This is a genomic window from Halorussus marinus, assembly GCF_004765795.1.
Classification (GTDB): domain Archaea; phylum Halobacteriota; class Halobacteria; order Halobacteriales; family Haladaptataceae; genus Halorussus; species Halorussus marinus.
In genome coordinates this window covers 489,584-542,038 of sequence record NZ_SBIV01000002.1, presented here as the reverse complement: position 1 = coordinate 542,038, position 52,455 = coordinate 489,584, and the positions used below count along the sequence as shown (strand labels likewise).

General features: G+C 69.3%; 63 protein-coding genes and 1 tRNA gene (2 of these 64 only partly in view). 28 read left to right on the top strand and 36 right to left on the bottom strand.

What is annotated here, in order from left to right:
• Positions 1-1,379: the 5' portion of an argininosuccinate lyase gene (gene argH / locus EPY72_RS06730; RefSeq protein ID WP_135805918.1), read on the bottom strand. It extends 130 nt beyond the left edge of the window; 1,379 of the gene's 1,509 nt are visible here — the first part of the coding sequence; the start codon lies at positions 1,377-1,379; its stop codon lies off the left edge, out of view.
• 1 nt (position 1,380) lies between these two features.
• Complete coding sequence (locus tag EPY72_RS06725) at positions 1,381-2,634, bottom strand: argininosuccinate synthase (RefSeq protein ID WP_135805917.1); 1,254 nt, start codon at positions 2,632-2,634, stop codon at positions 1,381-1,383.
• Positions 2,635-2,935: 301 nt separating this feature from the next.
• On the opposite strand from EPY72_RS06725, the gene EPY72_RS06720 reads away from it, so the two are divergent.
• Positions 2,936-3,442 carry a 2'-5' RNA ligase family protein gene (locus EPY72_RS06720; RefSeq protein WP_134671169.1) on the top strand — a complete coding sequence of 169 codons (507 nt, stop codon included), beginning with the start codon at positions 2,936-2,938 and terminating at the stop codon, positions 3,440-3,442.
• Between the two features lie 43 nt (positions 3,443-3,485).
• Here EPY72_RS06720 and EPY72_RS06715 read toward each other — a convergent pair whose 3' ends face one another.
• Positions 3,486-5,666: an ATP-dependent DNA helicase gene (locus EPY72_RS06715; RefSeq protein WP_135805916.1), complete on the bottom strand. Its 2,181-nt coding sequence runs from the start codon at positions 5,664-5,666 to the stop codon at positions 3,486-3,488.
• Between the two features lie 64 nt (positions 5,667-5,730).
• A complete protein-coding gene (locus tag EPY72_RS06710; RefSeq protein ID WP_135805915.1) occupies positions 5,731-6,672 on the bottom strand; it encodes a cation diffusion facilitator family transporter in 942 nt (313 codons plus the stop codon).
• Positions 6,673-6,803: 131 nt separating this feature from the next.
• On the opposite strand from EPY72_RS06710, the gene EPY72_RS06705 reads away from it, so the two are divergent.
• Entirely contained in the window at positions 6,804-7,310 is a 507-nt protein-coding gene (locus tag EPY72_RS06705; RefSeq protein ID WP_134671166.1) for a metallophosphoesterase, read from the top strand.
• 139 nt (positions 7,311-7,449) lie between these two features.
• Here EPY72_RS06705 and EPY72_RS06700 read toward each other — a convergent pair whose 3' ends face one another.
• Positions 7,450-8,091, bottom strand: coding sequence for an ArsR/SmtB family transcription factor (locus EPY72_RS06700; protein WP_134671165.1), 642 nt, complete (start codon positions 8,089-8,091; stop codon positions 7,450-7,452).
• A gap of 94 nt (positions 8,092-8,185) precedes the next feature.
• Here EPY72_RS06700 and EPY72_RS19950 point away from each other — a divergent pair, with 94 nt between their 5' ends.
• Positions 8,186-8,314, top strand: a complete 129-nt coding sequence (locus tag EPY72_RS19950) for a DUF7859 family protein (RefSeq protein ID WP_280177964.1) — start codon at positions 8,186-8,188, stop codon at positions 8,312-8,314.
• Positions 8,315-8,379: 65 nt separating this feature from the next.
• On the opposite strand, the gene EPY72_RS06695 is transcribed toward EPY72_RS19950, so the two are convergent.
• Positions 8,380-9,402 carry a threonine aldolase family protein gene (locus EPY72_RS06695; protein WP_135805914.1) on the bottom strand — a complete coding sequence of 341 codons (1,023 nt, stop codon included), beginning with the start codon at positions 9,400-9,402 and terminating at the stop codon, positions 8,380-8,382.
• A gap of 95 nt (positions 9,403-9,497) precedes the next feature.
• Here EPY72_RS06695 and EPY72_RS06690 point away from each other — a divergent pair, with 95 nt between their 5' ends.
• Positions 9,498-10,592, top strand: coding sequence for an aminopeptidase (locus EPY72_RS06690; RefSeq protein WP_134671163.1), 1,095 nt, complete (start codon positions 9,498-9,500; stop codon positions 10,590-10,592).
• A 249-nt stretch (positions 10,593-10,841) separates the two neighbouring features.
• Here the strand turns inward: EPY72_RS06690 and EPY72_RS06685 are convergent, their stop codons facing one another.
• Entirely contained in the window at positions 10,842-11,021 is a 180-nt protein-coding gene (locus EPY72_RS06685; protein WP_135805913.1) for a hypothetical protein, read from the bottom strand.
• A gap of 145 nt (positions 11,022-11,166) precedes the next feature.
• Here EPY72_RS06685 and EPY72_RS06680 point away from each other — a divergent pair, with 145 nt between their 5' ends.
• A complete protein-coding gene (locus EPY72_RS06680; protein ID WP_135805912.1) occupies positions 11,167-11,673 on the top strand; it encodes a DUF3592 domain-containing protein in 507 nt (168 codons plus the stop codon).
• 397 nt (positions 11,674-12,070) lie between these two features.
• Here the strand turns inward: EPY72_RS06680 and EPY72_RS06675 are convergent.
• Positions 12,071-12,190: transfer RNA gene (locus EPY72_RS06675), tRNA-Arg, on the bottom strand.
• 103 nt (positions 12,191-12,293) lie between these two features.
• On the opposite strand from EPY72_RS06675, the gene EPY72_RS06670 reads away from it, so the two are divergent.
• Positions 12,294-12,863, top strand: a complete 570-nt coding sequence (locus EPY72_RS06670) for an AAA family ATPase (protein ID WP_134671160.1) — start codon at positions 12,294-12,296, stop codon at positions 12,861-12,863.
• Positions 12,860-13,279, top strand: coding sequence for an RNA-binding domain-containing protein (locus tag EPY72_RS06665; RefSeq protein ID WP_134671159.1), 420 nt, complete (start codon positions 12,860-12,862; stop codon positions 13,277-13,279). The genes EPY72_RS06670 and EPY72_RS06665 overlap by 4 nt, the downstream gene beginning before the upstream one ends.
• Before the next feature lie 3 nt (positions 13,280-13,282).
• On the opposite strand, the gene EPY72_RS06660 is transcribed toward EPY72_RS06665, so the two are convergent.
• Positions 13,283-14,311 (bottom strand): alpha/beta hydrolase, encoded by a 1,029-nt coding sequence (locus EPY72_RS06660; protein ID WP_244605533.1) that lies wholly within the window; start codon positions 14,309-14,311, stop codon positions 13,283-13,285.
• A gap of 85 nt (positions 14,312-14,396) precedes the next feature.
• Between EPY72_RS06660 and EPY72_RS06655 the strand changes: the two genes are divergently transcribed.
• Together EPY72_RS06655 and kynU are read left to right on the top strand one after the other, a co-directional pair.
• Positions 14,397-15,251, top strand: a complete 855-nt coding sequence (locus EPY72_RS06655; protein WP_135805911.1) for a DUF6544 family protein — start codon at positions 14,397-14,399, stop codon at positions 15,249-15,251.
• A gap of 50 nt (positions 15,252-15,301) precedes the next feature.
• Positions 15,302-16,594 (top strand): kynureninase, encoded by a 1,293-nt coding sequence (kynU, locus tag EPY72_RS06650; RefSeq protein ID WP_134671157.1) that lies wholly within the window; start codon positions 15,302-15,304, stop codon positions 16,592-16,594.
• An 8-nt stretch (positions 16,595-16,602) separates the two neighbouring features.
• Here kynU and EPY72_RS06645 read toward each other — a convergent pair whose 3' ends face one another.
• From EPY72_RS06645 to EPY72_RS06635, 3 genes are all read right to left on the bottom strand, one after another.
• Complete coding sequence (locus EPY72_RS06645; RefSeq protein ID WP_134671156.1) at positions 16,603-17,157, bottom strand: magnesium transporter; 555 nt, start codon at positions 17,155-17,157, stop codon at positions 16,603-16,605.
• Entirely contained in the window at positions 17,158-17,736 is a 579-nt protein-coding gene (locus EPY72_RS06640) for a magnesium transporter (RefSeq protein ID WP_134671155.1), read from the bottom strand.
• A gap of 261 nt (positions 17,737-17,997) precedes the next feature.
• On the bottom strand, positions 17,998-19,383 hold the full coding sequence (locus EPY72_RS06635; RefSeq protein WP_134671154.1) for a signal recognition particle protein Srp54: 1,386 nt from the start codon (positions 19,381-19,383) through the stop codon (positions 17,998-18,000).
• 297 nt (positions 19,384-19,680) lie between these two features.
• Between EPY72_RS06635 and EPY72_RS06630 the strand changes: the two genes are divergently transcribed.
• Entirely contained in the window at positions 19,681-19,887 is a 207-nt protein-coding gene (locus EPY72_RS06630; protein WP_134671153.1) for a hypothetical protein, read from the top strand.
• A gap of 6 nt (positions 19,888-19,893) precedes the next feature.
• Here EPY72_RS06630 and ftsY read toward each other — a convergent pair whose 3' ends face one another.
• From ftsY to thpR, 9 genes are all read right to left on the bottom strand, one after another.
• Positions 19,894-20,976, bottom strand: a complete 1,083-nt coding sequence (ftsY, locus tag EPY72_RS06625) for a signal recognition particle-docking protein FtsY (RefSeq protein ID WP_135805910.1) — start codon at positions 20,974-20,976, stop codon at positions 19,894-19,896.
• 6 nt (positions 20,977-20,982) lie between these two features.
• Positions 20,983-21,447, bottom strand: a complete 465-nt coding sequence (gene pfdA / locus EPY72_RS06620; RefSeq protein WP_134671151.1) for a prefoldin subunit alpha — start codon at positions 21,445-21,447, stop codon at positions 20,983-20,985.
• A complete protein-coding gene (gene rpl18a, locus EPY72_RS06615) occupies positions 21,444-21,620 on the bottom strand; it encodes a 50S ribosomal protein L18Ae (RefSeq protein ID WP_134671150.1) in 177 nt (58 codons plus the stop codon). The genes pfdA and rpl18a overlap by 4 nt, the downstream gene beginning before the upstream one ends.
• Positions 21,621-21,713: 93 nt before the next feature.
• Positions 21,714-22,154, bottom strand: a complete 441-nt coding sequence (locus tag EPY72_RS06610; RefSeq protein ID WP_135805909.1) for an arsenate-mycothiol transferase ArsC — start codon at positions 22,152-22,154, stop codon at positions 21,714-21,716.
• The gene (locus tag EPY72_RS06605; RefSeq protein WP_134671148.1) at positions 22,151-22,543 is read right to left on the bottom strand and encodes an ArsR/SmtB family transcription factor; all 393 of its coding nucleotides are present in this window, start codon (positions 22,541-22,543) and stop codon (positions 22,151-22,153) included. The genes EPY72_RS06610 and EPY72_RS06605 overlap by 4 nt, the downstream gene beginning before the upstream one ends.
• 99 nt (positions 22,544-22,642) lie before the next feature.
• The gene (locus EPY72_RS06600) at positions 22,643-23,308 is read right to left on the bottom strand and encodes a translation initiation factor IF-6 (protein WP_135805908.1); all 666 of its coding nucleotides are present in this window, start codon (positions 23,306-23,308) and stop codon (positions 22,643-22,645) included.
• A 4-nt stretch (positions 23,309-23,312) separates the two neighbouring features.
• Positions 23,313-23,591, bottom strand: coding sequence for a 50S ribosomal protein L31e (locus EPY72_RS06595; RefSeq protein ID WP_134671146.1), 279 nt, complete (start codon positions 23,589-23,591; stop codon positions 23,313-23,315).
• Complete coding sequence (locus EPY72_RS06590; RefSeq protein WP_128476843.1) at positions 23,591-23,743, bottom strand: 50S ribosomal protein L39e; 153 nt, start codon at positions 23,741-23,743, stop codon at positions 23,591-23,593. The genes EPY72_RS06595 and EPY72_RS06590 overlap by 1 nt, the downstream gene beginning before the upstream one ends.
• Before the next feature lie 80 nt (positions 23,744-23,823).
• Positions 23,824-24,378, bottom strand: a complete 555-nt coding sequence (thpR, locus tag EPY72_RS06585; RefSeq protein WP_135805907.1) for an RNA 2',3'-cyclic phosphodiesterase — start codon at positions 24,376-24,378, stop codon at positions 23,824-23,826.
• 90 nt (positions 24,379-24,468) lie between these two features.
• Here thpR and EPY72_RS06580 point away from each other — a divergent pair, with 90 nt between their 5' ends.
• Complete coding sequence (locus EPY72_RS06580; RefSeq protein ID WP_134671144.1) at positions 24,469-25,212, top strand: tetratricopeptide repeat protein; 744 nt, start codon at positions 24,469-24,471, stop codon at positions 25,210-25,212.
• On the top strand, positions 25,209-25,499 hold the full coding sequence (locus EPY72_RS06575) for a DUF424 domain-containing protein (RefSeq protein ID WP_134671143.1): 291 nt from the start codon (positions 25,209-25,211) through the stop codon (positions 25,497-25,499). Before EPY72_RS06580 ends, EPY72_RS06575 begins: the two co-directional genes overlap by 4 nt.
• Positions 25,500-25,509: 10 nt before the next feature.
• Here EPY72_RS06575 and EPY72_RS06570 read toward each other — a convergent pair whose 3' ends face one another.
• A complete protein-coding gene (locus tag EPY72_RS06570; RefSeq protein WP_134671142.1) occupies positions 25,510-25,692 on the bottom strand; it encodes a hypothetical protein in 183 nt (60 codons plus the stop codon).
• A 154-nt stretch (positions 25,693-25,846) separates the two neighbouring features.
• On the opposite strand from EPY72_RS06570, the gene EPY72_RS06565 reads away from it, so the two are divergent.
• From EPY72_RS06565 to sufU, 4 genes are all read left to right on the top strand, one after another.
• Complete coding sequence (locus EPY72_RS06565) at positions 25,847-27,094, top strand: aminotransferase class V-fold PLP-dependent enzyme (RefSeq protein WP_134671141.1); 1,248 nt, start codon at positions 25,847-25,849, stop codon at positions 27,092-27,094.
• A 42-nt stretch (positions 27,095-27,136) separates the two neighbouring features.
• Positions 27,137-27,763: an HD domain-containing protein gene (locus EPY72_RS06560; protein WP_135805906.1), complete on the top strand. Its 627-nt coding sequence runs from the start codon at positions 27,137-27,139 to the stop codon at positions 27,761-27,763.
• Between the two features lie 53 nt (positions 27,764-27,816).
• Positions 27,817-28,263, top strand: coding sequence for a hypothetical protein (locus EPY72_RS06555; RefSeq protein ID WP_135805905.1), 447 nt, complete (start codon positions 27,817-27,819; stop codon positions 28,261-28,263).
• 185 nt (positions 28,264-28,448) lie between these two features.
• Entirely contained in the window at positions 28,449-28,874 is a 426-nt protein-coding gene (sufU, locus tag EPY72_RS06550) for a Fe-S cluster assembly sulfur transfer protein SufU (protein WP_134671138.1), read from the top strand.
• Between the two features lie 6 nt (positions 28,875-28,880).
• Here sufU and EPY72_RS06545 read toward each other — a convergent pair whose 3' ends face one another.
• The 4 genes from EPY72_RS06545 to htpX all read right to left on the bottom strand — a co-directional run bounded on the left by EPY72_RS06545 (position 28,881) and on the right by htpX (position 32,966).
• Complete coding sequence (locus EPY72_RS06545; RefSeq protein WP_135805904.1) at positions 28,881-29,876, bottom strand: AI-2E family transporter; 996 nt, start codon at positions 29,874-29,876, stop codon at positions 28,881-28,883.
• A 339-nt stretch (positions 29,877-30,215) separates the two neighbouring features.
• Positions 30,216-31,250, bottom strand: coding sequence for a DNA repair and recombination protein RadA (gene radA / locus EPY72_RS06540; protein ID WP_135805903.1), 1,035 nt, complete (start codon positions 31,248-31,250; stop codon positions 30,216-30,218).
• Between the two features lie 155 nt (positions 31,251-31,405).
• On the bottom strand, positions 31,406-32,011 hold the full coding sequence (gene pspAB, locus EPY72_RS06535) for a PspA-associated protein PspAB (RefSeq protein WP_135805902.1): 606 nt from the start codon (positions 32,009-32,011) through the stop codon (positions 31,406-31,408).
• Positions 32,012-32,090: 79 nt separating this feature from the next.
• A complete protein-coding gene (gene htpX / locus EPY72_RS06530) occupies positions 32,091-32,966 on the bottom strand; it encodes a zinc metalloprotease HtpX (protein WP_135805901.1) in 876 nt (291 codons plus the stop codon).
• Positions 32,967-33,090: 124 nt separating this feature from the next.
• On the opposite strand from htpX, the gene EPY72_RS06525 reads away from it, so the two are divergent.
• The 5 genes from EPY72_RS06525 to EPY72_RS06505 all read left to right on the top strand — a co-directional run bounded on the left by EPY72_RS06525 (position 33,091) and on the right by EPY72_RS06505 (position 38,025).
• A complete protein-coding gene (locus EPY72_RS06525; protein WP_135805900.1) occupies positions 33,091-33,825 on the top strand; it encodes a CPBP family intramembrane glutamic endopeptidase in 735 nt (244 codons plus the stop codon).
• A 64-nt stretch (positions 33,826-33,889) separates the two neighbouring features.
• Positions 33,890-35,206: an aminotransferase family protein gene (locus EPY72_RS06520; RefSeq protein WP_134671132.1), complete on the top strand. Its 1,317-nt coding sequence runs from the start codon at positions 33,890-33,892 to the stop codon at positions 35,204-35,206.
• A gap of 152 nt (positions 35,207-35,358) precedes the next feature.
• The gene (locus EPY72_RS06515; protein ID WP_135805899.1) at positions 35,359-36,495 is read left to right on the top strand and encodes a 60S ribosomal export protein NMD3; all 1,137 of its coding nucleotides are present in this window, start codon (positions 35,359-35,361) and stop codon (positions 36,493-36,495) included.
• Positions 36,492-37,508 (top strand): class I SAM-dependent methyltransferase, encoded by a 1,017-nt coding sequence (locus tag EPY72_RS06510; RefSeq protein WP_135805898.1) that lies wholly within the window; start codon positions 36,492-36,494, stop codon positions 37,506-37,508. The genes EPY72_RS06515 and EPY72_RS06510 overlap by 4 nt, the downstream gene beginning before the upstream one ends.
• A 79-nt stretch (positions 37,509-37,587) precedes the next feature.
• Positions 37,588-38,025, top strand: a complete 438-nt coding sequence (locus tag EPY72_RS06505; RefSeq protein WP_135805897.1) for an MOSC domain-containing protein — start codon at positions 37,588-37,590, stop codon at positions 38,023-38,025.
• A 3-nt stretch (positions 38,026-38,028) separates the two neighbouring features.
• Here EPY72_RS06505 and EPY72_RS06500 read toward each other — a convergent pair whose 3' ends face one another.
• The gene (locus EPY72_RS06500) at positions 38,029-38,823 is read right to left on the bottom strand and encodes an aldo/keto reductase (RefSeq protein ID WP_134671128.1); all 795 of its coding nucleotides are present in this window, start codon (positions 38,821-38,823) and stop codon (positions 38,029-38,031) included.
• Between the two features lie 189 nt (positions 38,824-39,012).
• On the opposite strand from EPY72_RS06500, the gene EPY72_RS06495 reads away from it, so the two are divergent.
• The gene (locus EPY72_RS06495) at positions 39,013-39,234 is read left to right on the top strand and encodes a hypothetical protein (protein WP_135805896.1); all 222 of its coding nucleotides are present in this window, start codon (positions 39,013-39,015) and stop codon (positions 39,232-39,234) included.
• Between the two features lie 186 nt (positions 39,235-39,420).
• On the top strand, positions 39,421-39,741 hold the full coding sequence (locus tag EPY72_RS06490; protein ID WP_134671126.1) for a 4Fe-4S dicluster domain-containing protein: 321 nt from the start codon (positions 39,421-39,423) through the stop codon (positions 39,739-39,741).
• Between the two features lie 50 nt (positions 39,742-39,791).
• Here the strand turns inward: EPY72_RS06490 and EPY72_RS19270 are convergent, their stop codons facing one another.
• Both EPY72_RS19270 and EPY72_RS06485 read right to left on the bottom strand, forming a co-directional pair.
• Entirely contained in the window at positions 39,792-39,956 is a 165-nt protein-coding gene (locus EPY72_RS19270; RefSeq protein ID WP_167599451.1) for a DUF6757 family protein, read from the bottom strand.
• Between the two features lie 32 nt (positions 39,957-39,988).
• Positions 39,989-40,783 carry a PHP domain-containing protein gene (locus EPY72_RS06485; protein ID WP_135805895.1) on the bottom strand — a complete coding sequence of 265 codons (795 nt, stop codon included), beginning with the start codon at positions 40,781-40,783 and terminating at the stop codon, positions 39,989-39,991.
• 124 nt (positions 40,784-40,907) lie between these two features.
• On the opposite strand from EPY72_RS06485, the gene EPY72_RS06480 reads away from it, so the two are divergent.
• Positions 40,908-41,192: a DUF5789 family protein gene (locus EPY72_RS06480; protein WP_134671124.1), complete on the top strand. Its 285-nt coding sequence runs from the start codon at positions 40,908-40,910 to the stop codon at positions 41,190-41,192.
• A gap of 252 nt (positions 41,193-41,444) precedes the next feature.
• On the opposite strand, the gene EPY72_RS06475 is transcribed toward EPY72_RS06480, so the two are convergent.
• Positions 41,445-42,452 carry a DUF5784 family protein gene (locus EPY72_RS06475; RefSeq protein ID WP_134671123.1) on the bottom strand — a complete coding sequence of 336 codons (1,008 nt, stop codon included), beginning with the start codon at positions 42,450-42,452 and terminating at the stop codon, positions 41,445-41,447.
• Between the two features lie 169 nt (positions 42,453-42,621).
• On the opposite strand from EPY72_RS06475, the gene EPY72_RS06470 reads away from it, so the two are divergent.
• The gene (locus EPY72_RS06470) at positions 42,622-42,798 is read left to right on the top strand and encodes a DUF5786 family protein (protein ID WP_244605532.1); all 177 of its coding nucleotides are present in this window, start codon (positions 42,622-42,624) and stop codon (positions 42,796-42,798) included.
• A gap of 25 nt (positions 42,799-42,823) precedes the next feature.
• Here EPY72_RS06470 and EPY72_RS06465 read toward each other — a convergent pair whose 3' ends face one another.
• On the bottom strand, positions 42,824-43,687 hold the full coding sequence (locus EPY72_RS06465) for a YkgJ family cysteine cluster protein (RefSeq protein WP_135805894.1): 864 nt from the start codon (positions 43,685-43,687) through the stop codon (positions 42,824-42,826).
• 165 nt (positions 43,688-43,852) lie between these two features.
• On the opposite strand from EPY72_RS06465, the gene EPY72_RS06460 reads away from it, so the two are divergent.
• Both EPY72_RS06460 and EPY72_RS06455 read left to right on the top strand, forming a co-directional pair.
• Complete coding sequence (locus EPY72_RS06460; RefSeq protein WP_135805893.1) at positions 43,853-44,062, top strand: DUF7561 family protein; 210 nt, start codon at positions 43,853-43,855, stop codon at positions 44,060-44,062.
• Positions 44,063-44,141: 79 nt separating this feature from the next.
• Positions 44,142-45,971, top strand: coding sequence for a helicase C-terminal domain-containing protein (locus EPY72_RS06455; protein WP_135805892.1), 1,830 nt, complete (start codon positions 44,142-44,144; stop codon positions 45,969-45,971).
• Positions 45,972-46,222: 251 nt separating this feature from the next.
• Here EPY72_RS06455 and EPY72_RS06450 read toward each other — a convergent pair whose 3' ends face one another.
• The 5 genes from EPY72_RS06450 to EPY72_RS06430 all read right to left on the bottom strand — a co-directional run bounded on the left by EPY72_RS06450 (position 46,223) and on the right by EPY72_RS06430 (position 51,208).
• Positions 46,223-47,386 (bottom strand): acyl-CoA dehydrogenase family protein, encoded by a 1,164-nt coding sequence (locus EPY72_RS06450; protein WP_135805891.1) that lies wholly within the window; start codon positions 47,384-47,386, stop codon positions 46,223-46,225.
• A 66-nt stretch (positions 47,387-47,452) separates the two neighbouring features.
• Positions 47,453-47,872: a DUF7344 domain-containing protein gene (locus EPY72_RS06445; RefSeq protein WP_135805890.1), complete on the bottom strand. Its 420-nt coding sequence runs from the start codon at positions 47,870-47,872 to the stop codon at positions 47,453-47,455.
• A gap of 157 nt (positions 47,873-48,029) precedes the next feature.
• Positions 48,030-48,740: a type 1 glutamine amidotransferase gene (locus EPY72_RS06440; RefSeq protein WP_135805889.1), complete on the bottom strand. Its 711-nt coding sequence runs from the start codon at positions 48,738-48,740 to the stop codon at positions 48,030-48,032.
• A 76-nt stretch (positions 48,741-48,816) separates the two neighbouring features.
• Entirely contained in the window at positions 48,817-50,328 is a 1,512-nt protein-coding gene (locus tag EPY72_RS06435; RefSeq protein WP_135805888.1) for a class I adenylate-forming enzyme family protein, read from the bottom strand.
• Positions 50,329-50,413: 85 nt separating this feature from the next.
• Positions 50,414-51,208 (bottom strand): alpha/beta fold hydrolase, encoded by a 795-nt coding sequence (locus EPY72_RS06430; protein ID WP_135805887.1) that lies wholly within the window; start codon positions 51,206-51,208, stop codon positions 50,414-50,416.
• Between the two features lie 108 nt (positions 51,209-51,316).
• On the opposite strand from EPY72_RS06430, the gene EPY72_RS06425 reads away from it, so the two are divergent.
• Positions 51,317-52,455, top strand: the 5' portion of a protein-coding gene (locus EPY72_RS06425) for an HD domain-containing protein (RefSeq protein WP_134671113.1). It continues 25 nt past the right edge of the window; 1,139 of the gene's 1,164 nt are visible here — the first part of the coding sequence; the start codon lies at positions 51,317-51,319; its stop codon lies off the right edge, out of view.

The following is a 52,455-nucleotide window of genomic DNA, read 5'->3' as shown; positions in this document are numbered from 1 at the left end:
TCGGGCGCGGGACCGCCGGCCGAGTCGCGGGCCGCCGCGCTGGCCTCGGGGTCGAGCGCGGCCTCGACCGACTCGCGGTCGACGTAGGTATCGAGCGACTCGCCGAGCACCGACTCGGCGGCGGCGTCGAGCGCGGCGTAGTCCGCCCCGTTCTCGGAGGCGTCTCCCGCGCGCTGGGCGGCGTTCGCGACCATCTCGTGGGCCTTCCGGAACGGGACGCCCTGCATCGCCAGCAGGTCGGCGACCCCGGTCGCGGTCGAGAAGCCCTCGCCGGCCGCGTCCGCGAGCGCCGCCTCGTCCCACGTCGCGGTCGCCGCGGCGCCGGCCGCGACCTCGACCGCCTCGGTCACCGCGTCGACGGCGTCCCACGCGTGGGGGGTCGCCTTCTGGAGGTCGCGGTTGTACGCCCGGGGAAGTCCCTTCAGCGTCGTCAGCAGGCCGTTCAGCCCGGCCGCGGCGTCGCCGGCGGTCGCCCGCACGAGTTCGAGCGTGTCGGGGTTTTTCTTCTGGGGCATGATCGAGGAGGTCGACGAGTAGTCGTCCGACAGTTCGACGAGCCCCTTGTTCGAGAACACCGCGAGGTCCTCGGCGAGCCCCGACACCGTGGCGGCGAGGTTCGCGAGTGCGGCGACGACCTCCACGAGGAAGTCGCGGGTCGAGACCGCGTCCATCGAGTTCGCGACCGTCCCCTCGAAGCCGAGCAGGTCGGCGGTCCGCTCCCGGTCGACGTCGAAGGGCGTGCCCGCGAACGCCGCCGAACCCAGCGGCGAGCGGTTCACGCGGTCGTAGGCGTCGAACAGCCGCTCGGTGTCGCGGGCGACCGCCCCCTCGTACGACAGCAGGAAGTGGCCCACGGTGGTTGGCTGGGCGGGCTGGAGGTGGGTGTAGCCGGGCATCACGGTCTCGGCGTGACGGCCCGCGGCGTCGGCGAGCGCCTCCCGGAGCGCGAGCGTCGTCTCGATCGCGTCGAGGACGTCCTCGCGCAGGCGGTACCGGATGCAGGTCGCGACCTCGTCGTTGCGCGACCGGGCGGTGTGCATCTTCCCGCCGACGTCGCCGACCCGGTCGATGACCGCGGTCTCGATCGCGGCGTGAACGTCTTCGCCGTCGGGCAAGGCGTCGAAGCCGGCCGCCGCCACGTCGTCGACCGCGGCGAGGATCGTCCCGGCCGCCTCCTCGTCGACGATACCCTGTTCGGCGAGCATCACGACGTGGGCGCGGTCGACCGCGAGGTCGGCCGCGAAGATGCGTTCGTCGTCGTCCATCGAGGAGAGGAACCCGCGGGCGGGGCCGCCGCTGAAGCGCTCGCGGCGCACCACGTCGTCCGCGCCGGCGCGCTCCGGGTCGTCGCCCGCTCCGGGCTCGCTCTCCTCCGTCATGCTACTGGTCCTCCTCGGTCGCCTCGCCGTTCCCGTCGGCGAGCAGTTCGGCCTTCTTCGCCTCGGCGTCGGCGGTCACCTCGTTCGCGAGCCGCGACTGGAAGCCGTGGTACTTCGCCACGCCGGTCGCGTCCTCTTGGGCGATCCCGTCGACCGACTCGGTGTTGAACGAGGCGGCCGATTCGGAGTACACCGCGTACTCGCTCTCGCGACCGACCGGGCGCGCCTGCCCGCCCTCGAACTTCACCGTGACGGTGCCGGTGACCTTCGTCTGGGTCTGTGCGACGAACCCGTCGAGCGCGTCCACGAGCGGCGCCGACAGCAGTCCCTGATAGGCCTTCTCGGCCCACTGGTGGTCGACCTGTTGTTTGAACTCGCGTTCCTCTTTGGTGAGCACCAGCCCTTCGAGGGCCTCGTGGGCGTTGAGAAGTGTCGTCGCCGCGGGGTGTTCGTAGTTCTCGCGCACCTTCAGCCCGAGCATGCGGTCTTCCATCATGTCGGTCCGACCCACGCCGTGGCTCCCCGCGAGGTCGTTGAGCGTCTCGATCAGCTCGACCGGGTCGATCTCCTGGCCGTCGAGCGCGACGGGGTAGCCGTCCTCGAACGTGAGCTCGATCGTCTCGACGTCCTTCCCGCCGGGCGTGTCGGTCCACTCGTAGATGTCCTCGGGCGGGACGTAGCCGGGGTCTTCGAGGTTCGCGCCCTCGACCGACCGGCTCCAGAGGTTGGTGTCGATCGACCAGTCGCCCTCGTTGCCGCCCTCGACGGGCAGGCCCTTCTCGTCGGCGTACTCCATCTCCCACTCGCGGGTGAGCCCGAGTTCGCGGACCGGCGCGATCACTTCGAGGTCCGAGTCGCGCCAGACGGCCTCGAACCGGAGCTGGTCGTTGCCCTTCCCGGTACAGCCGTGGGCGACGGCGTCACAGCCCTCGTCCTCGGCGACGCCGAGGATCGCCTCGGCGATGATCGGACGCGCCAGCGCGGTCCCGAGCGGGTAGGTCTGGTAGGTCGCGTTGGCGGTGACCGCGTCGAGACAGAGGTCGGCGAACTCGGCCTTGGCGTCGACGACGTAGTGGTCGAGCCCGAGCGCCTCGGCGGTCTCCTCGGCCTCGTCGAACTCCCCGGCGGGCTGGCCGACGTCGACGGTGACGCCGATTACTTCGTCGTAGTCGTACTCCTCTTCGAGCAGTGGGACGCAAACGGTGGTGTCGAGCCCGCCCGAGAAGGCGAGCGCGACTTTGGATGTTCCTGACATGTATGGGTGTGTGGTGTGTGTGTCTGTGACTGGTAGTTTACGGACGATACCGGCCGCCTCGGAAGCGAAACGCCGTCAGATCGGTGGAGTAAGTAGTAGTGGGGCTAAAGACGCCCCGGTCGTCGCGGCGCGAAGGCGGTGACGGACTCGCGGCTCTCGGAGAGGGCGAGCGCGCCCGAGCCGCGAGTCCGCGTCATTACCAGTTACAACAGCCCCAAGGGGTTTAAACTCTTTCGACACGACTCCGAGCGACCCGTCCGAACCGCTATTCCTTTGTGCGACGCTCACCGACGTGTGAGACGTGTACAGCGTCAGCGTCCCGGTTCCGGGGTCGGTCGAGCGCCTCGCCGAGGAGCTCCGGCCCGCGCTCCTCGGCTTCGAGGCGATCCGAGACCACCACACCCTCGTCTGCAAGCGCCTCGGCGACGCGCCCGCCGGCGGCGTCCCGCGCCTGCGCGAACAGCTCCGGACAGCGCTCGCGGGCGCGCCCGCCTTCGAGATTCAGATCTCGGGCATCGACTACTTCGAGTATCCGACCCGGGGTGAGGGTCCGGTCGTCTACTTCGACGTCGAGAGCCCCGGGTTGTGGCGGCTCCACGACCAGCTGGTCGAGGCGTTCTCGGCCATCGAAGATCTGGAGGGCGAGGACTACTCACCGCACGTCACGCTGGCGCGGGGCGGGTCGGTCGCCGACGCCGAGCGCCTCGCCGCCCGCGACGTCGAGCCCGTGAGCTGGACCGTCTCGAAACTGCTGTTGTGGGATGCGACGTACGCCGAGACGGTCACCGAGTTCTCCCTGCCCGCCTGAGCGTCGACTCGCTCGCGGGCGGTCGACGCGTCCTCGCCCGCCGTCACGGCGTCGGCGGCGCGCCCGCCCACGCGTCCCTGTCACCGTAGAAGTTCAGCATCGCGAACTTCAGTTTCTCGGGGTCGATGTCGATCATCTCGCCGCGTTCTTCGGACGGGAACGTCTCGCGGACGCCGTACTTGCCCATCTCTCTCCGGCCCGCCTCGGTGTAGCGCTTGTCGACGAGCACCCGGACGCCGAAGTCCTCGGGCGACCGGATCACGCGCCCGAGCGCTTGGCGGGTCTTGCGGATCGTCGGGATCTCGACCGCGTACTCCCACCCCGAATCGCGGCCCGACCGGTCGGCGAACGTCCGGTCGTAGGCCTCCTGGACCGCCTCCATCCGGTCGCTGAGATGGGGGTACGGAACCCCGACCACCACCACGGTCCGGGCGTCGTCGCCGTCGAAGCTCACGCCCTCCGCCAGCGTCCCCCACAGCGAGGTGAAAAGCGCCGCCCCGTCGTCGTCGACGAACTCTCGGCGGAGCTCCTCGACGGACGTGCCGGGCTCGTCCATGTACAGGGCGGCGTCGGTTTCGCGGGCGAGGCGCTCGTGGTAGCGCTCGGCCTCGGCGTAGCTCGGGAAGAAAAGCAGGCTGTTCCCGGCGGTAAACTCCACGGCGTCTTCGAGGACGCCCGCGATCGTGGCCTGGGTCTCGGGGTCGTCGCGCTCGCTCGAAAACAGCGCGGGGCTCTCGACCGCGAACGTCCGGCGGTTCTCCTCGGGAAACTGGAGCCCGTAGGCCAGCGAGACGGGGTCTTCGAGCCCGAGCACGTCCCCGAGTACGTCGAACGGCCGGAGGGTCGCGCTCATCAGCACCGTCGCGTACACCTCCGAGAACAGCTCCGCGGTCACTTCCCGCGGGATGCAGGTGTACAGCTCCGCCCGACCGTACACCTCGTCGGTGGCCTCGTCGCGCCGGACCGAGACCACCGGATACTGGCCCAGATCGGCGCTCTCGTCCATGAACTCCCGGACGAACTCGGCGGCCCGGAGGGTCTGACACTCCTGTCGGGTGGTCGCCTCGCCGTCCTTGTACGCCTCCTCGTACTCCTCGTCGAGTTCGCGCCCGAGGTGGACCGCGAGTTCGAGCTCGGTGTCGATGCCCTTCCCGGTGTACTGCTGGAGGAAGTTGAGCGTGAGGTCGTCGCGTTTGTCCTCGTTCGAGATGGAGACGTCCTCCCAGGTGCCGTCGACCTCCTCGCGGTCGCCAAATCCGAACGCGTCCTCGTAGGTCTCTTCGAGCGCGCGCCGGAACGCCGCGATGACGTTGTAGGCTGGCTCGCTCCGGGCGTCGTCCGAGTCCTGTAGCTCGTCGAGCGCCGAGTCGAGGGTGTTCTCCGTGAGGGTGCGACTGGCGTGTTCGCGGGCGGTCCCCTCGACGTTGTGGGCCTCGTCGAAGATGGTGATGACGTCTTCGGGGTCCCGGCCGAGCCACCGGAAGAACTGCTCGCGGATCATCGGATCGAGGAGGTGGTGGTAGTTGCAGACGACCAGATCGACCCCCTCCATGCCGTCTTTCAGCAGCTCGTAGCCACAGAGGTGCTGGCGCTCGGCGTAGTCGTAGATGTCGTCGGGCGTGCGCACGTCGTCGTAGAGCCACGAGTAGAACGCCTCGTTGTCGCCGACGAGGTTGTTGTAGTAGTACTCGCAGGTGTTCGTGTCTTCGAGTCCCTCCAGGGTCTCTTCGACCTGCTCGAGCTCGTCCATGACCGCGCTCCGGGCCTCGGCGGCGCGGTCGTCGCCCTCCCGGCTCGCTTCGAGTAGCTCCTCCTGGCGGGCTTCGAGCTCCCGCAGATCTCGCTCTTTGTCGACCACTTCGTAGGTGTTGTCCCGCAGGACCTGACACTCCTCGAAGCCCACGTCGATGTGGCACATCGACCCCTTCCCCCGGAAGACGACCGCCCGGATCGACTCCTCGGTGGTGATCTCGCGGGCCTCCTCGACGAACTGGCGCATCTGCTGGTGGACGTTGGTCGTGATGACCACCGTCTTGTCCTCCTCGCGAGCGTACTCCAGCGCGGGCACCAGCGACGACAGCGTCTTGCCCGTCCCGCAGGCCCCCTCGAACAGCACGTCCTGACCCCGGGCGAAGGCGTTGTAGATACGGTCCATCGCCTCGCGCTGGTTGGCGTACGGCTCCTCGTAGGGGAAAAAACGCATGTACCCGTTGGTCTCTGCCACGGGAGAGGATTTGCGGGGCTTGGGGTTTAAAGTCTCGCTCCGGGGCGGAAGTCCGGGTCGGGCGCTACCTCTCGGGCTCGATGTACACCTTGAAGATACTCGGGTTCACCTCCTTCAGCGCGTCCTCCAGTCCGGTGATGCTGTCGTCCATCCCGCCCGTGTCGAAGCCGTTCTCGAAGGTGACGTCGGCCGCGATCAGCACCTCCTCGGGCCCGAAGTAGACGCTCCGGAAGTCGACGATGCCGTCGACGCCGTCCCAGCCTTCGATGACGTCTCGGAGTTCGCGCTCGTCGTCTTTCGGGAGGCTCTCGCCGAGCAGGAGGCGCTTGTTCTCCCACGCCAGCGCCAGCGCGAAGCCCATCAGCATGAGCCCGATCAACAGCGCGGAGACGGCGTCGTACAGCGGGTTCCCGGTGGCTCTCGAGAGATACACCCCGAACAGCGCGAGCCCCGCCCCGACAAGCGCGATGGTGTCCTCGGTGAACGCGGTCAGCGTCGTCACGTTGCTCGTCTTCCGGAACGCCTCGCCCAGCCCGCTCCAGCCGTGCTGGTCGATGTCTGCGTTCATCCCCTCCCACGCCTTCTTGAGCGCGTAGCTCTCGAACGCGATCGCGCCGGCCAAGACGGCGTAGTTGACCCAGACCGCCGGGAACGTCGCGCCGAGCAGGGTCACCGGCCCCTGCTCGACCGGATGGGGGTGCATGATGGCGTCGTAGCCGTGTTTGGCGCTCTCCCACCCGGCGATGCCGAACAGGAACACGCTCACCAGAAAGCTGTAGAAGAACTCGGCTTTCCCGTAGCCGAAGGGGTGGCCGCGGCTGGCGTCCCGGCCGCTGAACCGGAGCCCGACGAGTAAAAACACCTGATTGCCCGTGTCCGAGATCGAGTGGTACGTCTCCGAGAGCATCGCGGCGCTTCCTGTCAGGAGAAAGCCACCGAACTTCAGGATGGCGATCGCTCCGTTGGCTATCAGCGCGGCGACGACGACAGATTTGCTTTCGGCCATCGTCCCCACTTCTCTGGCGCGCGGTAAGAATCTGGTTGCAGTCCGACCCCGAAGACGCGGTGGGAGCCGGCACCGACGGTCGGCGAGTCCGGACGGAAACGCTCAGGACCCGTCCGCCCGTACGTCGACCCATGATAACCGTCGTCTCGGACACCCACAGTCGCTCGGGCCACGAACTGACCGGACGCGCCGCCGAGGCGGTCGAGGCCGCCGACCTCGTCGTCCACGCCGGGGACTTCCTGAACGAGGCGGCCCTCGACGCCTTCGAGGCCGCCAGCGATCGCCTCCACGGCGTCTACGGCAACAACGCCGCGCCGGGGGTCCGCGATCGCCTGCCCGCAGAGCGCACCTTCGAGGCCGAGGGCGTCCGGTTCGTCCTGACCCACGGCGACGACCGCGGGGCGACCGGCCTCTCGTTGCTCGGACGCCAGCAGGCCGCCGACGTGGTCGTGTTCGGCCACTCGCATCGCCACGCGGTCTCCGAGGCCGACGAGGTGCTCTTGCTCAACCCCGGCAGTCACGCTCGCCCGCGGGGCGGTCTCCCGACCCACGCCGAGCTCCGGCCCGCCGACGGCGGGCTCGACGGCGAGATCCGCCACCGGGACGGCTCGGTGATCGAGGAGTTTCGCGTAGAATAGCGCTCGCGGGAGTCGGTCGGCGGCTCGGATATCGGCGCCGAACGACCGTTCGGCGTCGGGTGGAGGGCCGAAGCGGGGCGGTGCACTCACACCTACGCGCCGCCGTATCAAGTAGCTCCCGTAAGCTCAAAGACGCGTTTTAGTCACTCCGGCCGTTCGCGTAGTACCACCACGCGAACCCGAGCGCGAGGACGAGCGCACCGCCGGCGAAAAACAGGAGGCCGGGCGGAACCGCGTTGCTCGCCGCCTCCGCGGTCTGGCGGCCCGCGTCGGTCGACTGGATCGACATCCCGCTCGGCTGGCCGGTCGTCTCGCTCCCGGACTCGCCGACGAACGGGAGGCCGTCGCCGACGGCTGTCTGGACCGCGAGGCTGAGGAGTCCGAGCGCGCCGAACGCGCCGAGGAGCCGCGAGAGCGCCGCCTTCAGCCCGCTGGTCTCCTCCTCGTTGCCCGCGAACACCACCAGCGGCTGATCGGTCGGGGCGTAGACGCTCATCTCCCGGCCCTTCTCGGAGTAGACGGTGTCGACGACCTCGATCACGTCGGCGTCTTCGAGGTTGCCGAGGTGGTACTGGGCGTTCTGGAGGGAGGTGTCGATCTCCTCGGCGAGCGCCGAGGGCGTGGCGGGGTCCTCGTGGAGCGCGGCGAGCAGTTCGCGGGCGGTCGACGACGAGAGGGCGCCGAGGAGGTCGTCGGCGTCGTCGCTGTCGACGCCGATGACCCGCGGTTCGGCCGACTGCGAGGCGGTCGCGTCCGAAGTGGAGGGCAGCAGGTCAGCCATGTCGGCGGATACTCACCCCCGGCAAATGAATGTTGTCAAGCGTCGAACTTTCGGCGTCGAAACGAATTTGAGCGGCCGACCGGATGGTACGCGTATGGAGTTCGTCTACAACAACCCGATCGTCGTCGGCTTCGTCGCCCTCTTGCTCGGGTTCGTGCTGTTCATGTACCTGTTCATCCGCCGGACCGTGACGAGCTTTCGGGAAGGCATGGAGAACAGCTGAGAGCGGTCGGGTCCGCCGGGCGTCACCGCGTCGGGTCGACTCGACCGGGCGCCCGAACGGCCGATTCAGCCTTCGAGCGCCTCGCCGACGCGTTCGGCCGCCTCGACCACGTCCTCGCGGTCGACGTCCCAGTGAGTGCAGAACCGCGCGACGTGGGTGTCGAACTCGACGCCCCGGACGCCGGCGTCGGCGGCGGTCTCGAGGAACTCCTCGGCGGTCAGTCCCGTCTGCTCCGTGTCCACGAGCACGATGTTCGTCTCGGGTTCCTGTACGCCGAGCCCCTCGATCTCGGCGAGCCGGTCGGCGAGCGCGCGGGCGTTCTCGTGGTCCTCGGCGAGCCGGTCGACGTTTTCGAGCGCGACCAGCCCCGGCGCGGCGATCACGCCGGCCTGACGCATCCCGCCGCCGAACAGCTTGCGGGTCCGGCGGGCCCGCTCGATGAACGCCTCGGTGCCCGCGACCACCGATCCGACCGGCGCGCCAAGCCCCTTCGAGAGACAGAACATCACCGAGTCGACGCTCTCGACCATCCGCTCGGGGGCGACGTCGTTGGCGACCGCGGCGTTCATCACCCGCGCGCCGTCGAGGTGGACCGGCACGTCCCGCTCGTGGGCGGCCTCGGCGACGGCGTCGATCTTCTCGGGCGCGATGGCGACCCCGCCCTTGCTGTTGTGGGTGTTCTCGACCGCGACAAGCCCGGTGCCGGGGCGGTGGAGGTCCTCTTCGACGTACTCCTCGCGGACCTGTTCGGGCGTCGGGATCCCGCGCTCGCCGCCGTCGAGGGTGCGGACCTGTAGCTCCGAGAACTGTGCGATGCCGCCCAGTTCCCACTTGACGACGTGGCTCTCGCGCTCGGTGAGGATCTCCTGACCGCGGTCGGTGTGGGTCCGGATCGCGATCTGGTTGCCCATCGTCCCGGTCGGGACGTAGAGGGCCGCCTCCATCCCCACGAGGTCGGCCGCGCGGGCTTCGAGTTCGTTGACCGTCGGGTCCTCGCGGTACACGTCGTCGCCGACCTCGGCGTCGCGGGCCGCCTCCCGCATCCGGTCGTCGGGCATCGTCACCGTGTCGCTCCGCAGGTCTGTCATACGTCTCCCTTTCGCGTCCCGCGCCAAATACTCGGTGATGCCCGCAAGCCGTTCGAGACCGAAAGCGGTTTGGCCGGCTCACCAGACGTTCGGGTATGGACCCGCGGATCCGAAAGCACGCCGAAGTCGTCGTCGACCACTCCACCGAAGTCGAGGCCGGAGACAACGTCGTCGTCAGCGCCCCGCCCGCGGCCGAAGACCTCACGCTCGCGCTCTGTGAGGTCGTCGGCGAGCGCGAGGCGTTCCCGCTCCACGTCGCCGGCCGGCAGGACGCCACCCGCGCGGCGTTCCTCCGGGCGGCCGACGCCGACGCCCTCGACGCGCCCGACCACGAGCTCGCGCTCGCCGAGGCCGCCGACGTGTGGATCCACGTCCGGGCTCACGACAACGTCGCCGACATGAGCGCGGTCCCCTCCCAGACCATGTCGGCGTTCCGGAAGTCCCACAGTCCGATCCGCGAGGAGATCCTCGACACGACGTGGGTGCTCACCCAGTTCCCCGCGCCCGCCGACGCCCAGAACGCCGAGATGTCGACCCCCGAGTACGAGCAGTTCGTCTGGTCGGCCATCGACAAGGACTGGGACGCCCAGCGGGAGTTCCAGGACCAGATGGTCGAGATCCTCGACCCCGCCGAGGAGGTCCGGATCGTCAGCGGCGAGACGACCGACCTCCGGCTGAGCGTCGACGGGATGACCACGATCAACGATCAGGCGACCAACAACCTCCCGGGCGGCGAGGTGTTCACCGCGCCGGTCGCCGACTCGGTCGAGGGCGAGGTGCTTTTCGACAAACCCCTGATCCATCAGGGCCACGAGGTCGAGGACGCCCGGCTCCGGTTCGAGGACGGCGAGGTCGTCGAGCACGCCGCGAGCAAAAACGAGGACGTCCTGACCGAGGTGCTGAACACCGACGAGGGCGCCCGCCGACTCGGCGAACTCGGTATCGGGATGAACCGCGACATCGACCGGTTCACCTACAACATGCTGTTCGACGAGAAGATGGGCGATACGGTCCACCTCGCGGTGGGTCGGGCCTACGAGGCCTGTCTCCCCGAGGGCGAGTCGGGCAACGAGTCGGCGGTCCACGTCGACATGATCGTCGACATGTCCGAGGACTCCTACATCGAGGTCGACGGCGAGGTCGTCCAGCGCGACGGGACGTTCCGGTTCGAGGACGGCTTCGAGGCGTAACGCCGTCGCCCGGGCGGACTGCTCGGGAAAGTGGTTTGTTTCCCTGACTTACAGTGGAGTTTAAGCGTGTGTGGTGTAGACACACGCCTCGTGACGAAGGTATCGTGTCCCGACTGCGGTCGCAGTATCGCCATGCACGAGCTCGAAACCCGGACCGTGGCCCAGCACAACGACTTCCAGACGAACTACCGGTGTCCGTTCTGTCGGTCCGCGATCCAGGACGTGGGCGAACTCCTCTGAGACCCCCGCTCAGTCGAGCAGGCGATCCCGCAGGCTCCCGAGCCACTCGGTCAACAGCGCCGCCCGCACACGGTGGGGGTCGGCGCGTCGAGTCGACCACTCGTCGAGCGTCGCCTGCTCTTCGCGCGCCCATTCGAGCGTCGCGACGCCGTACCGATACTGGGGGTCCGAGACTGGAGGGCTGGACATGTCGGCGTCGTCCCGCGAGGCCCGTGTAAGCTTTCTGTTCTGCGGTCGCCGCGTGCCGGAGGTGGGGGGCACGAAGTGTCCCGGGGCCGAGAAGCCACTCGTCGTCTCCGGTGGGTCTATCAGTCGCTCCCGTAAACCGACGGGTGTGGCTCCCGATTCGAGTATCACCGTGGGCGGCCGGGAAATCGACCCCGTTCGGGGCGGACTGCTGGTCCTCCTCGTCGGTGTGGCCGTCGCGGGCTACGGCGGCTACGATCACCTCCAGCAGCGACAGGCGATCGACGCCGCGGTCCCGGTGAACGCGACGATCACCGAGACCGGCGTCGAGTCGGACGGCTCGGGGTCGAGTACGGGCGTCGATCACTACCCCGTCGTTCGGTTCGAGTACGCGTATCGAGGCGAATCGTACACCTCACAGAACGTCTACCCCGCGTCGGTGAGACAGTCGTACGACACCGAGTCCGCCGCGAGCGACGTCGTCGACGAGTACGAGGTCGGCGCCACCGTCACGGCGTACGCGACCCCCGAATCGCCCGGCGACGCGTTCCTGAAGAACCAACAGTCGAACGGGCCGCTCGTCGCGATCGGGATCGGTCTGGTCGCGATGCTGCTCGGGGGCCGATCGGCGCTGAACGGCTTCCGGAACTCGTAGCGAAACCCTTCCCGTCGCGAGCCGACCTAGCCGACGAGCCGAGCCGCGATTCGCCGTCCGGTGGGGCTGGCCTTTCGACTGCGAACGAGCGAAGCGAGTGAGCAGGCCGAGGAACCCCCGAAGAGGGTGACGACGGCTTTTCATCGACGTTTTACAAGGGCGCGCCTCTCGGGGCGTCTTGGCGAGCGAAGCGAGCCAAGGCTCGGAAGACGCGGTTTGTCTTCCGGTGCGCCCGCAGTAAAAGGTCGACGGGCAGATGGGATTGTGAACCAGCGCCAGGCGTGCTCACTTCGTTGCGCGCGACTGGCAGGGTTCAAACCCCATCGAGCGACTCGATTCGCCGCTCGCGGTGCGGCGAGCAACTGAATTGCTCGCCGAGTGCTCGCGGCAGAATCAGCGGGCACGATGGGATTTGAACCCACGACCGTCGGATGTCTTCCCCACCCGGCGGCGAGTCGCGAGCCGACACCGGCCGGGATAGAAGTCCGACGCTCTATCCGGACTGAGCTACGTGCCCTCGACAGGCCGTACTTCCCTCAGCGCCAAAAGAGCTTAGGTTTCGAACCGACTCGATCGGAGGAACACAGCGCTTAAGCGCGCTTCGCCAGTACTCAACGTCAATGAGAGTAATCGGTACCGTGGGCCTGCCCGGCAGCGGCAAGGGCGAGGCCGCGGCCGTCGCCGAAGCACTCGGGGTCCCGGTCGTGACGATGGGGGACGTGATCCGCCGGGAGTGTCGGGACCGCGGGCTCGACCCGGCGGACCACCACGGCGAGATCGCGGCCAAACTCCGCGAGGAGAACGGCCCGGACGCGGTCGCCCAGCGCTCGCTCCCCGTCGTCGAGGAGGCGCTCGAAGACGGCGACACCGTGCTGGTCGACGGCATCCGGTCGGGCGTGGAAGTCGAACGCTTCGAGTCGGCGTTCGGCGACGACTTCGCGCTGGTCGGCATCGAGGCGCCGTACGAGGTCCGGGCCGACCGCGTGACCGACCGCGGCCGGGACAACACCGACGACGGCGAGTCGCTGCGCGAGCGCGACGAGCGCGAGCGCGGGTTCGGGATGGACGACGCCATCGCCCGCGCGGACGTGACGATCCGAAACACCGACTCGCTGTCGGCGTTTCAGGAGACGATCCGGACGCTCCTCACCGAGGGCGTCGACGCGCTCGAGGAGGTGAGCACGGCGTGATCTACAGCGTCGACGTCCAGATCACCGCGCCGGTCAACGACACCGAACTCGGCGACCGCATCGCCGACGCGATCACCAACGTCTTCCCCGGCGCGGACGTCGAGGAGCGCCACGGCGAGATCGCCGCCGAGACCCACTCGCTCGATCACTTCTCGGAGCTACTCCACCGTCAGGAGATCCTCGACACCGCGCGCGGAGAGCTGTTCGGGAACCGTCGGGGCGACACCCTCTCGTTCGACCTCAAAAAGCAGGCCGCCTTCCAGGGCGTCGTCAACTTCGCGGTGGGCAACCCCGACGAGCTCGGGGACATCCACGTCCGGATTCGGGTCGAGGAGCCGGACGTCGAGGCGTTCGTCGACCACGTCGCCCCGCCCACCGAGGAGGGCAAGCCGGTGGCTCCCGACGACGAGCGCTGAGGCTCAGAGCGACCGGAGCTCCCGCCCGAGGTCGTCGAGCGCCGCGTCGGCCGCCGCGACCGACTCGCTCGTGCTGAGAAAGCCGTGGGGCTGGTCGGGGAAGTGGTCGTGGCGGACCGCGACGCCGGCGTCCGCGAGCCGGTCGGCGTACGCGATCCCCTCGTCGCGGAGCGGATCGAACCCCGCGGTCACCACCGTCGCGGGCGCCACCTCCGAGAGGTCCGGCGCCCGGAGCGGCGACGCGTAGGGGTTCGCGCCGTCGATCTCGCTCCGGAGGTAGTTGTCCCAGAACCACCGCATGTCGCGCTCGGTCAACAGCGGCCCGTCGCCGTTCTCGGCGTAGGAATCGGTGTCGAACGCGTAGTCGGTGATCGGATACAGCAGGAACTGGCGCGCGAGCGCGGGGCCCTCGGCGTCGCGCGCTCGCTCGCGGGTCGTCGGTCTCCGCTCGCCGCTCCGAGTCGCGTCGTGGCTCGCCCGGAGCGCGGCCGCGGCCGCGAGGTTCCCGCCCGCGCTGGTCCCGCCGACCGCGAGTCGGTCGGGGTCGCCGCCGAAGACCCCGGCGTTGGCCGCGGCCCACCGGAGGGCGGCCTCTGCGTCCTCGACCGCGGCCGGGAAGGGGTGTTCGGGCGCGAGCCGGTAGTCGACCGAGATCACGACACACTCCCCGCGGCGGGCGAGTCGGCGACAGACGCCGTCGATCGAGTCGAGCGTCCCCACCACCCACCCGCCGCCGTGGTAGTACACCAGCACCGGCGGGTCGTCGTCGGGGTCGGCGTGGCGGTAGACGCGGATCGGAATCCCGTCGGCGGCCGCGCCGCCCCCGGCGTCGGCTCCCGTCTCGGGGCCGGGAATCGCGAGATCCCGGACGAAGTCGACGTCGGGCGGATCGTCGCCGGCGAACACCTCGTCCTCGACGCGGCGGGCCGCCGCGACCGACAGCGCCGACCACTCGGGGACGCCCGCGGCCTCGATCTCTTCGATCACCGCGACCGCCTCGGGGTCGAGTTCGGTTTGCAGGGGTTCGGTCACGCTCGGGAGTAGACACCCGACCGTCAAAGTAGTGGGCGTCGGTTCGCCCCGAGACGCTCTTGGCGGTGGGCGCCGATCGAGGGGTATGGGTCTCCGAACGCTCCTGAAATCGACGGGCGTCCTCGCGGTCGGCGCCGCCGCGGTCGGGCTGGCGGGCCGACTGCGCCACGAGCGCGCGACCGCGACGCTCGTCGCCGACCTGCTCGCGGACGCCGATCGGTCCCGTCGCGCCGTCGCCCCCGAGGAGTTCGCGGGCCTGCCAGACCCCGTCCGGCGGTACCTCGACCTTGCGCTCGCGGACGACCGGTCCCACGTCCGGACCGCCCGGCTCCGACAGCGCGGCGAGTTCCGGCTCGGCGGCGCCGAATCGGCGTGGAAGCCGTTCGCCGCGACCCACCACGTCGCGGTCCGCCCGCCGGGGTTCGTCTGGGACGCCGCCATCGAGGCGGCGCCGCTCGTGCCCGTCCGAGTCGTCGACTCGTACGTCGGGGGCACGGGCGGGCTCCGGGCGACGCTCTTCGGGCTCGTCGCCGTCGCCGACCCGGCTCCGACACCGGAGCTCGACGAGGGCGAGCTGGTGCGGTACCTCGCCGAGGCGGTCTGGCTCCCGTCCGCGCTGGCGCCCGGGGCGGGCGTCGCGTGGGACCCGATCGACGACCGGTCGGCGCGCGCGACCGTCGATCACCGGGGGACCACCGCGTCGGCGGTGTTCCACTTCGAGGACGACCGGATCGTGCGCGTGACCGCCGACCGGCCGCGTCGGCTCCCGGACGGGCGCTTCGAGTCGACGCCGTGGACCGGCTCGTTCGGGCGCTACCGGGAGCGAAACGGCGTGACCGTCCCGACCGAGGCGTCGGTCGCGTGGCGGCTACCGGCCGGCGACCTCCCGTACTGGCGAGCGCGGGTGACCGGGATCGACCACCGGCCACCGATCCGGTGACCCGTTCGGCGTGGTAAAGGACTATGGCGGCGGCGACGCTCGACTCGCGCATGGAAGAGTTCGAATCCGGGGCGGCGTTCGCGGCCCGCAGGGACGCCGAAGACCCGCTGGCGCACCTCGCGGACCGCTTTTACGACCCCGACGACGAGCTGTACGTCGACGGCAACTCGCTCGGCCTGCTCTCGGCGGACGCCGAGGACGCGCTCGACTCGGCGGTCGACGAGTGGCGCGATCTGGCCATCCGCGGGTGGACCGAGGCCGACCCCGAGTGGTTCCACTACGGCGAGCGCCTCGGCGACCGGCTCGCGCCGCTCGTGGGCGCCGCCGACGAGGAGGTCGTCGTCGCCAACTCCACGACCGTCAACATCCACACGCTGATCGGGACGTTCTACGACCGCGCCGACGGAACCGAGATCGTCGTAAACGACCTCGATTTCCCGACCGACCACTACGCCATCCGGGCCCAGCTCCGCCAGCGCGGCCGGGACCCCGACGAGGCGCTGACCGTCGTCGAGAGCCGCGACGGCCGCACCATCGAGGAAGCCGACGTCGTCGACGCGATCGGTGCCGACACCGCCATCGTGTTCATGCCCTCGGTGCTCTACCGGAGCGGCCAGCTCCTCGACGTCGAGCGGATCACCGAGGCCGCCCACGAGGCGGACGCGCTCGCGGGCTTCGATCTGGCCCACTCGGTCGGCGTCGTTCCCCACGACCTCTCGGCGGCGGGGGTGGACTTTGCGGTCTGGTGTACCTACAAGTACCTCAACGCCGGTCCCGGGTCGATCGCGGGGCTGTACGTCGCCGAGCGTCACTTCGGCGAGACGCCCGCCCTCGCCGGGTGGTGGGGCCACGAGAAGGAGACGCAGTTCGAGATGAACCCGACCTACACGCCCGCCGCCGACGCCGGCGCCTACCAGATCGGCACCGTGCCGGTCCTCTCGGCGGCGCCGCTGGCCGGCTCGCTCGACGTGTTCGCCGACGCCGCCGACGCGACCGACGCCGGCGCGGTCGAGGCGGTCCGCGAGAAGTCCCTCGGGCTCACCGACTACCTCGTCGCGCTCGTCGACGAACGCCTGCCCGAATGCGAGGTCGGCACGCCCCGCGACCCCGAGCGCCGGGGCGGCCACGTCGCGATCGAACACCCCGAGGGCTACCGGATCACCGAAGCGCTCAAAGCTCGGGGCGTCGTCGCGGACTTCCGGCCGCCGAACGTCGTCCGGGTGTGTCCGTCACCGCTGTACGTCGGTTACGAGGACGTCTGGGAGGTGGTCGAGGCGTTCCGTGCGGTGTTAGACGGCGACGAGTACGAGTCGTTCGACAAACGAGGCGGCGGCGTGACGTAGGGGCTCGCCTACACTATCAGCCGCACCACGACGAACAGCACCACCACGCCGAGCACGTCACAGACGTTCGTCACCACTGGGATCACAACGTCGTCGGGATCGAGTTCGAACCGATAGGCGGCGTAGGTCGCGGCGACGGTCACGACCACCGCGAGCACCGCCAGCGCGAGCCCGGAGATCACCGAGACCGCGACCACGGTGCCGACGAACAGCGCCGCGCCGCCCGTGAGGGCGGCCAGCCCCCACGCGCCGACCCCGACCATCGGGAAGACGGTGGCCGCGAGCGCGACCGTGGCGACCGCGTTGCCCGCCAGATCGTCGTCGGCGGGGTCGAACGACAGCGTCCCGAGGTGAAACGCGGTCGAGAGCCGCGCGGCCAGAATGCTCCCGAGGTTGCCCGCGGTGCCGATCATCACGGGGACGAGGATCAGCAGGGAGGGGTACCGAAGCAGTTCGGCCTCGAACGTGTCGAGGACGAGTCCGCTCCCGATCTCGACGATCGCGAGCACGACGAGCAGCGGTAGCATCGCCCGGGTGATCCCGCGAACGGTCCAGTTCGCCATCTACCCACCCCCGAGCGCCAGTATCAGCCTGACCGCCGCCAGCAGCGCGGCCATCCCGAACACGTCGCCGGTGGTCGTGACGACCGGCCCGACCAGCGTGTCGGGGTTAAGTCCGCGCCGATAGCCCGCGAACGCGACCGCGACGACGGTGACCGTCAGCGCGATGCCCGAGAGGACGCCGGCGACGAGCGCGATGGCCGCGAGCGCGACCAGCGACGCCCGCGGGCGACCCAGCGCGACCAGCACCGCGTAGGCGACCCCGGCCGCGAAGACGCTGATCGCGACGCCGTTGAGCATCGCGGCGCTGACCGCGGCGTACACCCGTCGGTCGTCGGGGATCGCTTTCGGCTCGACGAGCCCCTGGTGGAGCGCGGTCGAGAGCTTCGCGCCCATCGCGCCGTAGACGTTCCCCCGGGTTGCCAGCAGCGCCGGCACCAGCACCAACAGCCCCGAGACCTCCCGGAGTTCGCCGCGCATCCCGCCGAGAACGAGCCCCGCGAACAGGCCGCCGACCGCGCTGACCGCCAGCGCGGGGAGGGCTTCCCGGTAGGCCTGGGCGGCGACGTCGCGGACGGACATTCAGCGGTAGGTCACGTCGGCGCGACAAAAAGGCGGCGTGTCAGCGCGTCTCAGTCGACCGAACACGATCGTCGAACACTCTTGCGAGCACCAAGCGGTCCCACCGCGAGCGACCGAAGGGAGCGAGCGGCCCGAGGAACCCTCGACCGAGCGCAGGAGAGCGCTCCGCGCTCTCCAAGCGAGAGAGGGGGTGACGACGTGGTTTTGATCGAGCGTTTGCAAGGGCGGCGCGTTCAGGCGCCGCCCGCAGCAAAAGGACGTTTAGAAGGGCCCCATCCCGCCCATGCCGCCGCCACCGCCGCCGCCCTCCTGCATCTTTTTCATCATGCGCTCCATGTTGCCCTGCCCCATGCCCTGGAACTGCTTGAGCGTCTGGGACATCATCTTGTGCTGTTCGAGGAGCTCACGGACCGTCTCTTCGTCTTTCCCGCTCCCGCGAGCGATGCGCTCGACCTGACTCGCGCCGATCGACCGGGGGTTTTCGAGCTCGTTTTCGGTCATCGAGTCCATGATGACCTCGAAGCTCCGCATCCGGTCTTGGGTCACGTCCATCGCGTCGTCGGGGAGTTCGTCCATCAGGCCGCCGCCCATCCCGGGGATCATGTCCATCACCTGATCGAGGGGCCCCATGTTGTTCATCGCCTGCATCTGGCGGCGCATGTCCTTCAGGGTGAACTCACCTTTCATCATGTCCTCGGGGTCCCAGTCTTCGTCTTCCTCCTGGGTCTCCTCCATCGCGCGCTCGACGCGCTCGGTGAGCTGTTTGAGGTCGCCCATCCCGAGCAGTCGCGAGATGAACCCCGAGGGCTCGAATCGCTCTATGTCCCGGACCTCCTCGCCGGTCCCGAGGAACGCGATGGCCGAGCCGGTCTCGTCGACCGCGGTCAGCGCGCCCCCACCTTTCGCGGTGCCGTCGAGCTTCGTGATCACCACGCCGTCGATCCCGATCGACTCCTCGAACTGGCTGGCCTGATCTTTCGCGCCCTGCCCGATGGCGGCGTCGAGCACCAGCAGACTCCGGTCGGGCTCGACGACGCCCTCGATCTGCTCGATCTCGTCGATGAGGTCGTCTTCGAGCGCGTGGCGGCCCGCGGTGTCGACGATGTGAACGTCGGCGTCGCTGGTCGCTTCGAGCCCCTCGCGGGCGATCTCGACCGGGTCCTCGGCGTCGGGATCGCCGTAGAAGTCGACCTCGGCGCGCGCGGTCATCTCCTCGGCCTGCTCGTAGGCGCCGGGCCGGAAGGTGTCGGTCTGGATGACCGCCGGCCGCAGGCCCTTCTTCGCGAACCACCACGCCATCTTCGCGGACGTGGTGGTCTTCCCCGACCCTTGGAGGCCGGCGAGCAGGATCGTCTGTTCTTCGAGCGGGAGCTCCATGCTCTCGCCGACCAGCGCCACCATCTCCTCGTAGACGATGCTGAGGACGTGGTCGCGGGCCGACGTTCCGCCGGGTGCGTCTTCCTCCAGCGCGCGCTCCTTGATGGAGTCCGACAGCTCCATCACGAGGCCGACCTCGACGTCGGCCTGCAGGAGCGACCGCTGAATCTCTTTGACGATCTCCTCCACGTCCTCCTCGGTCACGCGGGACTGCCCGCTGAGCTTGCCGAGAGAGTCGCGGAGAGAGGTGCCCAAATCGTCGAGTACCATCGTTGTTGAACGATAGATCGCGCGGGCGTTAAAGCCTTTTTCTGAACTGTCTCGGGGCGCGGGGCTCGCTCGCCGGTCTCGCGGTCCCGGAGCGGGGTCGGGCGCTCCCGCGTCGGGCTCATCGTCTGTCGATCCGACGATCGGGAGACGACGAGACGCGGTCTCACCCCGAGGCTCACGGCCGGTACGCTTATCACGTTCGGTCAGAAATCCACGCCCGTCCTCATTCAATGTATGGCACGCGATTTAAACAAGGCACGCGATAACTCGGTAGTAACGGACGGTGAACGCGCGGACGTGACGGGCGACCCCCGAGGGCAGTCGCCCGCCGACGTGGTCGGAGAACTGGCGGCCGACGCCTACAGCATCGTCGTGGCGCTGGCCGCCCTCTCGCTGTCGTACTGGGTGCTCTTTCGGCACCTACCGGCAGAGCTGTTCACGCTGGGGCTCGTGGCGACGGCGCTCATCGTAGTGAACGCCGCCGTCGCGATCCGTCGGCGGTAGACGGGGTTACGACTCGTCGCCGAGGAGCCGACCGACCAGTTCCTCGGGATCGAACTGTTCGAGATCGTCGTACCCCTGCCCGACGCCCAGAAAGAGAATCGGCTTGCCGGTGACGTGCGCGATGGAGATCGCCGCCCCGCCCTGCGAGTCGGCGTCGGCCTTCGTCAGCACCGCGCCGTCGATCTCGGCGGCGTCGTTGAACTGCTTTGCGCGCTGGACCGCGTCCTGTCCGGCGACGGCTTCGTCGACGAACAGGGTCATGTCGGGCCCGACCACGCGGCCGATCTTCTCGAGTTGGTCCATCAGCCCCTCGTCGGTGTGGAGCCGTCCGGCGGTGTCGCCCAGCACCACGTCGATGTCGTTCGAGTCGGCGTACTCGACGGCGTCGTAGATGACCGCCGCCGGGTCGCCGCCCTGCTCGTGGGTGATCACTCGCTTGTCGAGGTTCTCGGCGTGCTCCTGGATCTGCTCGTTGGCGCCCGCCCGGTAGGTGTCGCCGTTGGCCAGCACCGTCGAGAGCCCCCGATCTTCGAGGTACTTCGCGAGTTTCGCGATGGTGGTGGTCTTGCCGACCCCGTTGACACCGGTGAAGATGATGGTGACGGGCTTGTCGGCCTCGGCGATCCGCTGGTCGAAGTCGAACTGCCCGACCGAGATGACCTTCAACAGCGAGTCGTGGAGCGCCTGCTCGACCACGTCGGCGGTCTCGTCGCTGAACGACCGGGTCGCGCCCACGAGGTCCTTCCGGATGTTCTCGAGGATCTCGTCGGCGACGCTCACTTCGACGTCGCTCTCTAACAGCGCCATCTCGAGCTCCCAGAGCGGGTCTTCGAGGTCCTGTTCCTCGATGACGATCTCGCCCTTGGCGAACGACTTTGCCTTCTGGGCGAACCCGCCCGACGAGGAGTCGTCCTCGCTCGTCTCCGATTCGGCCGACGCCTCCGGCTCGGCGTCGGCGCTCTCGGCTCCCCCACCTTCGGCGTCGGCTTCGGCCTCAGCGTCGGCCTCAGCCTCCTCCGCTTTCTCCTCGGTTGTCTCCTCGACGTCGCTCCGGAAACTCCCGAGCTTGTCCTTCAGACTGTCGAACATCGCCGATTACTCGTCGTCGTCGCCCTGCCCCTGCATCTGCTGCATCTGCTGTTGCATCTGCTGTTGTTGGAGCTGCTGGGCCTTCTCCTCCAGCTTGGAGCTCTCCTCGTCGACCTCGTCGACCTCGTCTTCGAGCTCGTCGATGCGGTCGTCGAGGGTTTCCTGTTTCGTTTCGAGGGTGTCGACCGCGTCGTCCTCCGCGCGCTCGGCCGCAAAGCCGCCGCCGAGTTCGACGACGACCTCGTCGAGGTCCTGGACTTCGGCGTGGACGTGCGCGCCGCCGCCGAGGGGCACCTGCACGACCGAGCCGGTGTCGAGCGCGCCGAGCGTGTCGATCGCGTCGTCGATCTCGGTCTTCTCGGCTTCGAGCTCTTCGATCTCGGCTTCGAGCTCCTCTTTGTGCTGTTCGAGCTCCTGAAGTTGCTGGGACAGCTCCTGCAGTTCGGGGTTCCCGCCGCCGCCGCCCATCATTGGCCTTCGACCTCCGAGACTTCGAGCTGGGTCCGTTTCACGCCGTGCTGGCTGCCGAACTCGGCGTAGGTGCGCTCGCGCGCGACGTCTTCGTTGTCGGCGTCGACGCTGGTCTCGAACTCCTGCCACCCGTCTCGGGCTTGGAAGCGACCGCGAACAGTAAACTCACTCATGCCCTGACGTGGGGTACCCGCAGGGAAGAATCTTCCTACTCGGGTACGGCGCTGGCCGGGAGTTCGGCCCCCGCGTCCCGTCGGCGGGCGCCGCTACGCGTCGGCCGGCTCGCGCTCGCGTTCGAGTTCGTCGAACAGCGCCCCGACCCGCGTCTCGATCTCGTCTCGGATCGCCCGGACCGCCTCGGGGTCCCGGCCGTCGGGATCGTCGAGCCCCCAGTCGCGGTTCTCGCCCGACCACGTCGCGGGGCAGACGTCGCTCGCCGAACACCCCATCGTGACGACGTAGTCGCAGGCGGCCAGCTCCTCGCGGCTCACCTCCCGCGGGGTCCTGTCGGCGAGATCGACGCCGACCTCCCGCATGGTATCGACGACCGCCTCGTGGACGCGGTCGGCCGGGTCCGTGCCGCCGGTGACGATCTCGACCCACTCGGCGCCCCGGCGCTCGCGCTCGCGCTCGGCGAACGCTGTCGCCATCTGGCTTCGGCCCGCGTTCTGGACGCAGACGAAGCCGACTCGGACCGCGTCGGTCATTCGCCGTCCCCCGCGAGCGCGCCGAGGAGGCGCTCGGCCCGGTCGGTCGGGCGGTAGTAGCGCCACCGGCCCTCCTTCCGGCGCGAGACCAGCCCGGCGTCTGTCAGCTCCGACAGCGCGTGGCTGATGGCGCTGTCGCTCACGTCGAGCAGGGGCGTCAGCTCGCAGACGCAGAGCTCCGAGTCGGCGGCCGCGAGCAGTTCAACGATCCGATACCGGGTCTCGCTGGCGAGCGCCGACAGCACCCGGACGCGCTCGGGGACGGCCGCGTCGTCGGCGGCCGCGTCGAGTTCGCGCAGATCGTCCAGCCGGGCCTCGACGTCGGCCGGTCGGCAGTTCTCGATCTCGTCGGCGACGAGTCGCCTGAGCCGGTCGTTGGCTTGAGCCATCGAGTTGTCGATTGCACAGATGTTCAGATAAACGTGCCGACGGACGGCTCGGACGCTCGGCTCACGCGACGATCGCGAATCGCGGCGAAGAAGACGGTGTTACTCGATGTAGTCGAGCGCCTGGTCGATCCGGCCCAGTTCGGGGCCCGTGGTCTCCTGCCCGACGACGTAGCCCTCGTCGTTGGCGATCAGCCCCGAGCCGACCAGCGGCGCGCCGTAGTTGATGGTGCCGATGTCGGCGGGCACGTCGAGCACGTCCTCCAGCCGGTCGAGCTGTTCGTCGGTCGTCTTCGGGTGACACAGCACGCCCCGATCGGTGGCGACCGCGGCGGTGCCGACCGTCCGGACCCCGGCGAGCTCGCCGCGTTCGACGTCGACGTCGAGCGCGTCTTTGACCGCCTGTACGGCGTCCCGGGGGAGGTCTGGATGGACGTACGCGCCGGTGTCGTTCGCGAGGACGACGTTGCCGGCGGCGTTGATCCGCCCGGGCAGTTCGGTCACGGGGGCGTCGACGGCGTCCTCGATCCGGTCACGTTCGCGGTCGGTGACCCGGCTCGAGACCAGCAGGCCGGCGTCGTTGCCGACCGCGAGCGCGCCGACCGTCGAGGAGCCCCCGACCGTGGTCGGGAGGGCCTCGACCGCGAGCTCCTCGGCCAGGTCGTCGACGAGGTCGTCGTCGAGGTCGGGACGGACCAGCAGGTACTCGTCGGTGGCGCGCGCGAACACACCCACGTACGACGACCCGAAAAAGGCGGCGCGAAGCAAAGCTCTACTCGGCGTGTTCCGCTTCCACGATGGTCTCGCCCTCTTCTTCGAATCGGGCGGCGCGCACGCGGAGCTTGCTCGGGGGCTTTTTGCGACCGCGCGACCAGACCGCCTCGTTGATCGAGGGGTCGAGCCGGACCTCCTCGCCGTCGACCTTGAAGTGCTGGGCGAGGTGGTCCCGGACCAGCGACATCGCCTTGTCGGCGCGCTTGTGCTTGGCCTCCGCCTTGGCGTCGCGGAGCGGCACGGTGATGACGCGCTCCTCGAAGTCGTTGGCGCTCATTATTCGTCGGTGTCGTTGCGCCGCCAGTTCCGGCGCTTGGGGTTGCGCTGCGTCTCGCGGTCGGTCTTCATGATGACCCACGCGGGCACGCGGCTGTTCTGCCGGTCGAGCTTCGAGAGGCGCTTTTTCTTCGCCTTCGACTTCTTACTCATGGTACTCCACCTTTCCCCGCCGTGGCTTAAAATCTTGTTCCTTTGTGTCGCTACGCCCGAGCAACGTCGCCCGATCCCGGCTACAGCGGGAACGACGCGACCGTCTCGTACTCCGGACCGTCGTCGGTCAGCACGCTCTCGGTGAGCCGGATCTCCTCGACCGTCGCGGTCCCGACGGTCGGCTCGCGGGTCTCGACGACCTCCTGGACGTGTTCTTTGCCGCCGGCGTGGTTCATCCGCGCGAGGGTGACGTGGGGCGTGAAGTCGCGGTCCTCGGCGTCGAAGCCGAGCCGAGTCACCTCCCGCTCGACGGCCTCGTGGAGCCGGGTCAGCTCCTCGCCGCCTTCGCCGACGCCGAGCCAGACGACGTTGATGTACCCGAGACCGGGGAACACGCCGAGCCCCTCGTAGGCGGCCTCGAACGGGCCGACCCCCGCCTCGGTGACCGCCCGCCGGACGGCGTTTTTCACCCGGGGGAGCTGTCCCTTGTTCACCTCGCCGAGGAACTTGAGCGTGACGTGGGCCTGCTCGGGGTCGGTGAGGTCCAGTCCAGAGGCGCGGGCGAGGCGGTCCTGAACGCGCGCGACCTCGTCGGCGAGGTCCTCGGGCAGGTCGACGCTCACGAAGAGTCTCATCGGGGCTCACTTGGTCGGAGACGGGCTTGAATGTGGGGGCGAATCCCGATGGCGCAGGCCTTAACATCGCGCGACGCCAATCCGAATCACATGAGCGACCCAGAGGACCACGACTTCTCGGAGGGCGAGGACTTCGGCGACCCCTACGAGGCGTTCGACCTCGATCCGCCCGAACTCGACGTCGACCCCGACAAGGTCGACCCCGTCGACTCCCGGGTGGTCACCGATCTCCTCGACCAGCACAACGTCTCGAACGACGACATCGACGTCGACGAACTGGTCGACGTCGGGCTGAACTACATGCGGATCAACCGCTACGAACAGGCCGCCGACACCTTCGAGCGCGCCGCCCAGTACGCCCCCGACGACAGCCGGCTCGAACAGGAGGCCTGGACGAACAAGGGCGCGGCCCACGCCGAACTCGACGAGTGGGACGAGGCCATCGGCGCCTACCGCGAGGCGATCCACATCGACGAGGACAGCGAGCACGCCGCCACCGCCGAGACCAACCTCGCGTTCGCGCTCTGGGAGTCGGGCCGGAGCGAGCAGGCGCTCGAACACGCCGAACGGGCGGTCGAGATCGACGAGCGATTCGCCGAAGCGTGGTACAACCGCGGCTTTTTCCTGCTCGAACGCGGCCTCGCGGAGGACGCGCTCAACAGCCTCGAAAACGCCATCCGGCTCGGGCTCCGGAACTCGGAGATCCTCGACGAGAAGGCCCGCGCGCTCGAAGAGCTCGGCCAGTACGACGAGGCCGAGGAGATCGCCGAGGAAGCCGAGGAGATGCGCGAGCGCGCCGAGCAGGAGCTCATCGAGAACGAACGGGACCGATGATACTCGCGGAGCGATCGACCGACGAGGGACTGCTCGTGGCGGTCTGTGACGACGACGTGCTCGGAGAGACCTTCGAGGACGGGGCGGTGTCGCTCACCGTCACCGAGGAGTTCTACGGCGGCGAGGAGGTCGACGAACAGGCGGTTATCGAGAGCCTCGCCCGGGCGTCGGTCGCCAACATCGTCGGCCGCGAGGCGGTCGAACTGGCGATCCGAGAGGGGTTCGTCGACGAGGCGAACGTCCTCGATGTCGACTCGACCCGCCACGCGCAGTTTCTGAGGATGTAGCCGGCGGTGGTCACCCGTCGCCGAGCGTCGGGAGGTTCACGACGACCAGCGTCAGCACCGAGAGTCCGGCGAGCCCGGCGCCGACCGACGCCAGTCCCGTGTCGTACGCCACGGCCAGCACCGCGTGGAACGCCCCGACGAACGCGAGCCCGACCAGAAGCAGGCTCGCGCCGAGTCGTCGCTTCGAGACCATACGCCCGAAACGGACGCCAGCGACTTAACCGGTGGCCCGGTCCCACTGACGTAACCGGTCGCCGGCCCCGTCGCGCGCCGACGTAACCGCGAGCGGTTACGGACCGTCGCCGGGACCGAAGGAATGTTCTTGCTCCAATCCCTAAATCCGGACAATGGGACTGCACCAATCGGACGCGCTCGACGTCGAGCGCATACGCGAGGAGTTCCCGATTCTGGATCGCGAGGTCGGGGACGGCCAGCCGCTCGTCTACCTCGACAACGGCGCGACGACCCAGAAGCCCGACCGGGTCATCGACGCCATCGCCGACTACTACCGGACGTACAACGCCAACGTCCACCGGGGGATCCACCAGTTGAGCCAGGAGGCCTCCATCGCCTACGAGGAGGCCCACGACGCGGTCGCCGAGTTCGTCGGCGCCGACGGCCGCGAGGAGATCGTCTTCACCAAAAACACCACCGAGGCCGAGAACCTCGTGGCCTACGCGTGGGGGCTGAACGAACTCGGTCCCGGCGACGAGGTGGTGCTGACCGAGATGGAACACCACGCCTCGCTGGTGACCTGGCAACAGATCGGCGAGAAGACCGGCGCCGACGTGAAGTTCATCCCGGTCACCGACGACGGGCGCCTCGACATGGACGCCGCGGCCGAACTCGTCACCGACGACACCGAGATGCTCAGCGTCGTCCACGTCTCGAACACGCTCGGGACGGTCAACCCGGCCGCCGACCTCGTCGACCTCGCCCACGACCACGGCGCCTACGCCTTCCTCGACGGCGCGCAGGCGGTGCCGACCCGGCCGGTCGACGTGAACGACCTCGGCGCGGACTTCTACGCCTTCTCGGGCCACAAGATGGCCGGGCCGACCGGTATCGGGGTCCTCTACGGCAAACAGGAGCTCCTCGAAGAGATGGAGCCGTACCTCTACGGCGGCGACATGATCCGGAAGGTCACCTTCGAGGAGACGACGTGGAACGACCTGCCGTGGAAGTTCGAAGCCGGCACGCCGAACATCGCACAAGCCGTCGGGCTCGCCGAGGCGATCGAGTACCTCGAAGAACTCGGGATGGAGTCGGTCCAGCGCCACGAGGAGCGACTCGCGGAGTACGCCCTCGACCGGATGGCCGAGTTCGACGACATCGAGATCTACGGCCCCACCGAGCCCACCGATCGCGGCGGGCTGGTCGCGTTCAACCTCGACGGCGTCCACGCCCACGACCTCGCCTCGATCATGAACGACCACGGCGTCGCCATCCGGGCGGGCGACCACTGCACCCAGCCGCTCCACGACAAACTCGGGGTCGCGGCGTCGGCCCGCGCGTCGTTCTACGTCTACAACACGACCGACGAGATCGACGCCTTGCTCGAGGCGGTCGACGACGCCCGCCAGCTGTTCGCCTGACGTTTCGATTCTTTTTCATCTCTCGGCGCCGTCCGCTCTCCCATGTTAGACGAAGTCCGCGAGCGCGCTCGTCCGTACTTCCAGCGCGTCGCGCCCGCCCACGACTGGCACCACGTCCGTCGGGTCGCCCGACTGGCCGAGACGCTGGCCGGCGAGTACGACGTCGACGAGACGGTCCTGTTCGCCGCCGTCTGGCTCCACGACGTCGGCCGCGGGCGCGAGGATCGCGGCGAGATCGACGACCACGCCGAGTGGGGCGCACGCGAGGCCGCCGGCATCCTCTCGGACCTCGGGGCCGACTCCGAGACCGTCGACGCCGTCGCCCACTGCATCCGCGCTCACCGCTACTCGAACGACGTGGACCCCCGCACGCGGGAGGCCGAACTGCTCTGTGACGCCGACAACCTCGACGCGCTCGGGGCGGTCGGCGTCGCGCGGTGTTTCACCTACGGCGGCGAACTCGGACAGCCGATACACGACCCCGAACTGCCCCCGGAGGACGACGACACCGCCGCCGGAGCGACGCAGTTCAACCACTTCCACAAGAAGATATTGACGCTCCCCGATCGGATGTACACCGACGCCGGCCGGGCGCTCGCCGACGAACGTCAGGCGTTCGTGGTCGCTTTCCTCGATCGGTTCGAGCGGGAGGTCGCCGGCGACGCCTGATCGCTCGACCCGAAATCGCCCGTCTTTTATCGGATTGGTGCGACGACACCGATATGGTGAACTGGACGCTCGCGGCGGTGATGGGTTCGCACACACTGATGGCCGTCCTCTGGGCCGGGGGCTATCTGGTCACGTCGATGCTCGTCGTGCCGGCGGCCGACCGACACGACGCCCCCGAGTTCGCCCTAGACGTGCTCGACTCGCTGAAGTGGTTCGCGGTCGGCGGGATCGTGGTGATGGGCGGGTCGGGCGGCGCGGCGCTGTGGGTGCTCTACGACAACAGCCTCCCCGAGGGGACCCGCGGCACCGCCCTGATCGCGATGATGACTCTCTACGGCGTGTTCGGACTGACGAGCCTGTGGGCGTGGTGGGAGACCAGAAACGCCCGCACGGACGGGGTCTCCTCGCTCCCGACCCGGCTCAAGATGGCGTTCCGGACGAACGCGCTGGTCGCGACCCTGCTCGTGCTGAACGCCTCGGTCATCGGCTACGTGGCCTGAACTGTCGCGGTGCGGTCGCGGCGCGGTACAGTTGCGGTGTGGCGCGGTACAGTTGCGGCGCGCTGTGGTCGCGGAGACCGCACGCACCTGTGTGTTGTTCCGCGACGGAGGTGCTCCTGTGGGCCTCCTCGACAACAGGGTGTGCGGTAGGCTTTTAGGTGGCACGCGCCTATTTGCGTTCAACAATGGGCATGGGCTCGGACATGTATCGCCAGCAGATTCTCGACCACTACAAGAACCCCCGAAACTACGGGGAACTGGACGAGAAGACCTACACGCACGCTGGCGAGAACCCGATGTGCGGCGACGAGATCGCGATCGACGTGAAACTCGACGACGACGAGGAGACGATCGAACGCGTCGCCTTCCGCGGGGACGGCTGTGCAATCAGTCAGGCGAGCGCGAGCATGCTCTCTCAGGAGCTAGCCGGCAAGTCCGTCGCGGAGATGCGGGAGATGGACCGCGACGACGTCATCGACATGCTCGGGGTCGACATCAGCCCGATGCGGGTGAAGTGTGCGGTCCTCGCCGAGAAGGTCGTCCAGGACGGCGCGGAGATCTACGAGGGCGAGAAGGAACTCGACAAGACGACGACCGAAGACGACGAGTAGCCCCTTTTAGACCGCAGAGAGCTCGTAGTAGTCGGTGAACACTTCGACGGTCGCCTTGAACAGCGCCAGCAGTATCGGGCCGACGAACAGGCCGATCGCCCCGAGGAAGTACGCCGCGCCGAACACGCCAAGCAGTATCACGCCCGAGTGGAGCGACGTCTCCTTGTCGATGACCAGCGCGCGCAGGTAGTCGTCGGTGATGGCGACCGCGCTCATGCCGTAGACGACCAGCAGTACCGCCGCGACCGGCCGTCCTTCCACGAGGAGGTAGATCGTCGCGCCGCCCATCACCGGCGAGACGCCCACGATCGGCACCATCGCCAGCACCATCATCACGATCGTCCAGAACGCGGCGTTCGGGATGCCGGCCACGAGGAAGCCCACGCCAGAGACCACGCCCTGTACCACCGCGACGAAGATGTGGCCCTTCAGGACCGCCCACGTCGCGTCCTCGGCCTCGTCGTAGAGTCGGCTCTGGACGTCGCGGGGCAGCGGCGTGACGCGCTTGGTCCAGTGGATCAGATCCGCGCTGTCCTTGAGCAGGTAGTAGAACAGGAAAAGCGCCAACAGCACGCCGAGAAACGCGTGGAGTCCGGCGCTCGCGACGCCGGAGACGCCGTCGGCGATCCCGGCGGTCAGGCTGTCGAGCGCTCTATCGAACCGCGAGGAGAGTTCGATACCCAACGTGCGTTCGGCGGCGGCCTCGACCGACCGGTACGCCGGGAGGTCGCTGACCGCGGTCGGCACGTCGCCGACCTCGGCGAGCCCGAGCGACAGCAGTGCGCCGGCGACGCCGAAGACGACGATCACCGTCAGCGTCACGAGCCCGAGCGCGGCGACGCGCGGACCGACGCGTGGCGCCAGCCGTCGCTGGGCGGGCGTGAGCACGAACGCGAGCAGGATCGCGCCGAGCACGTAGTTCAGGAACGGGCGGACGATCAGCACCGCCAGCACCGCCAGCACCCCGACCAGTACGACCGCGAACCCGGTACGTGGCTTCATGCCGGCGGCGTACGCCGTATCGGCCTAAAGGCGGACGGGCCGTGAAGTGTGGTTGTGGCGGTGTTGTGGCGGTGTTGTGGCGGTGGCCACATCACTTCGTACCGCGAGCGACCAGAGTGAGCGAGCGGACCAAGTGACGACCCGAAGCGAACGGCGGGAGGAGCGCCGCGTCTGCGTGAGCGGAGCGAATGCAGGCTCGGGAGAGCTTCGCTCTCCCGGTGTTTTTGATCGAGCTTTTGCAAGCGAGCGCCGCTCGGAGCGTCTCGGCGAGCGAAGCGAGCCGAGGCTCGAAAGACGCGAAGCGTCTTTCGGCGCGACCGCTGTAAAAGGTCGTCGTCCTTATTCGGGCTTCAGGCCGCCGTCCTCGACGCGCATGACCGCCTCGCCGTCGGCGAGGTTCGGCGCGTCGACGAGCCGGACGATGCGCTTGTCGCCCTTCGACTTCCGGAGGTACATCCGGAACGTCGACTTGTGGCCCAGAATGTTGCCTCCGATGGGCTGGGTCGGGTCGCCGAAGAACGAGTCGGGGTTCGAGGCGACCTGATTGGTCACGACGACCGCGGTGTTGTGGAGGTTGCCGACCTTGTCGAGGTCGTGGAGGTGCTTGTTGAGCTTCTGCTGGCGCTCGGCGAGTTCGCCCCGGCCGACGTACTCGGCGCGGAAGTGAGCCGTCAGCGAGTCGACACAGAGCAGTCGGACCGGATACTCGTCGTCTTGGGTTTCGTTCGCGAGCTCTTGGGCTTTCTCGGCCAACAGCATCTGGTGGTTGGAGTTGAACGCCTTGGCGACGTGGATCTTGTCGAGGAAGTCCTCGATGAGTTCGTCCATCGCCTCGTCGTCGCCGGGACTGCCCTCGATCTCGCGCTCGTCCATCGCGGCCTGGAGCGCCTCGTCGGGGAGCCCCCGGACCATGTCGTCGATGCGCTCGGGCCGGAAGGTGTCCTCGCTGTCGATGAACATGGCGCTACCGCCGAGTCCGCCGTGCTCGCGGGGGAGCTGGACGTTGACCGCCAGCTGGTGGGTGACCTGCGATTTGCCGGCGCCGAACTCGCCGTACACCTCGGTGATCGACTGGGTCTCGACGCCGCCGCCGAGGAGCTCGTCGACCTCATCGATCTTCCACTTGAGCTTGCCGATCTGCTCGCGGCGCTCTAACACGGCCGCGCCGGTCTCGAACCCGCCGACGTCGGCGGCCTCGCGTGCCGCCTGAACGATGTCGGCGGCGGTCGAGTCGCCAACGTCCGCGGTGTTGGAGAGTTCGCTGGGACTGGCTACCGCGAGGCCCTCGTAGGAGTCGAAGCCTGCGTCTCGGAGCTTTTCTGCGGTCGCCGGACCGACGCCCGGCAGTTCTTCGAGGTCTACGTCTGCTGCCATCGTACGCCTGGCTTGTGCCCCTCGTCATATAAACCCCCGTTAACAGTAGAGTGAAAGTGAAATTAGCAGACGCGAGCCGGTTTCGTATCGACCCGTCACGGGATTTAAAAAGTAAAGAGTCCCACCGAGTCCTCAGTCGGGTCGCGCGGCGCCGATCACTCCCACGGGTGGCGGCCCGGCGCGTCGGGCCAGAGGGGGTACCAGTACTCCTTGTCGGTCTCGACTTCGAGTTCGCCGTCGAGGTTGCTCTCCAGTTTGAACTCCGCGCCCGAGTCGCGGTCGCTCGTCCCCTGGGGCACGAAGGGGTAGTACGCTCCGCGCCGGAACGAGTAGACCCAGTAGGCGCCGGTGTCGTCCTGTTCGAACGCGAACACCGCCGCCAACAGCCGCGAGCCGTAGCCGTGCTCGATGAGCGTGTCTGCCGCAAAGTGGAGGCTGGTCACCAGGTCCTCGAAGTCGTCGTCGCGAAGGACGACCCACGAGTAGCCGTACTCGTCGGTGTGGCCCTCGGCCTCGGTGCCGGTCTCCTCGGCGCCGAACTCCAGGATGTCGTGGACCTCGTCCATCGCGTCCCGGAAGTCGGTGTTGTCGACCTCGGAGAAACACAGCGCCGCCTCACCGATGGCCGCGTAGCCCAGCTCTGCCTCCATCGTGATGTAGGCCGTACTCATCCCGAACAGGTCCTCGGGGTCGGCCTCCCGGGTCGCGTCGGCCTCCGCGCGGATGCCGAGCACTTCCCGGAGTCCGTCGAACAGTCCCATGCGAGTCCCTACGGACGCCCGGACAAAAAGGAGTGGTTCCGAGGGCCGCCCGCCACCGTCCCGCAGACGGTCGCGGCGATCAGGCCGCCTCGGCCTGGCGTTCGAGGTCACGGAGCTGTTCGACCCGCGCCTCGGTGCTCGGGTGGGTGCTGAACAGCTTACTGATGAGCCCGCTCTTGATCGGAATGATGAAGAACGCGTTCATCTCCGACTGCTCGCGCAGGTCGTCTTCGGGCACGTTGCCCATGTTGCCGTCGATGGTCATCAGCGCCGACGCGAGCGCGGCGGGCTTGCCGGTGATGGTCGCGGCCCCCCGATCGGCCGCGAACTCGCGGTACCGCGAGAGCGCCCGGATGAGGAAGAAGCTCACGACCCACACCACGAGCGACGCCGCGATGGCGACCCACACCGGCGCCTGATTCCGGCTGTCGCCGCCCCCGCCGAACCACCAGCCCCACCGGACCACGAGAAACGCGATGGTCGAGAGGAACGACGCGATGGTCATCACCATCATGTCGCGGTTCTTGACGTGGGCGAGCTCGTGGGCCAACACGGCCTCTAACTCCTCTTGGTCGAGGGTCTTCATCAGCCCGGTGGTGACCGCGACCGCGGCGTTGTCCTGCGAGCGCCCGGTGGCGAACGCGTTCGGGACGCGGCTGTCGACGACCGCGACCTTCGGTTTCGGGAGGTCGGCCTGCTGGGAGAGCCGCCCGACCATCCGGTGAAGCTCGGGGTACTCGCTCTCGTCGACCTCCTTTGCGCCCATGCTCCACAGCGTGAGCCTGTCGCTGAAGAAGAACTGGGCGAGCGAGAAGCTCCCCAGCAAGAGAACCGGGATCAACATGCTCGTGAACTGCGTGCTCAGTACGCCGATGAAGACGGCGTACAGTGCGAACAGCAGGAACATCGTGAGCGCCATGCGCCCCCGAAGTCCCCAGTCTGCTTTCCATTCCATACGCGCCCATAGGAGTTCACCCTGTTTAAACGTTCTTCGCTCGCCTGCGTCGCCGCGCGGGGTTTTCGGTTCCGCAGGGGCCCCACCGAACGTATTTACCCGCACGCGATGTCACTCGCTCGTAATGTCTCTCCGTACGGCGGGGCCGGTACGACGCGTCGTCGCCGCGACCGGCCTGTCGGCGCTCGGGATCGCGTTCAGCGTCTTGCTGTCGATCCCGGTCTTCGTGGTCTCGCTCGACGCGCTGACGCAGTTCGTCGCCGCGCTCGTGCTCTCGGAACTGGGGTTCGTGGCGGCCGCCCTCGCCTTCCTCTACGCGACGGGTCGCGGGCTCGGCTACCTCGACGTCGGTCGGCTGAACCGTCGCGCGATCGGACTCGTCGTCGCCGGGACCGTCGGGCTGTTCGTCTTTCGACTGGCGGCGATCCTCGCCGCGCAGGCGCTCGGGCTCCCGCTCGCCGGCAACTCGGTCACCCAGCTCGCCGAGGAGGGGCTGTTGGAGACGCTGCTCGCGCTGGTGCCGCTGTCGGTCGTCGTGGTCGGTCCGGCCGAAGAACTGCTCTTTCGCGGGGTGGTACAGCGCTATCTCTCCGAGGAGCTGTCGATGTTCGGTGCTGTCGCGCTCGCCAGCGTGCTGTTCGCGCTCGTCCACGTTCCGACGACGTTCGTCGCGACGCCGGACCTCGCCGCGGTGAGCGTCACGCTCACTATCCTGTTCGGGCTGTCGATGCTTCTCGGCTACCTCTACGTCTGGACGGGGAACCTCCTCGTCCCGGTTCTGGTCCACGGCTTCTACGACGCGTTGCTCTTCGGGCTGGCGTACGTCGCGCTCGCGTCGGATCTGAGCGCGGTCGCGTGACCGAACTGCCAGCACGGCCTGTCCGGTGGCGTGTCTTTATATCGCCGGGCGTTCATGCGCGAGTATGAGTCACGGTATGCAGACCCACGAGTTCGACGATCCGCTCGCTCACTGGTCGGACGGTGACGGGACGGTCCCGACGATCACTCGCGGCGACGGCGCGTACGTCTACGACGAGGAGGACCGCGAGTACCTCGATTTCATCTCGCAGCTCTACTGCGTCAACGCCGGCCACAGCAACGACGCGATCGTCGACGCGATGACCGAGCAGGCCCAGCGGATCCCGTACGTCTCCTCCTCGAAGCACAACGACGCCCGGTCGGAGCTGTCGTCGCGGCTGACCGAGATCGCGCCCGACGGCCTCTCGGACGTGTACTTCGCGGTGTCGGGTAGCGAGGCCAACGAGTCGGCGGTCAAGTTCGCCCGCGACCACCAGGACGCCCACAAGGTGCTCACCCGGTGGCGGTCGTACCACGGCGGCACCTACGGCGCGGGCTCGCTGACCGGCGACCCCGGGACGCGCGCGACGCTCGAACGCCACGCCGCCACCTCCGGGTCCGGGAAGTTCCTCCCGCCGCTCCCGAAGGCGTTCGACGCCGAGACGCCCGAGGAGCTCGCAGAGCAGGCGGCCGACCACCTCGAATTCGTCATCCGCAACGAGGGGCCCGACTCCATCGCGGCCATCCTCACCGAGCCCGTCGGCGGCACCAGCGGGGCCTACCCCGCGCCGCCGGGCTACTTCGAGCGCGTCCGGGAGCTCTGTGACGAGTACGACATCCTGCTCATCTCCGACGAGGTGATCGCGGGGTTCGGTCGGTGCGGCGACTGGTTCGGCATCGGCACCGAGGACGTGACCCCGGACATGATCACGTTCGCCAAGGGCGTCACGAGCGCGTACGCGCCGCTGGCGGGCGTGCTCGTGAACGACGCCGTCGCCGACGAGCTCCGGTCCGACGGCATCGACGTGGGCCAGACCTTCGGCGGCCACCCGGTCGCCTGCGCCGCGGGCCTCGCCGCGATAGACGAGTACGAGGACGGGCTCGTCGACAACTGCCGGGCGCTCGCGCCGACCCTCGAAGAGGGGCTCCGCGGGCTCGAAGCCCACGACGCGGTCGCCGACGTCCACGGCCGGGGGTTCCTCTGGGGGATCGAGTTCGCCGACCCCGAGACGGGCGAGCCCTTCGTCGATCCGTGGGCCGGCGACGACGGCGACAACCCCGTCGCCGAGGTCCGCGAGATCGCCTCCGACCGCGGCGTGCTGGTCGGCGGCGGCCGCCCCGAGATCCAACTCATCCTCTCGCCGCCGCTGTGCATCGGCGAGGCCGAGATCGAGCGGGCCGTCGACGTGCTCGACGACGCGATCGGCGAAGTGTTCGGGTAGCCCGGCCGATCGGTCGCTCGGCCGCCGGCGTTTTCGCTCCGGCGACCGAACTCCCGGCGTGACCGTTCGATCCGCTCGCGGGCGCCGCGTCCTCGTCGGCGCCGGGATCGCGGTTCTTCAGACTTAAACCCGCGAACCCCCTACCACGCACCATGACTACCGACGCCCGCCGGTTCTGCCCGAACTGCGGGGACCCCATCGAGACCGACCCCGCCGAGCGCCCGGTGGTGCCGGGTGCGACCGGCGCCCGCGGCAAAGAGCAGACGCTCTGTGACGCCTGCTACTTCGACCGGTTCGACCTCGTCGACGCGCCCGACCGCATCGAGGTGCTGGTCTGTGCCCGGTGTGGCGCGGTCCACCGCGGCAACCGGTGGGTCGACGTGGGCGCTCGCGACTACACCGACATCGCGGTCGAGGAGGTCAGCGAGTCGCTCGGGATCCACCTCGACGCCCGCGACGTGACCTGGCAGGTCGAACCCGAACAGGTCGACGAAAACACCATCCGGATGCACTGTTATTTCACCGGCATCGTCCGGGACACGCCGGTCGAGGAGGAGGTCGTCGTGCCCGTCAAGATCTCTCGCCAGACCTGCACGCGGTGCGGTCGGATCGCCGGCGACTACTACGCCAGCGTGGTTCAGGTCCGTGCGCGCGACCGGACGCCGACCGCCGAGGAGGTCGAACGCGCCGAGGCCATCGCCGAGGAGATCGTCGCCGACATGGAGGCGACCGGCGACCGCGACGCCTTCGTGACCGACGTGAGCGAGACCGACGACGGCCTCGACGTCAAGGTCTCGACCACCAACATCGGCAAGAAGATCGCCGCCAAGGTGATCGAGGAGTTCGGCGGGAGCTACTCCGATTCGGAGACGCTCGTGACCGAAGACGAGGACGGCGAGGAGGTCTACCGAGTGACCTACGCGGTCCGACTCCCGCCGTACGCGCCGGGCGAGATCATCGACCTCGCCGACGACGACGGCGGGCCCGTGCTGGTCCGGAGCGTCCGTGGGAACCTCAAAGGCATCAGACTCACCACGGGCGAGCCCTACGAGGCCGGCTTCGAGGACGGCGATGCGCCCGAGGCCCGGCGGCTCGGACGGATCGAGGACGCCGAGGAGACTACCGTCGTCACCGTCGAGGACGACCGGGCGGTGCAGGTGCTCGACCCCGAGACCTATCAGGCCCGGACAATCGCCCGCCCCGAGTACATGGACGCCGAGGCCGACACCGTCCCCGTGTTCAAGAGCCGGGCGGGCCTCCACGTCGTGCCCGACCGGGACGAGGCATGACCGGCGACGACGCGCTCGCGGCGGTCGTCCGCAAGCCCGAGAGCGAGGCCGCCATCGCCGCCCTCCGGGCGGAGGGAGTCTACGACGCGACCCGAAAGGTGACCGAGTACAGCGAGAAGACCGTGGCGCTCCCGGTGACCGATCCGCCGGCCGAGACCGCGGTGCTCGACGTGGTCGAGCAGGTCGACCCGGAGCGGCGCCTGCCGGATCTGGCGGCCCACCTCCGCGAGCGCGGGTGGTCCGACGACGAGATCGAGCGCGCCCCGGGGTCGTGGGCGGTCGTCGGGAGCGTCGTGCTCGCGACGTTCCCGGCGGACTGTCCCGACCGTCGGGCGGTCGGCGAGGCACTGCTCGACCTCCACGGCGAGGCCGACACCGTGGTGGCCCGCGAGGGGATCTCGGGCGAGCACCGCGAGCCCTCGGTGTCGGTCGTGGCGGGCGCGGGCGACACCGAGACGGTCCACACCGAGCACGGCACCCGCTACGCGCTCGATTTCTCGACGGTGATGTTCTCGCCGGGCAACAAGGCCGAGCGCGCCCGGATGGGCGAGGTCGTCGAGTCGGGCGAGCGCGTGTTCGACATGTTCGCGGGCATCGGCTACTTCACTCTCCCGATGGCCCGGGCGGGCGCGGCGGTGACGGCGGTCGAGCGCAACCCGGCGGCGTTTCGCTACCTCGCGGAGAACGCGATGCTCAACGACGTCGCCGATCGGGTCTCGGCGTTCCGGGCGGACTGTCGGGACGTGGACGTCGATCCTCGGGTCGACCGCGTGGTGATGGGCTACTACGAGGCCCACGAATATCTCGACAGCGCGCTCGCGGCGCTCGCGCCCGGCGGCACGATCCACATGCACGAGGCCACCCCCGAAGACCTTCTGTGGGACCGACCCGTCTCGCGGCTCCGGGCGGCGGCCGCCGACCGCGACCGGGAGGTGGCGGTCCTCGATCGCCGGAAAGTCAAGAGCCACAGCGAGGGCGTCTGGCACGTCGTGGTCGACGCGACCGTCGAGTGATCGGCCGGACGACGCGAGCGCGGGACGCTCCGGCCCTGCGGCGCACGACGTTTAAGTCCTCTCGGCGAGAGGCCGACGTATGAACGGAACGGGTACTGTCGAAGCCATCCACCTCGCGCCCGAGTCGGGCGCGGACGTCGAATCGGTCGGTGCGGTCGAAGCGCTCGCGGGCCGCGGACTCCGGGGGGACCGTCACTTCGGGGACGGGGGCGGCGGGCTCACGCTCATCGAGTCCGAGGCGCTGGCGGCCGCCGAGCGCGACGGCTTCGAACTCCGGGACGGCCGCCACCGCCGGAACGTCACCACCAGCGACGCCGCGCTCAATCACCTCGTCGGCGAGCGGTTCCGCGTCGGCGACGTGGTCTGTGAGGGCGTCGAACTCTGCGAGCCGTGTCGCCACCTCGAATCGCTGACACGGGACGGCGTCGTCTCCGAACTCCTCCACCGGGGCGGGCTCCGGGCGGACGTCGTGGAGTCGGGTACGCTCGAACGCGGCGACGAGATCGAGCCCCTCTGAGCCCTACGCGTCCCACGCCGCGCCGTCGGGGTCGACGCGTCGCTCGCGGCGCTCGATGGCGTCGATGCGGGCCACTTCCTCGTCGGTGAGCGCGGGCGGGTCGAAGTTCGCCCGGAGGTGGGACTCGCCGGTGGCCTTCGGGATGGGGACGACGCCGTCGCGCTGGGCCAGCCACGCGAGGCTGACCGCCTCGGGGCTCACGTCGCGGTCGTCGGCGACGTCGGCCAACACGTCGACGTCGCCGGCCTCTCCCTGCAGTAGCGGGGCGTACGCGACCACCGTGATGTCGTGTTCGCGGCAGTACGCAAGGAGGTCGTCCTGCGGGAGCAGGGGGTGCATCTCGACCTGATTGGCGGCGATCGGCGCGTCGAGAATCTCGCGGGCCTCCGCCAGCAGATCGACCGTGAAGTTGCTCACGCCGACGTGCTCGGTCTTGCCGGTCGCCGCGAGCCGGTCGAACGCGGGCAGGGTCGCCTCGGCGTCGTAGGCGTGGGTCGGCCAGTGGACGTAGAACAGGTCGACGGCGTCGACCCCGAGCCTGTCGAGGCTCTCGTCGGCAGTCCGGGCGACGTCCTCGGCCGCGAGATTCGTCGGGTGGACCTTCGTCGCGAGGAAGATCTCCTCGCGCGGGACGTCGCTGGCGGCGATGCCGTCGCCGACCGCGGCCTCGTTGTCGTACATCTGGGCGGTGTCGACGTGTCGGTAGCCGAGTTCGAGCGCGGTTCGGATCGTCTCGGCACACTGATCGGGCTCGTCGTTCCCGGAGGTGCCGAGCCCCGGACTGGGAATCGTGGTCACGAACTGTTCGTGTCCGCGGCCGGGCAAAAAGGTACGCGCGCCGGCAACTCCGCCCGCGACATCGCGGCTCCTGGATCCGACCGCCCCGGCGGTCGACGTGTCCGTCGGCGCGACGACCGCGGCGCGAGACGGCTTCTGGCGGAACGACGCGGACGAAAGAGCGAAGGCCGCGGGCGGCCACGATCACGCATGGTCAGCGATTCGCGGTTGGCGCTACTCGGCGTCGGCGGCGCGGCGAGCCTCTGCTGTGTCGGGACCGGTGCGGTCGGCGGTGGGGCCCTGACCGGCGGCGCGGTCGCCGGCGGGCTCGGCGGGAGTCTCGCGCAGGTGGCGGTGACGGTCGTCACCGTCGCCGCGCTCGGACTGGCGTGGCAGCGGTTCGGCCCCGAGCCGACCGGCGATTCCGAGTAGCGACGTCGACGCCGACTGGCGCCGGACTGACTTAAACGGTCAGCTCTCGACGCTGTACGGAAACGACCGGACCGCTCCCGTCCCCCGTTTTTAGCCCGGCCTAAATCGTTTCCCCGACCCGTGGATTTAAGTAAAGAGCATCGTTTTAAGTAGCCTTCCGCCTGTAATACGAACAGGTGATTACCGATGGCTATTGACCCGCAATTCCACGAAAACCGCGAGCAGATCGACACTCACGAGGGCCACGACGTGTGGGGTCCCGTCGACGAACCCGAGCAACTCGGCATCCACGGCACCCACGTCGCGGTCGACTTCGACCTCTGTATCGCCGACGGCGCGTGTCTGGAGGACTGCCCGGTCGACGTGTTCGAGTGGGTCGACACGCCCGACCACCCCGAGAGCGAGAAGAAGGCCGACCCCGCCAACGAGGCCCAGTGTATCGACTGCATGCTTTGCGTGGACGTGTGTCCAGTCGACGCCATCGACGTCGACGCTGGTCGGGCCTGAGACGAGACTGGCGGCGCTGAGACGCCCAGAACCGATCGTTTTTCGACGCGCTACTCCGGGCGATCGACGTCGAGCTCCTGGCGGAGCGACGCCAGCGCGTCGGTGTCCGCGAGATACTCGAACTGCTCGCGGAAGTGCTCCTCGCAGAGGCCGACCCGGACGCCGCCCTTCTCGGGCGCGAACGACGCTTCCCGGTCGCAGTAGTGACACCGCATGACCCACCGTAGGGGCCCCACCCGGTTTAACTCTACGCCTGCGGGTCCACCGCCGACCGGAAGTGTCGGTACTCGGGCTTCGAGAGCCCCGCCAGCCCGAGACGCCGCTCGTGGGCGTCGCTCCCGCCGGTCGGGACGAGGTCGTGCTCGGCGATCGCGCGCTCGACCGGTCGGGGGTCGACCTCCCGGCCGTAGGGGTAGTAGCGCTCGACCGCGTCGAGGTGGCGTGTCAGCCCGAGCGCCGCCTCGGGATCGTCGTACCGGTACGGGTGGGCGAGTCCGACGAGCCCGCAGGCCGCCTCCAGCAGTTCGACGCCGCGCTCGAAGTCGGTCACCTCGCGGGCGACGAAACAAGGGCCGTCGTCGCCGATGAGCTCGTCGAACGCCCCCTCGTAGTCGTACCCGGTGTCGGGGTGGTCGTCGATCGCGCGAGCGACGTGCGGGCGGCCGAGCCCCGCCCGCGGTTCGAGGTCGAGTTCGATCCCGAGCCGGTCCTCGACGCGCTCGATGAGCTCGCGGCCGCGCTCGATCCGGTCGGCCTGTATCCGATCGAGCTCCTCGCCGAGCGCGTCGGTCGGGCTGACGCCGTAGCCGAGCAGGTCGACCCGCTCGCCGTGGGGCGCCTCGACCCTGAGTTCGATGCCGTGGACGACGGTCACGCCGTCGATCGTGCCGACCGGCGCCGCGAGGTCCGGGTTGAGTCGGTCGTGGTCGGTCACGGCGACGACCGAGACGTCGGCCTCGCGGGCGGCCGCCGAAATCTGATCGAGCTGTAACTCGCCGTCCGAGTTGGTCGTGTGGACGTGGAGGTCCGCGAAGACGCTCATACCCCCCGAACGAAGCCCACCGACGAAAGGGCTTCGCAACCGACAACACGCCATTAAACTCCTTAAGGACGATCATACTGTCCGACGACAAGCTTTATCATTAACATCCATGTAGATTCTGTCGATGTCACTGAAACAGGCGACGACCGCGCTGGACCGCCACGACTACCCCGCGACCTCCGACCAGCTCGCCGACTCGTACGACGACTACGAACTCGACCTCCCCAACGGCACCGAGTCCCTCGGTGAAGTGTTCGCGCGCGGCGCCTCGGAGACGTTCGCCGACGCTCGCGAGGCACAGGCCACCATGTACTCGGCGGTCAGTAGCAAGGCAATCGGCCGCGAGGGGTACAGCGACCGGGACCCGACGGTGCTCGGCACCGACGGGCCGGGGCAGGTTTCCTTCTAACCGACCTTTTCCTGCGGGCGGCGCACAAACGCGCCGCCCTTGCAAAAGCTCGATCAAAACCACTGCGGGCCTCCCGATGGTCGGCCCTTGGGCCGCTCGCTCGGGCTTCGCCCTCGCTCGCGGTAGAATTACTGGGACGCCACAGCACCGCGACCGCCCCGCATCTGCACCGCCCCGCGTCCGCACCGCACCGCGACCGCCCCGCGTCCGCACGGCACCGCCTCGCGACCGCTTTCTACTGCGTCGGGACTGTTACACCCACTCGACGGCGCCGTCGAGGTCCAGCGGGACAGATCCCTTGCTGTACGCTTCGATCCGGCCGGAGGGCCGCGGTCGGAACACGACCGCGGGTCGGTGGCGCACGCCGGGCTGTTCGCCCCTGACGGCGGCCCACTCGTCGTCGCGGAACCCCGAGCAGTCGACGAACAGGACCGCGCCGCCGCCGTGTTTCTGGAGCTGGCCGGAGGTCTTGGTCTCGGCGGTCTCGCGGACCGCGGCGACCGGAGTCGACGCCCGCCGGCGGGTCGGCGGTCGCGGTCGGGTGACCTCGACCAGCGGCGACTCGCCGTCGGGCGTCTCGGCCCGGAAGTCGAGCGAGTGGCCGGTCGTGACCTCGATCTCGGGCGTGAGGCCGTAGTCGGCGTCGGTCAACAGCTTGGCGACGCTGAACTCGCTCATCGCCGACGCCATCCTGACGGGGTCGACCTGCGGGCTCGTTCCGAGCTTGCTCGCCATCGTATACCGGTAGTCGTCGAGCACGCCCGTCGAGAGGAACTCCTCGTAAAACGACAGCACCGCCTCGCGGGTCGTGTCGGGAAAGCCCGCGGCGTGTTCCCGGAAGAACTCCCGGGTGGAGTGGCGACCGTCCTTCGAGAACAGCACGGGCAGGAAGAACCACGAGAGGTGGTCGTACTCGGCCAGCCACGGCGCCTCGACCTGCAGGTCGCCGAGCAGTTCGCGCTGGGCCCACCGCGCGACGGGGTAGGGAACCTCCTCGAAAGTATGTTTGTCGGTGCGCCAGAGCGCCGAGGGGGTCTCGGTGTTGCCGAGCCAGAACGCCTCCTCGTCGTCGAACGCGAAGAGCGCGAGGTCGCCGTTGTCCATCTCGATCCGGAGCGCCTCGTAGCCGTTCGGTCCGGCGTAGTGGGGCGTCCGGCGGGTCGCGCCGAATTTCCGGTCGAGGGGTTCGCGCAGGTCGCGTTCGACCCTGTCGTCTGTCCACCGCTCCAGAGAGCGGCGAAAGCGGAGCGGGCTTGCCACGGGCGACAGTTGTCCCGCGGGGAATTTACGTGTTGTGACGCTCGCGGCCCGTCGTTCGCCGGGCGATCCCGCGTCCGCCCGCGATTCCGACCTGCTTTCGAGGCGATAAATCGGTGTTATTATCCGTTACATTCATTACGGCGGCTTTCCAATCATGAGTGTGGTTGTCATGTCAATGGGTGCCTATGACGAAGACGAACACGAGCGCCGGGAGCGCAAGAACAACACGGTCGACGTGAGCGAGGACGACGACCGGACGACCTACCACGGGACCGTGGAGTACGACTCCGGCGACTCGACCGAGGATCTCCTCGATCAGTTCGAAGCCATCAAGGCCGAGCAGTAGCCCGTCGTCTGTTCTGCGCTCGCGTCTACTCGGTCCAGCCGGGGGTCTGGGGTGCGCCCCGTTCGCCCTCCACGCGATCGGCGACGCCCGGGTCGGGCACCGGCGCGTCGGCGTCGTCGGCCCGGTCCTCCCAGTCCGGGACGGCCCGTCCGACCCACGAGTCGGCCTCGCGGGCCCGATCGAGCGCGCGCTCGAACCGCTCGCGGTTCACCGTCGCGGTGCCGGGTGCGGCCGCGACCGCCGCCGCGACGAACAGCGTTCGGTCGTCGTCGGTCAGTTCGCCGCGTTCGGCGCGTCCGACCACGCCCGAGAGGCGGTCGGAATCGGGGAACGCGAACACCTTCTGGCCGAGCGCCTGCGGGCCGAGCAACAGCGCCGAGAGGTCCGCGGGCGGGTCGTCGTCGAGCAGTCGGTCACCGCCGAACGCCGCCTCGACGCGCTCGCATTCGGTCTCGCTCCCCAGTTCGAGGTTGTGGCCGGGGTACTCGGCGCACTCCTCGGGGTAGACGTCGGCGTCGTGGATCCGACACTGGAGGGTCGTCGGATCGAGGAACGCACAGGTGGGGAGCCACGTCGGATCGGCGCCGAACGGCGCGACCGGCTTGGGCGCCTTCCGGAGCCCGAGGAAAAACACCGGTCGGTCGTCGACCGCCGCGACCGGGACGCCGTCGATCTCGACGCCGTCCCCGTCGCGCCAGAGCCGCGGGGTCAGCGCGTCGGCCAGCCCCGCGTCGAGGAACGCCCGCGCGTCGTCGCGGGTCAGCGGCACGAGGTTGTACGCGTCGTCCAGCGGCGTCCGGGGCCCCCGGCGCTCGTGGTCGCTCGGCTCGGGGGAGAGCGCCCGCCAGTCGATGCAACAGCCGGCGCAGTCCTCGCAGTTCACCTCCATGACTACTCCGTGGGTTCGTCTCGGAGTCGCATAAGGCTCCGGGCGAGCGCCTAACTGTCGCGGGTCCCAAACGTCCGACATGAACCGAGAGCACGCCGACGGCGACTCGACCGACGCGAGCCGGTCGGCGGCAGGGCTATGGCGCTGGAACCGCTCTCCAGACACATGGCAAGCGAGACCTGCGAGGGGTGTGGCGACCGAGTCACGATCGCGGGCGGCATCGCCAACATCTGGACGCTCGAACACGACGCGACCGGCGGGATGACCCTCGAACTCGACAGCGACGGGAGCGAGCACTTCCTCTGTTTCGACTGCATCGACCGTCTGCCCGACGACCCCTCAGGGGCGGACGTGGCCGCGCTCGATCGGGCGTGACGGCCGGCCCGGGGCGAGCCGGGGCGGCCGACCGGCGGTTCCGGTGGCTTTAGGCTCCCGGCTCCCGTCCCCTCCGACAGTGAACCCCGAGCGGATTTTCGAAGCCTTTCCGGCGCCCTCCTATCGCGGCACGCAGCGCGCCGCGCTCGAAGACATCCGGGACGCGTTCGCCGACGGCAACGACGTGGTGCTGGTCCGGGCGCCGACCGGCAGCGGCAAATCCCTGCTCGCCCGGGCAATCGCGGGCTGTGCCCGCCGGCCCGACGACGCCGCGCCGAGCGACGCGACCGGCGCGTACTACACCACCCCGCAGGTGTCCCAGCTCGACGACGTCGCCGAAGACGACCTCCTGACCGACCTCAAGATCATCCGGGGCAAGCGCAACTACTCCTGTATCCTGCCCGACGAGACCGACACACCCGTCGATCGGGCCCCCTGCGCCCGCGAGACGGGGTACGATTGCTCGGTCAAACACCGGTGTCCGTACTTCTCGGACCGGGCCATCGCCAGCAACCGGGACATCGCGGCGATGACCCTCGCGTACTTCATGCGGACCGCGGGCTCGGAGGTGTTTCGCAAACGCGACGTGGTCGTCGTCGACGAGGCCCACGGGCTCGCCGAGTGGGCCGAGATGTACGCGACCATCGACCTGAACCCCCGGACCGTGCCGATCTGGGAGGACCTGAAGGTGCCCGAGATCACCGGGCTCGACCGCGCGGTAGCGTACGCCGACCGGCTCGCCAACGTCTGTCGGCGGCGCAAGGACGAACTTCTCGCCCAGCAGGCGCTCGAGCCGAGCGAGGCCGCCGAGCGCGACCGCTTGCAAGAGCTGATCGGCGAACTCGACTGGTTCGTCGAGGACTACCGCGACGCCGAGAGCGCGACGACTTGGGTCGTCGACCAGCCCGACGGCGCGGGCACGGCAATCACGATCAAGCCGATGAACCCCGAGCGATACCTCACCCACACCGTCTGGGAGCGCGGGAACAAGTTCGCCCTCCTGTCGGCCACGATGCTCAACAAAGACGCCTTCTGCCGGCAGGTGGGGCTGGCCCCCGACGACGTCGCGCTGGTCGACGTGGACCACACTTTCCCGGTCGAGAACCGCCCGCTGTACGACGTGACCCAGGGGAAGATGACCTACGACCACCGCGACGACACGTTACCGGATATCGCCCGCGCGCTCGTCCGAATCATGCAGGCCCACCGCGGCGAGAAGGGGATCGTCCACGCCCACTCGTACGCGATTCAGGAGCGACTCGCCGACCTGCTCGGGGAGTTCGGCGTCGACGACCGGCTACGGCTCCACGACAAGGACGACCGCGACGCCCAACTGGAGGCGTGGAAGGCGACCGACGGCGAGGAGGTGTTCCTCTCGGTCAAGATGGAGGAGGCCCTCGACCTGAAAGGCGACCTCGCGCGGTGGCAGGTCATCTGCAAGGCGCCGTTTCTCAACACCAGCGACTCCCGGGTCGCCCACCGGCTCGAAGCCGGCCAGTGGGCGTGGTACTACCGCGCCGCGCTCCGGACGGTGATCCAGGCCTGCGGGCGGGTGGTCCGGTCGCCCGACGACTACGGCGCGACCTACCTCGCGGATTCGAGTCTCCTGCAGGTGTTCGATCGGGCCGAGAGCGACACGCCGCCGTGGTTCGCCGACCAGATCGACCGGATGACGGCGCCCGACCTGCCCGCCTTCGATCCGGCGAGCGCGAGCCGGTCGGTCGCGGGGTCGGGACGCCGGTCGGGCGGCCGGTCGTCGTCGGCCGGCACGCCGTCGCGGGACGCCGGGTCCTCACGGAACGCCGGGGCGGCCGACGAGTCCGAATCCGGCGGCCGGTCCCGGTCGCGCTCGGCGGGCGGCTCGGACCGAAAGAGCCCGATGGCCGACGTGTGGGACGACAGCGTGTAGCCGCCGGAGGAAGCGCCGACGAGGCGACGACCGCCGCGAGCGCGTCGCGGTCTCAGAAGAACGACGCCGCGTAGGCCACGCCCGAGGTGATCATCAGCAACACGAGGAACAGCGAGATGAGCTTCTGACGCGTGTCATCGTCCATGTCGGGCCGAAGCGGGCCGAGCGAAATAACGGTTTGGGTCGCGTCCGCGGGCCCCCTCCGCGGTCGGGCCGACCGCGGCGTCCGGACGACGGAGGGCGCGGCGAGACTACTCGTAGGCGGCGATGCCGGTGAGGTCCTCGCCGAGGATCAGGGTGTGGATGTCGTGGGTGCCCTCGTAGGTGTACACCGTCTCCAAGTTCGCCATGTGGCGCATCGGCGAGTAGTCGCCGGTGATGCCGTTGCCCCCGAGCATCTCGCGGGCGACCCGCGACTGGTCGCGGGCCATCCGGACGTTGTTGCGCTTGGCCATCGAGACGTGCTGGGGGCGCAAATCGCCCCGCTCTTTGAGGTCGGCCAGCCGGTGGGCGAGCAGTTGGCTCGTCGTGATCTGGGTCGCCATCTCGGCGAGCTTCTGTTGTTGCATCTGGAAACGGGCGATCGGACCGCCGAACTGGTCGCGCTCGGTGGCGTACTCGCGGGCGGTCTCGAAGCTATCGCGGGCCGCGCCGACCGCGCCCCAGGCGATGCCGTACCGCGCCTGGGTCAGACACGACAGCGGGCCCTTCATCCCCTCGACGCCGGGCAGGACGGCGTCCTCGGGGACGTAGACGTTGCTGAGTCCGATCTCGCCGGTGACGGAGGCCCGCATCGAGAGCTTGTCGTCGATCTTGTTGGTCGAGACGCCGTCGCGGTCGGTCTCCACGAGGAAGCCCCGGACCGGGTCGTCGTCGGCCGACCGGTCGCGGGCCCACACGATCGCCACGTCGGCGATCGGGGAGTTGGTGATCCACGTCTTCGAGCCGTTGAGGACGTACTCGTCGCCTTCCTTCTCGGCGTCGGTCTCCATCCCGGAGGGGTTCGAGCCGTGCTCGGGCTCGGTCAGCCCGAAACAGCCCACGAGCTCGCCCTCCCCGAGGCCGGGGAGCCACCGCTCTTTCTGTTCTTCGCTCCCGAAGGCGTGGATCGGGTACATCACGAGCGCGCCCTGCACGCTCGCCATCGACCGGATGCCGGAGTCGCCGGCCTCGAGCTCTTGCATCAGCAGGCCGTAGGCCTTCTCGCTGACGTTCGGCGAGCCGTACCCCTCCAGATTGGGCGCGTAGAACCCGAGCTCGCCCATCTCGGGGATGAGCTCGGTCGGGAAGGTGCCGTTCTCGAAGTGGTCGGCGATGTCGGGCTTGACCTGTTCGTCGACGAAGCGTCGGGCGGTGTCCCGGATCATTCGCTCTTCTTCGCCGAGGTCCTCCTCCAGCGAGACGTAATCGAGCATACAAGAGGGTGTGGCCCCGACCGTGAAAAACGCTCCTACTCCACGGGCGGGTTGCCGGTAGGTCGCTTACAGATCGACGTTGCCGTCGCGCTCGATAGCGACGTCGAGGTACGCGTCGGCCTGCTCGGCGTGTGGCCCCCGCCGAACCACGCCTTCGCGCTCGTCGTACTCCACCATCCCCATCATCGACAGCTTCGGCAGTTGGGTGTGTGTCAGCGAGGTGGCCACGCGCTCGCGGTGCTCCTCGGAGACCAGATCGATCGGCTTGCCGGTCTCCCAGGTCGCGACGCACTCGACGACGTCTTCGATGTCGACGGCCGCGTCGGCCTCGCGCACGCAGGCGAGTACGTACCTCCCCCGGCGAGACGCCAGCGCGTCGAAGACGTTGTCCTGTGACACCGGGGGCGTGTCGGCGTCCGGCCGTCGGGTCGTCGCCGTCGGGTCGCCGTCCGCGATCGGGCTACCGCCGGCTAATTTGTCTCTCATTCCCCACTGATACGATCTCGACGGGCGTGTGTCTGGTGGTTCACTGATAACGGTGTTTAAAAGCGTCTCGTCGAGAATCGCCCGACTGCGATCCTCGACGACGTCGGCTCGCGGCGGGCGCGGAGTCGCCGTCGGTCCCGTGCCGGACGAGCCGGCGTCAGGCCGCGGCCGCGTCGGTCTCGGCGTCCGCGTCCCGGACCTCGCGGGCGTACTCGCAGAAGTTCTCGAAGACGATCTTCGCCTCGCAGGCGGCGTCGTAGTTCTCCTCGTGGATGCCGTCGAGGACCCGCTGGAGCCGCTCGTCCGGGAGGTCCTTGCCCTTGGTGACCTCCTCGGCGGTCGCCATGTCGTACTCCGGGTGGAACTGGACGCCGAAGGCGTGGCCCTTCCGGAAGCCGTGGTTCGAGTAGTCGTTGACCGCGAGCTCCTCGGCGCCGGGCGGGAGCTCGGCGACCGCGTCCGAGTGGGTGGTAAAGGCGGTAAAGCGGTCGTCGACGCCCTCGAACAGGACCGACTCGCTCGTCCGCTCGACCTCCCGATAGCCGATCTCGTACTCGCCCATGTCCCGGACCTCGCCGCCGAGCACGTCGGCCAGAAGCTGGTGGCCCCAACAGACGCCCAGACACGGCAGACCCGCCTCGACCGCCTCGCCGACCCACTCGCGGGTCGGCTCGATCCACTCCTCGTCCCAGTAGACCGACGAGCGAGACCCCGAGATGACGACCCCGTCGAAGTCGAGGCTCTCGGGTAGCTCGCCGCCCGTCGCGTCGAACTCCACGAGGTCGGCGTCGAGTTCCCGCCGGAAGTTCCGCCGGGTCGCGTCGCCCTCGTGGGCGGCGTTTACGAATGCGATGCGAAGTCGACTCATCGTGTTGTTCCAAACACCTCTCGGACAAAAGAGGTTCCCCTACGGGCAGTTCTGCCGGTATTCCGGATCGGGACCGCTACTCGGTGTCGAAACGCTCCTCGCCGCCGAGTTCGCGCCGGAGCTTCGCGCGGTCGGGCTCGCCGGTCGATCGGCGCGCGAGCGACTCGACGACGGTGACCTCGCGGGGCACCGCCGCGTCGGGGAGCCGGTCGGCGACGAACGCCCGGAGCTCGCCGGGCTCGGCGTCGCCGACCACCGCCGCCAGCGACTCGCCGCCCCCGACGACCGCGCCGGCCTCTCGGACCTCCTCGTGAGCCTCCAGCTCGCGCTCGACCTCCCGCGGGTGGACCCGGCGCTCGTCGCCGACCGCGGCCTCGGCGGCCCGCCCGAGCACGAAGTAGTCGCCGCCCTCTCGGTAGGCGTGGTCGCCGCTCGGGACCCACTCGGGGAACGTCTCGGCGTCGCCGACGTACCCTCGGGCGGTGACGGGGCCCCGGATCTGTAGCTCGCCGACCTCGCTCTCGGCGACCGGCTCGCCCTCCCAGACGATCCGGGCCTCGCAATCGGGGAACGGCCGACCCACGCAGTCGGGGTCGGGCGGGTCGGCGTCCCCGCGGTCGACCGGCCGGTAGAGGTCGTTGGGCCCGGTCTCGCCCCGGCCGTAGGCTCGCACGACGGGGGCCCGCTCGGCCAGCGCCGCGCGAGCGTCGGTCGGGAGCGCCGACCGCGCGCCGATCCACTCGACGCTCCCGAAGTCCGTCGATTCGAACGCGTCGTCGGCGATCAGTTCGCGGTACTCGGTCGCGCCCGCGAACAGCGCGGTCGCGCCCCGCTCGATCGCCGCCAGCGCGCGCTCGGGAGCGAACGCCCGGAGGAGGTCGACCCGGCCGCCGACGTACAACAGCGGCAACACCAGCCGGTGGAGGCCGTCGGTGTCCGACACCGGCAACAGGGTCGGCGCGCGGTCGCTCCGACCGAGCCCCCACGCCGCCGCGGCGGTGATGCAGTTCCACTCGACGGCGCGCGCGGGCAGGTCGACGACGCGCCCGGCGGCCGGCGGGTCGGCGTTCAGCGACTCGCCCGGCCGATCCGGTTCGGAATCGGTCTCGCCGACCGCCGACCGGTCGGCCTCCTCGCGGGTGTGGAGGTAGAGCAACGACCGGTCCGGGTCGGGGTCGGCGGCCTCGTAGTCGGCCCCCTCGCCGCCGCGCAGGTCGTCGAACGACCGGCTCCGATCGTCGGCCACCTCCCGGACGAGGTCGCGCTGGGCCGGTTCGTGGACCACGACCGCCGGGTCGATCGCGTCGAGGGGCGCCCGGACCGTCGCGGGCGTGAGCCGGTGGGAGATCGGCGCGAGCACCGCACCGAGCCGCCGGGCCGCGAACACTAACGCGATCGTCTCGATCCGGTTGCGCGAGACGACCGCGACCGCGTCGCCGGCGCCGATCCCGCGGGCGGCGAGCCCCCTCGCGAGCGCGTCGGCCCGCGAGTCGAGGTCGGCGTAGCTCGCGTCCCGGCCGTCAGTCGCGTCGGCGACGGCGGTTCGGTCCCCCCACAGCGCCGCCCGGCGTTCGAGCGAGAGCGTCATGCACGCGGGTTCGACGCCGGCCACCGTAGGCGTTGTTGCGGAACGGGCGCGATTCGGGCGGCGCCCGGTCGCTCTACCGCCCGAGCTACTCGTCTTCGCGACGCTCGTCCAGAAAGCCGACCAGCGCGTCGTTGACCGCCTTCGAGCGCTCGACGAAGAAGAATCGCTCGCCGGGGAACCCCCGGAACTCCCCGTTCGGCAGGCCGTCGGCCAGCCGCCGGCCGTCCTCGATCGGGACCACCCGGTCGCCCTCGCCGTGCAGGACGAGCGCCGGCAGGGTGATCTCGTAGAGCCGGTCGCTCGCGTCGAACGCCGCCATCGCGTCGAGGTGGCCGCGCGCGGCGTCGCGGTCGGCGTCCTCCTCGCGGCGCCACGCCACGACGTCTTCGACCAGTTCGTCGGTGTCCAGCAGTTCCTCGCCGGCCACCGGGTCGAGCGACCGTCGGAGCGCCGCGGGGTCGTCGGCGTCCGCGAGCAGTCGGTCGCGCACGCCGTCCGGGAACATTTCTGTGCGCGGGCCGCCGGCCGAGGTCCCGAGCAGGCTCAGGCTCCGGCCCCGCGAGTACTCGAGGGCGTACTGGAGCGCGACCATCCCGCCCAGTCCCGCGCCGACGAGGTGGGCCTTGCGCGCGCCGTGGTCGGCGAGCACGGCGTCGAGGTCCGCCGCCATCGCCGCGACCGAGTACTCGCCCGGATCGTCCGAGCGCCCCGTCCCGCGCGCGTTCGGGACCACGATCTCGCGACCGCCGGCGAGCCCGGGGTACTGCCAGCTCCACTGCCAGGCGCCGTACCCCGCGTCGGCGAGCAGTACGACGGTCTGGTCGCCGTCGCCGTCGACCTCGTAGTAGAGCGAGACGCCGCCGTTGTCCGCGTATGGCATGGCCGGCGGTTCGGCGCGCCGGCGCTTGAGTGGTTCGCTCTCCGGCCGCTTTCGGCTCCCCGCCGGGAGACGGACGCTTTTTGTCCCGCGTGGGGCAACTCCCGGACCATGGAAGCGATCAAGGACAGCGTCCACGACCACATCCCCGTCTGCGACCTCGCGGCCGACCTGCTCGACACCCCCGAGCTCCAGCGGCTCCGCCACATCAAGCAGCTCAGCACGGTCCGGCTGGTCTACCCCTCCGCGAACCACACCCGGTTCGAGCACAGCCTCGGGGTCTATCACCTCGCCAGCGAGGCGCTCGACCTGCTCGGGGTCGAGGACCGATCCGCGCTGGCGGTCCGGGCCGCCGCGCTCCTCCACGACGTCGGCCACGGTCCGTACGGCCACCAGACCGAGGGGATACTCGAACGCCGGCTCGGGCGCCACCACGACGAGGTCGCCGACCTGCTCGCGGACGGCGACCTCGCGGCGGTGCTCGAAGCCCACGGGCTCGACCCCGGCGAGGTCGCCGCGCTCGTCGCCGGCGAGGGGGCGCTCGGCCAGCTGGTCGCCGGGGAGCTCGACGTCGACCGGATGGACTACCTCGTCCGGGACGCCCACCACACCGGCGTCCCCTACGGCACCATCGACCACTCGCGGCTACTGGCGGCGTTGCGGTTGCGCGGCGAGGACCTCGTCCTCGCCGAGGGCAACGTCCACGCCGCCGAGAGCACGCTTGTCGCCCGCACGCTGATGAACGCGACGGTGTATCGCCACCACGTCTCGCGCATCGCGGGCGCGATGCTCGAACGCGCGGGCGAGCGCCTGCTCGACTCGACCGACCTCCGGACCGAGGCGTTCGCCCGGATGACCGACGACCGACTGCTGGGGGCGCTCCGGGACTGTCCGGCGACCGAAGACGCCGCCCGCCGGCTCGAAGAGCGGGACCTCTACAAGCGGGCGGTGTGGGCAGAACTCGACGACGTTCCCGAGTCGGTTGTCACCGCCGACCACGAGACCGTCCGGGCGTTCGAGCGCGAGATCGCCTCGACCGCCGGAGTCGATCCCGAGTCGGTGCTGGTCGACACCCCCGGCGAGCCCGGGGTGCCCGAGTCGTCCACCCGGGTGGTCGTCGACGGCGAGATCCGTCGGCTGAGCGAGGAGTCGCCGCTGGTCGAGGGACTGCGGGCCGCGGGCCGGGCCCAGTGGCGGTTCGGCGTCTACGCGCCCGCCGAGTCGGTCCCCGAGGTCGGCGCGGCGGCCGA

Excerpts from the sequence above, each read along its gene's own strand:
- EPY72_RS06725 (WP_135805917.1), bottom strand. The coding sequence starts at position 2,634 with ATGTCAGGAACATCCAAAGTCGCGCTCGCCTTCTCGGGCGGGCTCGAC.
- EPY72_RS06710 (WP_135805915.1), bottom strand. The coding sequence starts at position 6,672 with ATGGCCGAAAGCAAATCTGTCGTCGTCGCCGCGCTGATAGCCAACGGA.
- EPY72_RS06705 (WP_134671166.1), top strand. The coding sequence starts at position 6,804 with ATGATAACCGTCGTCTCGGACACCCACAGTCGCTCGGGCCACGAACTG.
- EPY72_RS06700 (WP_134671165.1), bottom strand. The coding sequence starts at position 8,091 with ATGGCTGACCTGCTGCCCTCCACTTCGGACGCGACCGCCTCGCAGTCG.
- EPY72_RS19950 (WP_280177964.1), top strand. The coding sequence starts at position 8,186 with ATGGAGTTCGTCTACAACAACCCGATCGTCGTCGGCTTCGTCGCCCTC.
- EPY72_RS06695 (WP_135805914.1), bottom strand. The coding sequence starts at position 9,402 with ATGACAGACCTGCGGAGCGACACGGTGACGATGCCCGACGACCGGATG.
- EPY72_RS06690 (WP_134671163.1), top strand. The coding sequence starts at position 9,498 with ATGGACCCGCGGATCCGAAAGCACGCCGAAGTCGTCGTCGACCACTCC.
- EPY72_RS06685 (WP_135805913.1), bottom strand. The coding sequence starts at position 11,021 with ATGTCCAGCCCTCCAGTCTCGGACCCCCAGTATCGGTACGGCGTCGCG.
- EPY72_RS06670 (WP_134671160.1), top strand. The coding sequence starts at position 12,294 with ATGAGAGTAATCGGTACCGTGGGCCTGCCCGGCAGCGGCAAGGGCGAG.
- EPY72_RS06655 (WP_135805911.1), top strand. The coding sequence starts at position 14,397 with ATGGGTCTCCGAACGCTCCTGAAATCGACGGGCGTCCTCGCGGTCGGC.
- kynU (WP_134671157.1), top strand. The coding sequence starts at position 15,302 with ATGGAAGAGTTCGAATCCGGGGCGGCGTTCGCGGCCCGCAGGGACGCC.
- EPY72_RS06645 (WP_134671156.1), bottom strand. The coding sequence starts at position 17,157 with ATGGCGAACTGGACCGTTCGCGGGATCACCCGGGCGATGCTACCGCTG.
- EPY72_RS06640 (WP_134671155.1), bottom strand. The coding sequence starts at position 17,736 with ATGTCCGTCCGCGACGTCGCCGCCCAGGCCTACCGGGAAGCCCTCCCC.
- EPY72_RS06635 (WP_134671154.1), bottom strand. The coding sequence starts at position 19,383 with ATGGTACTCGACGATTTGGGCACCTCTCTCCGCGACTCTCTCGGCAAG.
- ftsY (WP_135805910.1), bottom strand. The coding sequence starts at position 20,976 with ATGTTCGACAGTCTGAAGGACAAGCTCGGGAGTTTCCGGAGCGACGTC.
- pfdA (WP_134671151.1), bottom strand. The coding sequence starts at position 21,447 with ATGATGGGCGGCGGCGGCGGGAACCCCGAACTGCAGGAGCTGTCCCAG.
- rpl18a (WP_134671150.1), bottom strand. The coding sequence starts at position 21,620 with ATGAGTGAGTTTACTGTTCGCGGTCGCTTCCAAGCCCGAGACGGGTGG.
- EPY72_RS06610 (WP_135805909.1), bottom strand. The coding sequence starts at position 22,154 with ATGACCGACGCGGTCCGAGTCGGCTTCGTCTGCGTCCAGAACGCGGGC.
- EPY72_RS06605 (WP_134671148.1), bottom strand. The coding sequence starts at position 22,543 with ATGGCTCAAGCCAACGACCGGCTCAGGCGACTCGTCGCCGACGAGATC.
- EPY72_RS06595 (WP_134671146.1), bottom strand. The coding sequence starts at position 23,591 with ATGAGCGCCAACGACTTCGAGGAGCGCGTCATCACCGTGCCGCTCCGC.
- EPY72_RS06590 (WP_128476843.1), bottom strand. The coding sequence starts at position 23,743 with ATGAGTAAGAAGTCGAAGGCGAAGAAAAAGCGCCTCTCGAAGCTCGAC.
- thpR (WP_135805907.1), bottom strand. The coding sequence starts at position 24,378 with ATGAGACTCTTCGTGAGCGTCGACCTGCCCGAGGACCTCGCCGACGAG.
- EPY72_RS06580 (WP_134671144.1), top strand. The coding sequence starts at position 24,469 with ATGAGCGACCCAGAGGACCACGACTTCTCGGAGGGCGAGGACTTCGGC.
- EPY72_RS06575 (WP_134671143.1), top strand. The coding sequence starts at position 25,209 with ATGATACTCGCGGAGCGATCGACCGACGAGGGACTGCTCGTGGCGGTC.
- EPY72_RS06570 (WP_134671142.1), bottom strand. The coding sequence starts at position 25,692 with ATGGTCTCGAAGCGACGACTCGGCGCGAGCCTGCTTCTGGTCGGGCTC.
- EPY72_RS06565 (WP_134671141.1), top strand. The coding sequence starts at position 25,847 with ATGGGACTGCACCAATCGGACGCGCTCGACGTCGAGCGCATACGCGAG.
- EPY72_RS06560 (WP_135805906.1), top strand. The coding sequence starts at position 27,137 with ATGTTAGACGAAGTCCGCGAGCGCGCTCGTCCGTACTTCCAGCGCGTC.
- EPY72_RS06555 (WP_135805905.1), top strand. The coding sequence starts at position 27,817 with ATGGTGAACTGGACGCTCGCGGCGGTGATGGGTTCGCACACACTGATG.
- sufU (WP_134671138.1), top strand. The coding sequence starts at position 28,449 with ATGGGCATGGGCTCGGACATGTATCGCCAGCAGATTCTCGACCACTAC.
- EPY72_RS06545 (WP_135805904.1), bottom strand. The coding sequence starts at position 29,876 with ATGAAGCCACGTACCGGGTTCGCGGTCGTACTGGTCGGGGTGCTGGCG.
- radA (WP_135805903.1), bottom strand. The coding sequence starts at position 31,250 with ATGGCAGCAGACGTAGACCTCGAAGAACTGCCGGGCGTCGGTCCGGCG.
- pspAB (WP_135805902.1), bottom strand. The coding sequence starts at position 32,011 with ATGGGACTGTTCGACGGACTCCGGGAAGTGCTCGGCATCCGCGCGGAG.
- htpX (WP_135805901.1), bottom strand. The coding sequence starts at position 32,966 with ATGGAATGGAAAGCAGACTGGGGACTTCGGGGGCGCATGGCGCTCACG.
- EPY72_RS06525 (WP_135805900.1), top strand. The coding sequence starts at position 33,091 with ATGTCTCTCCGTACGGCGGGGCCGGTACGACGCGTCGTCGCCGCGACC.
- EPY72_RS06520 (WP_134671132.1), top strand. The coding sequence starts at position 33,890 with ATGAGTCACGGTATGCAGACCCACGAGTTCGACGATCCGCTCGCTCAC.
- EPY72_RS06515 (WP_135805899.1), top strand. The coding sequence starts at position 35,359 with ATGACTACCGACGCCCGCCGGTTCTGCCCGAACTGCGGGGACCCCATC.
- EPY72_RS06510 (WP_135805898.1), top strand. The coding sequence starts at position 36,492 with ATGACCGGCGACGACGCGCTCGCGGCGGTCGTCCGCAAGCCCGAGAGC.
- EPY72_RS06505 (WP_135805897.1), top strand. The coding sequence starts at position 37,588 with ATGAACGGAACGGGTACTGTCGAAGCCATCCACCTCGCGCCCGAGTCG.
- EPY72_RS06495 (WP_135805896.1), top strand. The coding sequence starts at position 39,013 with ATGGTCAGCGATTCGCGGTTGGCGCTACTCGGCGTCGGCGGCGCGGCG.
- EPY72_RS06490 (WP_134671126.1), top strand. The coding sequence starts at position 39,421 with ATGGCTATTGACCCGCAATTCCACGAAAACCGCGAGCAGATCGACACT.
- EPY72_RS19270 (WP_167599451.1), bottom strand. The coding sequence starts at position 39,956 with ATGCGGTGTCACTACTGCGACCGGGAAGCGTCGTTCGCGCCCGAGAAG.
- EPY72_RS06485 (WP_135805895.1), bottom strand. The coding sequence starts at position 40,783 with ATGAGCGTCTTCGCGGACCTCCACGTCCACACGACCAACTCGGACGGC.
- EPY72_RS06480 (WP_134671124.1), top strand. The coding sequence starts at position 40,908 with ATGTCACTGAAACAGGCGACGACCGCGCTGGACCGCCACGACTACCCC.
- EPY72_RS06470 (WP_244605532.1), top strand. The coding sequence starts at position 42,622 with ATGTCAATGGGTGCCTATGACGAAGACGAACACGAGCGCCGGGAGCGC.
- EPY72_RS06465 (WP_135805894.1), bottom strand. The coding sequence starts at position 43,687 with ATGGAGGTGAACTGCGAGGACTGCGCCGGCTGTTGCATCGACTGGCGG.
- EPY72_RS06460 (WP_135805893.1), top strand. The coding sequence starts at position 43,853 with ATGGCAAGCGAGACCTGCGAGGGGTGTGGCGACCGAGTCACGATCGCG.
- EPY72_RS06450 (WP_135805891.1), bottom strand. The coding sequence starts at position 47,386 with ATGCTCGATTACGTCTCGCTGGAGGAGGACCTCGGCGAAGAAGAGCGA.
- EPY72_RS06445 (WP_135805890.1), bottom strand. The coding sequence starts at position 47,872 with ATGAGAGACAAATTAGCCGGCGGTAGCCCGATCGCGGACGGCGACCCG.
- EPY72_RS06440 (WP_135805889.1), bottom strand. The coding sequence starts at position 48,740 with ATGAGTCGACTTCGCATCGCATTCGTAAACGCCGCCCACGAGGGCGAC.
- EPY72_RS06435 (WP_135805888.1), bottom strand. The coding sequence starts at position 50,328 with ATGACGCTCTCGCTCGAACGCCGGGCGGCGCTGTGGGGGGACCGAACC.
- EPY72_RS06430 (WP_135805887.1), bottom strand. The coding sequence starts at position 51,208 with ATGCCATACGCGGACAACGGCGGCGTCTCGCTCTACTACGAGGTCGAC.